Annotated in this window: 44 protein-coding genes (1 of these 44 running past the window's edge); 24 read left to right on the forward strand and 20 right to left on the reverse strand. The window is 69.4% G+C overall.

Annotated features, from left to right (window positions below; genetic code table 11):
* The coding region (locus CEK69_RS04560; protein WP_226975037.1) for a DUF6531 domain-containing protein at window positions 1–1479 on the reverse strand (1479 nt) is incomplete at its 3' end.
* Between the two features lie 389 nt (window positions 1480–1868).
* On the opposite strand from CEK69_RS04560, the gene mutM reads away from it, so the two are divergent.
* Complete coding sequence (gene mutM, locus CEK69_RS04565; RefSeq protein ID WP_152244135.1) at window positions 1869–2681, forward strand: bifunctional DNA-formamidopyrimidine glycosylase/DNA-(apurinic or apyrimidinic site) lyase; 813 nt, start codon at window positions 1869–1871, stop codon at window positions 2679–2681.
* A 404-nt stretch (window positions 2682–3085) separates the two neighbouring features.
* Window positions 3086–4690, forward strand: coding sequence for a glucan biosynthesis protein D (locus CEK69_RS04570; RefSeq protein ID WP_039726155.1), 1605 nt, complete (start codon window positions 3086–3088; stop codon window positions 4688–4690).
* Between the two features lie 203 nt (window positions 4691–4893).
* Here CEK69_RS04570 and CEK69_RS04575 read toward each other — a convergent pair whose 3' ends face one another.
* A complete protein-coding gene (locus CEK69_RS04575; protein ID WP_152244137.1) occupies window positions 4894–5658 on the reverse strand; it encodes a sel1 repeat family protein in 765 nt (254 codons plus the stop codon).
* Window positions 5659–5825: 167 nt separating this feature from the next.
* Entirely contained in the window at window positions 5826–6446 is a 621-nt protein-coding gene (locus CEK69_RS04580; protein ID WP_017907968.1) for a thymidine kinase, read from the reverse strand.
* Window positions 6447–6584: 138 nt separating this feature from the next.
* On the opposite strand from CEK69_RS04580, the gene rep reads away from it, so the two are divergent.
* Entirely contained in the window at window positions 6585–8561 is a 1977-nt protein-coding gene (rep, locus tag CEK69_RS04585) for a DNA helicase Rep (RefSeq protein WP_010340793.1), read from the forward strand.
* Window positions 8562–9177: 616 nt separating this feature from the next.
* Here the strand turns inward: rep and glyS are convergent.
* Both glyS and glyQ read right to left on the reverse strand, forming a co-directional pair.
* Window positions 9178–11349, reverse strand: coding sequence for a glycine--tRNA ligase subunit beta (gene glyS / locus CEK69_RS04590; protein WP_152244138.1), 2172 nt, complete (start codon window positions 11347–11349; stop codon window positions 9178–9180).
* Between the two features lie 158 nt (window positions 11350–11507).
* Window positions 11508–12416, reverse strand: coding sequence for a glycine--tRNA ligase subunit alpha (gene glyQ, locus CEK69_RS04595; RefSeq protein ID WP_010340858.1), 909 nt, complete (start codon window positions 12414–12416; stop codon window positions 11508–11510).
* A gap of 75 nt (window positions 12417–12491) precedes the next feature.
* Here glyQ and CEK69_RS04600 point away from each other — a divergent pair, with 75 nt between their 5' ends.
* The 3 genes from CEK69_RS04600 to CEK69_RS04610 all read left to right on the forward strand — a co-directional run bounded on the left by CEK69_RS04600 (window position 12492) and on the right by CEK69_RS04610 (window position 16133).
* On the forward strand, window positions 12492–14312 hold the full coding sequence (locus CEK69_RS04600) for a GspE/PulE family protein (RefSeq protein ID WP_152244140.1): 1821 nt from the start codon (window positions 12492–12494) through the stop codon (window positions 14310–14312).
* Window positions 14313–14414: 102 nt separating this feature from the next.
* Entirely contained in the window at window positions 14415–15185 is a 771-nt protein-coding gene (locus CEK69_RS04605; protein ID WP_152244142.1) for a glutamine amidotransferase, read from the forward strand.
* Window positions 15186–15233: 48 nt separating this feature from the next.
* Entirely contained in the window at window positions 15234–16133 is a 900-nt protein-coding gene (locus CEK69_RS04610) for a BPSS1780 family membrane protein (RefSeq protein WP_017912110.1), read from the forward strand.
* Window positions 16134–16273: 140 nt separating this feature from the next.
* Here the strand turns inward: CEK69_RS04610 and tatC are convergent, their stop codons facing one another.
* From tatC to CEK69_RS04630, 4 genes are all read right to left on the reverse strand, one after another.
* Window positions 16274–17014, reverse strand: a complete 741-nt coding sequence (gene tatC / locus CEK69_RS04615; RefSeq protein ID WP_017907961.1) for a twin-arginine translocase subunit TatC — start codon at window positions 17012–17014, stop codon at window positions 16274–16276.
* On the reverse strand, window positions 17011–17550 hold the full coding sequence (gene tatB / locus CEK69_RS04620) for a Sec-independent protein translocase protein TatB (RefSeq protein WP_152244144.1): 540 nt from the start codon (window positions 17548–17550) through the stop codon (window positions 17011–17013). The genes tatC and tatB overlap by 4 nt, the downstream gene beginning before the upstream one ends.
* A 15-nt stretch (window positions 17551–17565) precedes the next feature.
* Window positions 17566–17796 carry a Sec-independent protein translocase subunit TatA gene (gene tatA / locus CEK69_RS04625; RefSeq protein WP_010340619.1) on the reverse strand — a complete coding sequence of 77 codons (231 nt, stop codon included), beginning with the start codon at window positions 17794–17796 and terminating at the stop codon, window positions 17566–17568.
* Window positions 17797–17921: 125 nt separating this feature from the next.
* On the reverse strand, window positions 17922–18821 hold the full coding sequence (locus CEK69_RS04630; protein WP_152244146.1) for a YSC84-related protein: 900 nt from the start codon (window positions 18819–18821) through the stop codon (window positions 17922–17924).
* A 167-nt stretch (window positions 18822–18988) separates the two neighbouring features.
* Here CEK69_RS04630 and hemH point away from each other — a divergent pair, with 167 nt between their 5' ends.
* The 3 genes from hemH to CEK69_RS04645 all read left to right on the forward strand — a co-directional run bounded on the left by hemH (window position 18989) and on the right by CEK69_RS04645 (window position 23210).
* Window positions 18989–19948: a ferrochelatase gene (gene hemH, locus CEK69_RS04635; protein WP_152244148.1), complete on the forward strand. Its 960-nt coding sequence runs from the start codon at window positions 18989–18991 to the stop codon at window positions 19946–19948.
* Window positions 19945–20787, forward strand: coding sequence for an alpha/beta hydrolase (locus CEK69_RS04640; protein ID WP_152244150.1), 843 nt, complete (start codon window positions 19945–19947; stop codon window positions 20785–20787). The genes hemH and CEK69_RS04640 overlap by 4 nt, the downstream gene beginning before the upstream one ends.
* Window positions 20788–21014: 227 nt before the next feature.
* The gene (locus tag CEK69_RS04645) at window positions 21015–23210 is read left to right on the forward strand and encodes a methyl-accepting chemotaxis protein (RefSeq protein WP_017912116.1); all 2196 of its coding nucleotides are present in this window, start codon (window positions 21015–21017) and stop codon (window positions 23208–23210) included.
* Window positions 23211–23625: 415 nt separating this feature from the next.
* Here the strand turns inward: CEK69_RS04645 and CEK69_RS04650 are convergent, their stop codons facing one another.
* The 4 genes from CEK69_RS04650 to ttcA form a co-directional block, all read right to left on the reverse strand.
* A complete protein-coding gene (locus CEK69_RS04650) occupies window positions 23626–23814 on the reverse strand; it encodes a hypothetical protein (RefSeq protein ID WP_152244152.1) in 189 nt (62 codons plus the stop codon).
* A gap of 125 nt (window positions 23815–23939) precedes the next feature.
* Window positions 23940–24731, reverse strand: a complete 792-nt coding sequence (locus CEK69_RS04655) for a SprT family zinc-dependent metalloprotease (RefSeq protein WP_148828610.1) — start codon at window positions 24729–24731, stop codon at window positions 23940–23942.
* Window positions 24732–24798: 67 nt separating this feature from the next.
* On the reverse strand, window positions 24799–25704 hold the full coding sequence (locus CEK69_RS04660; protein ID WP_017912119.1) for a recombination-associated protein RdgC: 906 nt from the start codon (window positions 25702–25704) through the stop codon (window positions 24799–24801).
* A 112-nt stretch (window positions 25705–25816) separates the two neighbouring features.
* A complete protein-coding gene (gene ttcA, locus CEK69_RS04665) occupies window positions 25817–26686 on the reverse strand; it encodes a tRNA 2-thiocytidine(32) synthetase TtcA (protein ID WP_152244154.1) in 870 nt (289 codons plus the stop codon).
* 189 nt (window positions 26687–26875) lie between these two features.
* Between ttcA and CEK69_RS04670 the strand changes: the two genes are divergently transcribed.
* The 7 genes from CEK69_RS04670 (at window position 26876) to CEK69_RS04700 (ending at window position 33757) form a co-directional block, all read left to right on the forward strand.
* Window positions 26876–27238, forward strand: a complete 363-nt coding sequence (locus CEK69_RS04670) for a hypothetical protein (RefSeq protein ID WP_017907949.1) — start codon at window positions 26876–26878, stop codon at window positions 27236–27238.
* Between the two features lie 27 nt (window positions 27239–27265).
* Window positions 27266–27430: a DUF2256 domain-containing protein gene (locus tag CEK69_RS04675; protein ID WP_081616418.1), complete on the forward strand. Its 165-nt coding sequence runs from the start codon at window positions 27266–27268 to the stop codon at window positions 27428–27430.
* Window positions 27431–27482: 52 nt separating this feature from the next.
* Complete coding sequence (locus CEK69_RS04680; protein ID WP_152244156.1) at window positions 27483–29033, forward strand: cryptochrome/photolyase family protein; 1551 nt, start codon at window positions 27483–27485, stop codon at window positions 29031–29033.
* A 286-nt stretch (window positions 29034–29319) separates the two neighbouring features.
* Window positions 29320–30912 carry a choice-of-anchor Q domain-containing protein gene (locus CEK69_RS04685; protein ID WP_152244158.1) on the forward strand — a complete coding sequence of 531 codons (1593 nt, stop codon included), beginning with the start codon at window positions 29320–29322 and terminating at the stop codon, window positions 30910–30912.
* Between the two features lie 148 nt (window positions 30913–31060).
* Window positions 31061–31624: a hypothetical protein gene (locus tag CEK69_RS04690; protein WP_152244160.1), complete on the forward strand. Its 564-nt coding sequence runs from the start codon at window positions 31061–31063 to the stop codon at window positions 31622–31624.
* 280 nt (window positions 31625–31904) lie between these two features.
* Window positions 31905–32378 (forward strand): hypothetical protein, encoded by a 474-nt coding sequence (locus tag CEK69_RS04695; RefSeq protein ID WP_226975038.1) that lies wholly within the window; start codon window positions 31905–31907, stop codon window positions 32376–32378.
* Between the two features lie 11 nt (window positions 32379–32389).
* Entirely contained in the window at window positions 32390–33757 is a 1368-nt protein-coding gene (locus tag CEK69_RS04700) for an XVIPCD domain-containing protein (protein ID WP_152244164.1), read from the forward strand.
* 132 nt (window positions 33758–33889) lie between these two features.
* On the opposite strand, the gene bamE is transcribed toward CEK69_RS04700, so the two are convergent.
* A complete protein-coding gene (gene bamE, locus CEK69_RS04705) occupies window positions 33890–34468 on the reverse strand; it encodes an outer membrane protein assembly factor BamE (RefSeq protein WP_017912129.1) in 579 nt (192 codons plus the stop codon).
* 165 nt (window positions 34469–34633) lie between these two features.
* Between bamE and CEK69_RS04710 the strand changes: the two genes are divergently transcribed.
* Window positions 34634–34837 (forward strand): DUF465 domain-containing protein, encoded by a 204-nt coding sequence (locus tag CEK69_RS04710; protein WP_017908896.1) that lies wholly within the window; start codon window positions 34634–34636, stop codon window positions 34835–34837.
* Window positions 34834–35412, forward strand: a complete 579-nt coding sequence (locus CEK69_RS04715; protein WP_152244166.1) for a DUF488 domain-containing protein — start codon at window positions 34834–34836, stop codon at window positions 35410–35412. The genes CEK69_RS04710 and CEK69_RS04715 overlap by 4 nt, the downstream gene beginning before the upstream one ends.
* 94 nt (window positions 35413–35506) lie before the next feature.
* On the opposite strand, the gene CEK69_RS04720 is transcribed toward CEK69_RS04715, so the two are convergent.
* The 3 genes from CEK69_RS04720 to CEK69_RS04730 all read right to left on the reverse strand — a co-directional run bounded on the left by CEK69_RS04720 (window position 35507) and on the right by CEK69_RS04730 (window position 40176).
* The gene (locus tag CEK69_RS04720; RefSeq protein ID WP_152244268.1) at window positions 35507–36349 is read right to left on the reverse strand and encodes a DUF2884 family protein; all 843 of its coding nucleotides are present in this window, start codon (window positions 36347–36349) and stop codon (window positions 35507–35509) included.
* Window positions 36350–36565: 216 nt separating this feature from the next.
* Window positions 36566–39238: a glycerol-3-phosphate 1-O-acyltransferase PlsB gene (gene plsB / locus CEK69_RS04725; protein ID WP_152244168.1), complete on the reverse strand. Its 2673-nt coding sequence runs from the start codon at window positions 39236–39238 to the stop codon at window positions 36566–36568.
* Window positions 39238–40176: a hypothetical protein gene (locus CEK69_RS04730; protein WP_152244170.1), complete on the reverse strand. Its 939-nt coding sequence runs from the start codon at window positions 40174–40176 to the stop codon at window positions 39238–39240. The genes plsB and CEK69_RS04730 overlap by 1 nt, the downstream gene beginning before the upstream one ends.
* A 378-nt stretch (window positions 40177–40554) precedes the next feature.
* On the opposite strand from CEK69_RS04730, the gene CEK69_RS04735 reads away from it, so the two are divergent.
* From CEK69_RS04735 to CEK69_RS04750, 4 genes are all read left to right on the forward strand, one after another.
* Window positions 40555–43620, forward strand: a complete 3066-nt coding sequence (locus CEK69_RS04735) for a discoidin domain-containing protein (RefSeq protein WP_152244172.1) — start codon at window positions 40555–40557, stop codon at window positions 43618–43620.
* Between the two features lie 14 nt (window positions 43621–43634).
* Window positions 43635–44678: a LacI family DNA-binding transcriptional regulator gene (locus tag CEK69_RS04740; protein ID WP_152244270.1), complete on the forward strand. Its 1044-nt coding sequence runs from the start codon at window positions 43635–43637 to the stop codon at window positions 44676–44678.
* Window positions 44679–44768: 90 nt separating this feature from the next.
* Window positions 44769–47798, forward strand: coding sequence for a TonB-dependent receptor (locus tag CEK69_RS04745; RefSeq protein WP_152244174.1), 3030 nt, complete (start codon window positions 44769–44771; stop codon window positions 47796–47798).
* A 118-nt stretch (window positions 47799–47916) separates the two neighbouring features.
* A complete protein-coding gene (locus tag CEK69_RS04750) occupies window positions 47917–49434 on the forward strand; it encodes a tryptophan halogenase family protein (RefSeq protein WP_152244176.1) in 1518 nt (505 codons plus the stop codon).
* Window positions 49435–49621: 187 nt separating this feature from the next.
* Here the strand turns inward: CEK69_RS04750 and pyrF are convergent, their stop codons facing one another.
* The 3 genes from pyrF to CEK69_RS04765 form a co-directional block, all read right to left on the reverse strand.
* Entirely contained in the window at window positions 49622–50356 is a 735-nt protein-coding gene (gene pyrF, locus CEK69_RS04755) for an orotidine-5'-phosphate decarboxylase (protein ID WP_152244178.1), read from the reverse strand.
* Complete coding sequence (locus tag CEK69_RS04760; RefSeq protein WP_017911964.1) at window positions 50353–51267, reverse strand: 5'-nucleotidase, lipoprotein e(P4) family; 915 nt, start codon at window positions 51265–51267, stop codon at window positions 50353–50355. Before CEK69_RS04760 ends, pyrF begins: the two co-directional genes overlap by 4 nt.
* A 90-nt stretch (window positions 51268–51357) precedes the next feature.
* A complete protein-coding gene (locus CEK69_RS04765; RefSeq protein ID WP_152244180.1) occupies window positions 51358–51981 on the reverse strand; it encodes a hypothetical protein in 624 nt (207 codons plus the stop codon).
* A gap of 343 nt (window positions 51982–52324) precedes the next feature.
* Between CEK69_RS04765 and CEK69_RS04770 the strand changes: the two genes are divergently transcribed.
* Together CEK69_RS04770 and CEK69_RS04775 are read left to right on the forward strand one after the other, a co-directional pair.
* Window positions 52325–53965 (forward strand): ShlB/FhaC/HecB family hemolysin secretion/activation protein, encoded by a 1641-nt coding sequence (locus tag CEK69_RS04770; RefSeq protein ID WP_193313904.1) that lies wholly within the window; start codon window positions 52325–52327, stop codon window positions 53963–53965.
* A 79-nt stretch (window positions 53966–54044) separates the two neighbouring features.
* A protein-coding gene (locus CEK69_RS04775) for a hemagglutinin repeat-containing protein (protein ID WP_152244184.1) crosses the window boundary here: on the forward strand, window positions 54045–57671 show its 5' portion. Its footprint extends 12003 nt past the window's final position; only the first 3627 of its 15630 coding nucleotides appear in the window; it begins with the start codon at window positions 54045–54047; its stop codon lies off the right edge, out of view.

Raw genomic sequence — 57671 nt, forward strand, 5'->3', positions numbered from 1 at the left:
ATCGCCCAGCGCATCGGTGACACGAGTGCCGGCAGCCGAGTAAGCCAGCGTGATGCCGTCAATACCGCCGGCGTGCTGGCTGGAGATCGCACGGCCAACCTCGTCGTAAGCGAAGGTGCTGAAGCGCTGGCCGTCTTCGCCGGTAAATCCTGTCAGATTTCCAGGAAAGCGAGGGTCCTCATAGTGGTAGAGCTTTTGGGTCCCGTCTGGGTATGTGGCGGTTTCCACTTGGCCACGTTGAGTATACGTATAGGTAACCAATGGAATGCCGGATGTAGTGATCGCTCCGATCAACGCCCCACTTGTCGCTGACAGGTAGTGGAAATCGAGTGTACGACCACTGCTATGTAGGATCGTGGTCAAGCGCGCCAGATCGTCATAGTTGTAGTGCAGAAATGTACCGTCACGATTTTCTCGTTCCAAAAGCCTTCCATTGGTATCGAAGATCAGCAAGGTATCTCTGCGGTAGAGCTTCCACAGTGCGCCGTCAGTGATAAGTCGGTCGCCGCTACTGTCCGAAGCGAAATACCCATCCCCGACTTGGTGATATCGGGTATGGAAGCCCCCACCATCGATCAATCCTATGCCGTCAGCGCCAATGGCAAGCCTGATCGCATGCGAGTGCGTCCAGCCATAGCCGAAGCCACCAGTGTCATTCGAGATGCCCGAGTGGTAGTGCCGTTCGAGCGCAATCCAACCAAGATCGAAATCCGGGGCAACTTCATACTTGTCACCGGTCTTGGTATCGCAAGGATTGCCCTCGTAGCCGCAACCGCGTTCAAGGGTCTTGGTGACGACGAAGGCGATGGCGTATTCGTTGACGCACGCCTGGTACTTGTCGCGCCAGAACATCAGCTTTTCAACCGGGCACTCGGTCCTGCGATGGCGGACAAGCTCCATCTGCTCGCTTTTAGGTACGCACTCGTCGGCACCAAAATAGTTATAGTCGAGCCTGTAGGCTTTCTCTCCCCACTCGCCACCATCGTTGCCATCGGTGCGTGTGTCCTGCCAGCCTCCCAAAATCGTAATTTTCGCCGTCGCCGGACAAGGGCTGTTACTTTCGTTTGCTACTTGCTCAAGCGACCGTATCGCCTCCTCTTCAGTTGAGTATTCCTGATCACCGACATACATCCACTCCGGATCCGTCGGTAACTCGTTACCGTTCCAGTATGTGATCTTGACGTCGCCGTTCTCCAGGATTTCTTGGCTCTTTATCTGATCGGCGTATTTGTAGAATTCGGGAACGTATGCATCGGGAGGCGGCAAGTCCTTGATGGCGGCCGCAGCCTGCTCTTGCGTCGTGTACTGGCCATGACTTGCCCCGTCGGAATCGACCAGCGTCCATGTCCGCTTGCTTTCTTCTGCCTGCGCCACATTGACTAGCCCTGCTGCCAACGGCATGAGGAGGCATAGGCGTGCTAGCCACGTCCGCGGTCCTTTGACGGTGGCCTGAATATGGCAGTTTCCTTTCTGGTGCATTTCTTATCCCTAAGTGAGGTGGCACCTGCGCGCGGCAACGTGCAACTTCTTTTCGCGCACGCTTCCGTGCGCGGCCAATGTCACTACTGGAGTGGCAGATCACCTGCCGAGCGGATTGCTCCTTTCCCATTCACCGCCGCGCCGCGGCGGCTTGCGTCCAACGCTCTCGCGAAATGGAAACCTATCACAGATAAATTTGTCAACTAATGACTAAGTCGTGGCCATTCCATGTCAGCAAGGTGACTCAAACGCGAAGGCGTGGCTCTTACCTCTAAAGGATATGCAGTCGCTGTCCACATCGCTCGGAAGTGCGACTGCGTGGCTCTCGGGTGTGAACAGTGATGTTAGAGTTTCAATGTCATCTGCCGCCCGATTACGCTGTTCAAGCTATGCCCGAACTCCCCGAAGTCGAAACCACCCGGCGCGGCCTGGAGCCGCATCTGTCGGGGCGGCGCATCCATGGGGTTATCCTGCGGCGGCCGGATCTGCGCTGGCCGATTCCGCCTGACGTGGCCGAGCAGTTGCCGGGGCAGCGCATCGACGGCATCCGCCGGCGCGCCAAGTATCTGTTGCTGGATACCGCAGTCGGCAGTGCGCTGCTGCATCTGGGCATGTCCGGCAGCTTGCGCGTGCTGCCCGGCGACACGCCGCCGCGGGCGCACGACCACGTCGACATCAGCCTGGAAGACGGCCGGGTGCTCCGCTTCAACGACCCGCGCCGGTTCGGCTGCCTGCTGTGGCAGGCGCCGGGCGAGACCCATCCGCTGCTCGCCGAGCTGGGGCCGGAGCCGCTGTCGGATGCGTTCGACGGCGATCATCTGTTCCGGCTCAGCCGCGGCCGCACCGCGCCGGTCAAGACCTTCCTGATGGATCAGCGCATCGTGGTCGGGGTGGGCAACATCTACGCGGCAGAGAGCCTGTTCCAGGCGGGCATCAGTCCGCTGCGCGAGGCCGGCGACGTCTCGCGTGCCCGTTACGCACGCCTGGCCGAGGCAGCCAAGGCGATCCTGGGCTATGCGATCCAGCGCGGCGGCACGACGTTGCGCGATTTCATCAGTCCAGATGGGGCGCCGGGCTACTTCGAGCAGGAGCTGTCGGTCTACGGCCGCGAGGGCGAGGCCTGCAAGCGTTGCGGACGCACGCTGCGCCACGCCAGCATCGGCCAACGCGCCAGCGTCTGGTGTGGCCACTGCCAGCGCTGAGCAACGAACGCGATCGCGCTGCACGCACCGGCGAAGGCGGTCCGGCGTCCGCAGGGATACCGCCAGCACCGCGCTTCTTGTCTTGCAGCGTCTCGGCACGATGGGCCGTCGCGACCGCAAGCGCGATTCAGCCGCGACGGGCATCACCTGTAACGCGTCGGCTCAAGCGCACATGTCGGCTGGCTTCTCGGTGGGCCTTGTCGCGTCGTTAGCGGCTCCAGAAGCGGCCTTGCCCACTCGGGCATAGCGACGCCGATGTGGTCGGGTCGGCAACGGTCTCGGCCGGGGCCCGCCCACCTCCAGCACGTCTGCGTCCGGGGCTCGCACCCACGGACACCATCCCTCACCGCCACCTTCGGCGCCGCTTGTCTATGATGGGCGTCCTTTTCCGTTTCGATCCGGCCATGCAACGACGCGATTTCCTCAAGAACGCCGCCGCCGCCTTCGCCGCCATGGGCTTGCCGGCGATGCCGATGCTCGGCCAGGCGGCCCCTGCGGTGGGCTTGCGCCGCCTGGGCAAGCCGCAGCCGTTCGACTACGCCTGGCTCAAGGGCCACGCGCGGGCCATGGCGGATGCGCCGTACCAGAGCCACAAGCGGGCACTGCCGGCGCCGGTGGAGGGCTTGACCTGGGACCAGTACCAGTCGATCCGCTACCGCCAGGACCATGCGTTGTGGGCGGCCGAGCAGGGCCCGAAATTCCAGGCCAAGTTCTTCCACCTGGGGCTGTACTTCAAGACCCCGGTGCACATGTTCGACCTGGTCGACGGGCAGGCGCAGGAACTGGCCTACGACAGCGCGGCGTTCGATTACGGCAGCAGCGGGCTGAAGGGCAAGCCGCTGCCGAAGGAACTGGGCTTCGCCGGTTTCCGCCTCAACACCAAGCAGGACACCGAGCGCGACTTCGCCGCGTTCCTCGGTGCCAGCTACTTCCGTGCGGTGGGTAAGGAGGGCCAGTACGGTCAGTCGGCGCGCGGGTTGGCGATCGATACCGGCACTGGCGGCCCGGAGGAATTCCCGGACTTCATCGCCTACTGGCTGGAGCAGCCCAAGGCCGGCTCGGACACGGTGGTGGTGTACGCGCTGCTGGATTCGCCCAGCGTGGCCGGTGCCTACCGCTTCGCGATCACCAATGGCGACGTGCTGCTGATGGACATCGACAGTGCGCTGTATCCGCGCAAGACCATCGAGCGCCTGGGCCTGGGGCCGTGCACCAGCATGTACCAGGTGGGCGAGAACGACCGCCGCATGGATTGGGACTGGCGCCCGGAGATCCACGACACCGACGGCCTGGCGATGTGGACCGGCGGCGGCGAGTGGATCTGGCGGCCGCTGTGCAATCCGCCGCACCTGCGCTTCAACATGTTCGTCGACGAGAACCCGCGCGGTTTCGGCCTGCTGCAGCGCGACCGCAACTTCGACCATTACCAGGACGACGGCGTGTTCTACGAGAAGCGCCCGTGCCTGTGGGTGGAACCGAAGCAGGGCTGGGGCAAGGGCTCGGTGCAACTGGTGGAGATCCCCACCGTCGACGAGACCTTCGACAACATCGTCGCGTTCTGGAATCCGCAGGACAAGCCGCAGCCCGGACAGGAGCTGCTGTTCGGCTACCGCCTGTACTGGGGCGCACAGGCGCCGGCGTCCTCGCCGCTGGCGCACTGCGTGGCCACGCGTACCGGCCTGGGCGGCGTGGTCGGGCAGAAGCGGCATTACTTCTCGTGGCGCTTCGCGGTGGATTTCGTCGGCGGCGAACTGGCCAAGCTGGGCAAGGAGAAGGACGCCAAGGTCGAGGCGGTGCTGCAGCTCAACCGCGGCCGCACCGAGATCGTCTCGGCGCGGCCGTTGCACGAGATTTCCGGCTACCGTGCGATGTTCGACGTGGTGCCGCCGGACGACGGCACCGAGCAGATCGACATCCGCCTGTACCTGCGCAGCGGCGAGCGCCCGCTCACCGAGACCTGGCTGTACCAGTGGACGCCGCCGCCGGCGGCAGAGCGCAAGCTGTACTGAGCCGCGAAGCGCTCGGCGCCGGCCGGCATCGGGCGCTCGTTGGATGGGGCGGTTGCGCTGGTGTTTAAGTCCCGACGCAGTCGGGGGTGCGAGTGCGGTGCGCCTCGCGCGTCGCGGCTGAGCCACTCCCACAGGGGCGCACAGGCCCGGCACTGGGCTGCTGTGGGAGGGACTTCAGTCCCGACGCGGGAATGGCTCCGCGTTCAGTGCTTGCCCGGCTCCTGCGGCGGCGTTGGCGGTGCGCCTTCCGTGCTGATGTCCTCGACATCGCCGATGTCGACCCGGCCCGGGGTGCGGCCGTCCCACACCTGATCCTGCAGCTTCCAGTACGCGCTCGGCTCCCAGAACTGCTTGGCGTAGAACACTTCCGGATCGATGCTGCCGCCGCGCGGGCCGTTGATCGACAGCGGACCGGATGCGCCGGAGTGGCCGAGCAGGCCGCCGGTGCTGCGCATCGCCTCGCGTCGCAGGACCGCTTCCTGGCGCGGCTTGGCGACCTCGTCGCCGTACTCGGCGAGCATCGACTTGTCGAGCTTGACCGCGCGCTTGCGCTCGTCCGGGGTCAGCTGGTTCCAGTACTCCATCTTGCGCGCGCCGAACTGGTCGTAGCCGCGCTCGGCGGCCAGCGCCATCCAAAGGAAGCCCATCGTATGGTCGGCAGCGCCGCCCTGGCCCTCCCAGTACATTTCGCCCAACCGCGCCTGCGACGGCTTGTCGGCGTAGCGTGCGGCCAGCTGGTACTGCTTCCTGGCCTCGGCGTACTCGCCCTTCTTGTCGGCGCGGATGCCGGCGCGGCGATAGAACAGGTCCAGGTGCGCCTCGAGGAAGCCGTCGGTGAGCACCTGCGCCGGGATGTCCTGGAAGGTGTGGTCGCCCGGGGCCGCAGCGGCGGGGCCAGGCAGGGCGAGCAGCAGGGCACAGCCCAGTGCGGTGCCGCTGCCGGCAAAAAATCCTTTGAACGAAAGCATGTTCCTCATCCCATGAGTGAGCGATCGGCGCGATTCTAGGCATGCCGCCTGGGCGCGCTCCATAGACTGATGGCATAGGCACGGGCGCCTGCGCGGCAATCGTCAGCGGCGGTTCATCGCGGTCCGATCCGACGCACCAGTGCGGTGCGTCGCGCGTTGCATGCGAGTTACAGCGGCAGTGCGATCTGCAGCGGATCGATGCGGCCTTCGCCGCGCATGATCTTCTTGAACTCGGGGCGGCTGACCGACACGTAGCGCTCGTTGCCGCCGATCTCCACCTGCGGGCCGTCCTGCACCGCATGGCCGTTCTCGTCGACGCGCACGGTCATCGTCGCCTTGCTGCCGGTGTGGCAGATGGTCTTGATCTCCTGCAGCTCGTCGGCCCAGGCCAGCAGGTACTGGCTGCCTTCGAACAGCTCGCCGCGGAAATCGGTGCGCAGGCCGTAGCACAGCACCGGGATGCGCAGCCGGTCGACCACTTCGCTGAGTTGCCAGACCTGGGCGCGGCTGAGGAACTGCGCCTCATCCACCAGCACGCAATGCAGCGGCCCGTGGCTGGCGATGTCGGCCTCGAGGGTGGCCAGCAGATCGGTGTCGGCGACGAAGGGCATGCCGTCGGCGCGCAGGCCGATGCGCGAGGCGACCACGCCGCTGCCGGCGCGATGGTCCAGCCGCGGCGTCAGGATCGCCGTGCGCATGCCGCGCTCGCGGTAGTTGTGCGCCGACTGCAGCAGTGTGGTGGTCTTGCCGGCGTTCATCGCCGAATAGTAGAAATACAGTTTCGCCATGCCGCCGATTCTAGCGCGGCGGCCGCGCGCCCCGGCCGCCGGGCGGTTCGCGAACCGGTTCAGCGCCGGCGCGGCGGTGGGGCGTCGGCGCCGGCGCCGGCCGGTGCCCGTTACAATGCGCGGCCAAGGGAAGTCTTCATGCACGGTCTCAATCCTCCCCAACGCGCCGCGGTCCTGCATTGCGAGGGTCCGTTGCTGGTGCTGGCCGGCGCCGGCAGCGGCAAGACCCGCGTGATCGTGGAAAAGATCGCGCACCTGATCGCCAGCGGCCGTTACCCGGCCAAGCGCATCGCCGCGATCACCTTCACCAACAAGTCGGCCAAGGAAATGCGCGAGCGCGTGGCCAAGCGCATCCGCAGCGAGGCGGCCGACGGCCTGACCATCTGCACCTTCCACGCCCTGGGCCTGAAGTTCCTGCAGATCGAACACGCCGCGGTGGGCCTGAAGCGCGGCTTCTCGATCTTCGACGCCGACGATGCCGCCGCGCAGATCAAGGACCTGATGCCCGGCGCCAAGCCCGATGCCATCGAGGATGCCAAGAACCTGATCTCGCGCGCCAAGAACGCCGGGCTGTCGCCGGAGCAGGCGATGGCGGCCGCGCGCAGCAACCGCGAGCAGGAGGCGGCCAGCCTGTACGAGCGCTACCAGGCGCGGCTGAGCACCTTCAACGCGGTGGACTTCGACGACCTGATCCGCCTGCCGGTGCAGGTGCTGGAAGAGAACGAAGACATCGTGATGGCCTGGCGCGAGCGCATCGGCTATCTGCTGGTGGACGAGAGCCAGGACACCAACGACGCGCAGTACCGGTTGCTGAAGATGCTGGCCGGCCCGCGCGGCAACTTCACCTGCGTGGGCGACGACGACCAGAGCATCTACGCCTGGCGCGGCGCCAACCCGGAAAACCTGATGCAGATGGGCCGCGACTATCCGGCCCTGCAGATCATCAAGCTGGAGCAGAACTACCGCTGCTCCAACCGCGTGCTGCGCGCGGCCAATGCGTTGATCGCGCACAACCCGCACGAGCATCTGAAGACGCTGTGGAGCGATCAGGCCGATGGCGAGCGCATCCGCGTGTGGGAGTGCCGCGACAGCGAGCACGAGGCGGAGAAGGTGGCCGCCGAGATCGCCTACCTGGGCACCGCCAAGCAGGTGCCGTGGAGCGACTTCTGCATCCTGTTCCGCGGCAACTTCCAGTCGCGGCCGCTGGAAAAGGCGCTGCAGATGGCCAGCGTGCCGTACCACATCACCGGCGGCACCGCGTTCCTGGAGCGGCAGGAGGTCAAGGACGTGCTGTCCTGGCTGCGCCTGCTGGTCAATCCCGACGACGACGCGGCGTTCCTGCGCGCGGTGCAGGCGCCCAAGCGCGAGGTCGGCGCGACCTCGCTGGCCAAGCTGGCCGAACTGGCTTCTGCCAAGCACCTGCCGATGTCGCGCGCGGCCGAGTCGGTGGGCGCGCTGCAGCAGTTGCCGCCGCGCGCGGCCAACGGTCTGAGCGACTTCGTCGACATCCTGCACGAACTGCGCGCGGCCTCGACCACGCTGTCCTCGGCCGACGTGGTGCGCCAGCTCGCCGAGCAGTCGGGGCTGATCCGCGAGCTGCGCAGCCAGTGCAAGGACGAAGCGAGTTTCCAGCGCCGCCGCGGCAACCTGGAGGAACTGGCCAAGTGGTTCGAGGGCGGACCGCGCGGCGCCACCGTCGGCGACCTGGCCGCGCAGCTGGCGCTGCTGTCGCGCAACGACAAGGACGACGGCGGCAACCAGGTGCGGATGATGACCATGCACGCGTCCAAGGGCCTGGAGTTCCGCTACGTGTTCATCGTGGGCTGCGAGGACGGCGTGCTGCCGCACGAGGTCAGCCTGGAAGAGGGCAACCTGCAGGAAGAGCGGCGCCTGCTGTACGTGGGCATCACCCGCGCCAAGGAGCAGCTGTGGATGAGCTACAGCAAGCTCACCCGCAAGTTCGGCGAGCATATCCGGCTCAAGCCCAGCCGCTTCTTCGACGAGATCCCGGCCGAGGAAATGCAGCGCGACGGCGCCGACCCGGTGGCCGACGCGGCGCGCAAGAAGGAGCGCGCGAATGCAGGGTTGGCGGCGATCCAGGCGTTGTTTGATTAGAAGCCGGGATTGGGGAATGGGGAATGGGGATTCGTAACGGCGGGGTGCGTTGCGAGTGCGGTCGCTGGGGATGGGGCGTGCGGATGTACGCAGGGGCTAATCGGCTGTTCCTTCTCCCTGCGGGAGAAGGTGCCCGTAGGGGCGGATGAGGGTGCGGGCGAAGCCTCGTGCACTCACACTCCGCGAGTCGCTTCGCGCCGGACCCTCACCCCAACCCCTCTCCCGGGGGAGAGGGGCTAGTCGGCTGTTGCTTCTCCCTGCGGGACCACGGCCCCCTTTTGGGGGAAGGTGCCCCGTAGGGGCGGATGAGGGTCAGGCGCAGCCTCGTGCACTGACACTCCGCAGGTCGCTTCGCGCCGCACCCTCACCCCAACCCCTCTCCCGACGGGAGAGGGGCTTAGCGCGGACGCTTGCACACGTTGTTGTGAAGGACGCAAGCGAACGCGCCTGCAGGGCGTGTGGGCAGCAGGGAGCTTGCACTGTGGGAGGGACTTCAGTCCCGACGCATTGCGGTGTGCCGAAGCCATTGGCGCCGCGCATTGCCGCAGGAGTTCTACCTGAAAAAAGAGAACGGGCCGCGCAAGGCGGCCCGTCTCCGGTTCGACGCTTGTGCTGCTTACGCCGACAGGTGCTCGATCGCCGCGACGCTGCCGAGGCGGTCGCCCAGGCGCTTGAGCAGGGCCAGGCGGTTGCGGCGCAGTGCCGGGTCGTCGGCGTTGACCATCACGCCGTCGAAGAACGCGTCCACCTGCGGGCGCAGCCGCGCGAGGAAGTTCAGCACGGTGACGTAGTCGTGCTGGCGCAGCGCGCCGTCGGTCTCGGCGATCGCCGCTTCCACCGCCTCGGCCAGCGCGCGCTCGGCCGGCTCGCGCAGCAGGCCCGCGTCGACCTGTGCCGGAATCTCGCCCTCGGCCTTGCGCAGGATGTTGCGGATGCGCTTGTTGGCCGCTGCCAGCGCCTCGGCCTCCGGCAACGCGGCGAAGGTGCCGATCGCGTCGATGCGGCGGTCGAAGTCGTACAGGGAGGCTGGCTTCAGTTCCGCCACCGCGTTGAACTGCGTCGCCGGCACGCCCTTGTCGGCGTAGTAGCCACGCAGGCGGTCGAGGATGAAGTCGAAGATCTCCTCGACCTGCTCCAGCGAAACCGCGCCCACCTGATGTTGCCCGGGTGCAGTCTCAGCACCTTCGCGCTTCGCCTCTGCTGCTGCGTCCAGCTTCTTCAGCAGGGCGTAACGCCGAATTGCCTCCATCGCCTGGGTCGCAGCCGTCGACAGGAGCGCCTTCACATCCACATCAAACCCACTCTCAATCACCGTCCGCGCCAATCCCAGCGCATTGCGCCGCAGCGCGAACGGGTCCTTGTTGCCGGTCGGCTTCAACCCCGCGGCGAACCCGCCGGCCAGCGTATCCAGGCGTTCGGCGATCGCCAGTACCTTGCCCAGCGGCGACAGCGCGATGTCGTCGCCGGCGAAGCGCGGCTGGTAGGCCTCGTCGATCGCCAGGGCGATCTCGCTCGGCTCGCCGGCGGCGAGCGCGTAGTGGCGGCCGGCGATGCCCTGCAGTTCCGGGAATTCGTTGACCATCCGCGACTGCAGGTCGTTCTTGCTCAGTTCGGCGGCGCGGCGCGCCTGTGCCGGGTCCACGCCGACCTGCGCGGCGATCGCCTCGGCCAGCGCGGCCACGCGCTGCACCTTGTCGGCGATGCTGCCGAGCTTGGCCTGATAGGTGACGCTGGCCAGGCCGGCGCCCATCGCCTCCAGGCCCTGCTTGAGGTCTTCGTCGAAGAAGAACTTGGCATCGGCGAAGCGCGGGCGGATCACCCGCTCGTAGCCCTTGGCCACTTCGGCGACATCGCGCGAGACGATGTTGGCGATGCCGATGAAGTGCTCGGTGAGCTTGCCGCCGTCGTCCAGCACCGGGAAGAACTTCTGATTGCTCTCCATGGTCTCGATCAGCGCTTCCTGCGGCACCGCCAGGAACGCCGGCTCGAACTTGCACAGCACCGCCGACGGCCATTCGACCAGGTTCACCACCTGCTCCAGGTTGTCGGCGGCGATGCGCGCGCTGCCGCCGGCTTCGCGCGCGGCCTGCTCGACCTCGGCGACGATGCGCGCGCGGCGCACGTCCGGGTCCACCAGCACCTGCGCGGCCTGCAGCGCGGCCACGTAGTCGCCCGGCTGCGCCAGCGGCACCGGCGCGTCGTGGAGGAAGCGGTGGCCGCGGCTGTCGCGGCCGGCCTCCACGCCGAACAGCGGCATCGGCACTACCTCGCTGCCGAACAGCAGCACCAGCCACTGCACCGGCCGCGCGAAGCCGTAGTCGTGATCGCCCCAGCGCATCGGCTTGGGGATCGGCATCGCCGCGATCGCCTCGCGCAGGATCTCCGGCAGCAGCGTCGCGGTGCGCGCGCCCGGATTCACCGCGCGGTGCACGAAGCGCTCGCCCTTGGCGTCGCTGGTGCGCTCCAGCGCGGTCCAGTCGATCCCGGCCTTGGCGGCGAACCCCTGCAGCGCCTTGGTCGGCTGGCCGTCGGCGTCCAGCGCGATGTTGAGGTAGGGGCCGAGCACTTCCGCGCGCTGCTCCGGCTGCTCGACGGCCACGCCCGGCAGCAGCACCGCCAACCGGCGCGGCGTGGACAGCGGCTTGGCGTCGCCACGCTCGACCGCGATGCCGCGCTTCTCCAGCCCGGCGATCACGCCGTCGAACAGCGCCTGGGCCAGGCCCGGCAATGCCTTGACCGGCAGTTCCTCGGTGCCCAGTTCGATCAGCAGGGGAAGGTGTTGGCTCATGTGTCGGACCTTGCTAGCGGTTTTTCCCTTCTCCCTGCGGGAGAAGGTGCCCCGAAGGGGCGGATGAGGGTGCGGGCGCCTGGGGAGTCGGAGCACCCGGCTACTCGTGCCGGCGTACCCTCACCCCAACCCCTCTCCCGGTGGGAGAGGGGCTTTGGTTACTTCTTCACGCCGGGGAAGCCCAGCTTCTCGCGCTGCGCGTAGTAGGCCTTGGCCACCGCCTGCGCCAGCGCGCGCACGCGCAGGATGTAGCGCTGGCGCTCGGTCACCGAGATCGCGCGGCGTGCGTCGAGCAGGTTGAAGGCGTGGCTGGCCTTGGTCACCTGCTCGTACGCCGGCAGCGGCAGCCCGACCTCGACCAGCGCCTGCGCTTCCTGCTCGCACGCGTCGAAACGGTGGAACAGTTCGGCCACATTGGCGTGCTCGAAGTTGTACGCGCTCTGCTCCACCTCGTTCTGGTGGTAGACGTCGCCGTAGGTGACCGGCGTACCGTCGGGGCCGTAGGTCCACACCAGGTCGTAGACGTTGTCGCAGTTCTGCAGATACATGCACAGCCGCTCGAGACCGTAGGTGATCTCGCCCAGCACCGGCTTGCACTCCAGGCCGCCGGCCTGCTGGAAGTAGGTGAACTGGGTGACTTCCATGCCGTTGAGCCACACCTCCCAGCCCAGGCCCCAGGCGCCCAGCGTCGGCGATTCCCAGTTGTCCTCGACGAAGCGCAGGTCGTGCACCAGCGGATCGATGCCCAGCGCCTTGAGCGAATCCAGGTACAGCTGCTGGATGTTGTCCGGGTTCGGCTTCATCGCCACCTGGTACTGGTAGTAGCGCTGCAGGCGGTTCGGGTTCTCGCCGTAGCGGCCGTCGGTGGGGCGCCGGCTCGGTTGCACGTAGGCCGCGTTCCACGGCTCCGGCCCGAGCGCGCGCAGGAACGTGGCCGGATGGAAGGTGCCGGCGCCCACTTCCAGGTCCAACGGTTGGATCAGCACGCAGCCGTGCTGCGCCCAGAACTGGTTGAGGGTCTGGATCAGACCCTGGAACGTGATCGGAACGGACCGGGAAACGGACATCTCGCAGGGGCCGGTTGAGGGGTGCGCTAGTATAGCGACCGACTCGCGGGGACTTCCGCGTACCGGACCTGGACCATGGATTCGCGCCCTGCCGCGCCGCCCGCGTCGTCGCCCGCCGAGCCCACCGTGGCGTTGCCGCCGGGCCGGTTGAGCTTCGAGCGCGTGGCCGCCGCATTGCTCGCCGACGGCCTGGTCGCGCCGGCCGAACGCGGCCGCGTGCAGTTCTCGGCGCAGACCGCGCGCACCGCCAGCGACGTGCATCCGCTGGTGCTGCTGTCCAACCTGAAACTGGCCGCCACCCGCCCGCCCGGCAGCGAACTGAGCCTGGAACGGCTGACCGAGTGGCTGGCGCAGCGCTGCGGCCTGCGTTACCTGCGCATCGATCCGACCCGGGTCGACGTGGCCGCGGTCACCGGCGTGGTCTCGCACGCCTATGCGCGCCGCCACCGGATCCTGCCGCTTGCCCTGCAGCCCGAGCGTCTGCTGGTGGCGACCAGCGAACCGCTGGCGCTGGACTGGCTCGGCGATGTGCAGCACCTGGCGCGGCGCCGCATCGAGGTGGTGGTGGTCAACCCGCTGGACCTGCATCGCTACACGATGGAGTTCTTCGGCGTGACCCGCTCGGTGCGCGGCGCCAAGGACGGGCGCACCGAACAGAGCAGCGGCCTGCCCAGCTTCGAGCAGCTGGTGGAACTGGGCCGCGGCGGCGACGTCAATGCTGACGACCACCATATCGTGCACATCGTCGATTGGCTGCTGCAGTACGCCTACGAGCAGCGCGCCAGCGACATCCACCTGGAGCCGCGGCGCGAGGCCGGGCGCATGCGCTTCCGCATCGACGGCGTGCTGCACAAGGTGCTGGAAGTGCCGCCGGCGGTGATGACCGCCATCGTCAGCCGCATCAAGGTGCTCGGGCGCATGGACCTGGCCGAGCGGCGGCGCCCGCAGGACGGGCGCATCAAGACCCGCTCGCCGGGCGGGCGCGAGACCGAGATGCGCCTGTCGACCATGCCCACCGCCTTCGGCGAGAAGTGCGTCATGCGCATCTTCGACCCGGATGCCGCGTTCAAGAGCGTGGACCAGCTCGGTTTCAGCCCGCAGGAAGCGGCCGGCTGGAACGCGCTGGTGGAGCGCCCGCACGGCATCGTGCTGGTCACCGGCCCCACCGGCTCGGGCAAGACCACCACGCTGTACTCCACGCTCAAGCGCCTGGCCACGCCGGACGTGAACGTGTGCAGCGTGGAAGATCCGATCGAGATGATCGCCACCGAGTTCAACCAGATGCAGGTGCAGGCCAACATCGACCTGGACTTCGCCAGCGGCGTGCGCACCCTGCTGCGGCAGGACCCGGACATCATCATGATCGGCGAGATCCGCGACCTGGAAACCGCACAGATGGCGGTGCAGGCCTCGCTGACCGGCCACCTGGTGCTGTCGACCCTGCACACCAACGATGCGCCTTCGGCGATCACCCGCCTGCTCGACCTGGGCGTGCCGCATTACCTGGTCGCCTCCACCCTCAACGGCGTGCTGGCGCAGCGCCTGGTGCGCACCCTGTGCGGCCACTGCAAGCGCCCGCACACCCTGGAAGCGCACGAGTGGGACGCGTTGCGCGAGCCGGGCGAGGCCCTGCCCGAGCCGCTGCAACCCTATGCCCCGGTCGGCTGCCTGGAGTGCCGCCGCACCGGCTACCTGGGCCGCGTGGGCCTGTACGAACTGCTGCCGGTGACCCCGCGCCTGCGCACCCTGATCCGCGCCGACATGGACCTGGCCGGCTTCAGCCGCGCCGCCCAGGACGAGGGCGTGCGCACGCTGCGCCGCGCCGGCCTGGAAAAGGTGGCCGCCGGGCTGACCACCATCGAGGAAGTGCTGTCGGTGCTGCCGCCGCGCGAGTGAAGCGCGGGCGCTTCCCCGCCTCATGATCGCCAGTTATATGGCTATGCCGCCACCGCCGCGCGGCCTTGAACAATCCACGGCGACGGCGTCTAGAATCCCACCATGCCGTTCGCTTCTCCCGTCCGTCGCCGTGCTGCGCCCTTCCTGATCCTCGAAACCGGTGAACCGGTGGCGACGATGCGGCGCTACGGACGCTTCCCGCACTGGATCCGCGTCGCCGCCGGCCTGGCCGAGCGCGAGACGGTGGTGACCAACGTCGCCGCCGGCGAGGCGTTGCCGGCGCGGGGCGACTTCGCCGGAGTGATCGTCACCGGCTCGGCGGCGTTCGTCACCGACCGGGCCGAGTGGAGCGAACGCTCGGCGGCCTGGTTGCGCGAAGCCGCCGAGGACGGCACGCCGCTGCTGGGCATCTGCTACGGGCACCAGCTGCTGGCGCATGCGCTGGGCGGGGAGGTCGCCTATAACCCGGCCGGGCGCGAATCGGGCACGGTGGACATCGAACTGCACCCGCCCGCCGCCGAGGATCCGCTGTTCGCCGGCCTGCCGCCTCGCTTCCCCGCGCATGCCACGCATCTGCAGACGGTGCTGCGCGCGCCGTCCGGCGCCACGGTGCTGGCGCACTCGGCGCAGGACCAGTGCCACGCGTTCCGCTGGGGCGAGGCGACCTGGGGCGTGCAGTTCCATCCGGAGTTCACCACCCACCACATGCGCGGCTACGTGCAGGCGCGCGCGGACTGTCTACGCAGCGCCGGACGCTGCGCCCGTACCATCGCCCGCGAGGTCAGCGCCGCACCGCTGGCACGCAAACTGTTGCGGCGCTTCGTTCAGCACGCACGCGGGCAGCACAGCAGCGGCCAGGCAAAACCGCGATAATCTGTGTAGTCGCCGCTGCTGTACGGCGTCCCCCACTTCGGATTGGCAATGATCGAGATTCGTAAGCTGCCGGCCTCGGCCGGCGCGGAATGGCTGTTGGGCGGTGTGTCCCTGCTGCGGCGGGCGCCGTGGGCGCTGGGCCGGCTCGGGCTGATTTGGGGTCTGGCGACACTGATCATCCTGTTCCTGAGCGCGCTCAACCCGACCCTGGGCATGCTGGCGCAACTGCTGATGGGGCTGGCCGGGCCATTGCTGTTCGGCGGGCTGGTGTGGGCCGTGCGCGAGGTCGACCAGGGCCGCAGCGCCGAGCCGGCGCACCTGCTGCAGGGCCTGCACGGCAGCCGTGCGCCGAACCTGCTGGTGGCGCTATTACCGCAGGCGATCGCCGGATTGGTGTTGGCCGTTCTCGCCGTCGTGGTGATCCGCCCGGATGGGTTGATGCAGCTGAACACGGTGATGCTCAAGCTCAACGAACTGGGTCAGTCCGGCACGCAGCCGGATCCGAAGCAGGTAGAGGAGCTGATCGCGACCCTGCCGGCGTTGCGCATCGTGATGTGGCTGATGCTGGTGGCAGTGGGTGTCGTCGGAGTGGTGCTGACCCTGTTCCTGTTTGCGCCGCAGGTGATGTTCGACGGCCGCAACGGCCTAGCCGCCATCGGTCACGGCTTGCGCGCCTGCCTGCACAACCTGCCGGCGATGCTGGTCTTCTTCGTGCTCGCCTTCCTCGCGATGTTTGCGCTTTACTTCGCACTGGCCGTGGTGATGCTGGTGCTGCAGCTGCTCGTCGGCACCACGATGGCGGCGCTGATCTTGCAGGTGCTGCAGATGGCGGTGCTGCCACCAGCGATCGCTGGCATCGTCTACGTGGCCTGGAAGCAGATGTTCGTGCACGCCGGGGATGCGGCGCCGGCTGTGCCGCCGCCGCCCTCCAACGTCTTTGTGGCGTAGCGCCGGGAGTCGGGAGTCGGGAATCGTAAGAGCCACAGCAACAGCAAAGCGGCCCCTCGGGGCCGTTTTGCTGTGTGCGGCAGATTGCCGTCAAGCCGCGTGGTAATGGTGGGTATGCAGCGAACCGCTGTTCCGATTCCCTATTCCCGTGCCTCGATTCCCGGCTTCTTGGTCACCGCCGCTGCCGCAATGATGCCCAGCTCGTACAGCAGGCACATCGGGATCGCCAGCATCAGTTGCGAGACCACGTCCGGCGGGGTCAGCACCGCGGCCAGCACGAAGATGCCGACCACCGCGTAGCCGCGGCCCTCGCGCAGTTGCTGCGGGGTCACCCAGCCGAGCAGAGCCAGGATCACCAGCGCCACCGGCAGTTCGAAGCTGGCGCCGAAGGCGAAGAAGATCGCCAGCACGAAGTCTAGGTAGGCGCCGGCATCGGGGGTGAGCTGGATCACGTCCGGCTTGAACGTGGTCAGGAAGTGGAACACCGCCGGCAACACCAGGAAGTAGGCGAAGCCGCAGCCGAGATAGAACAGCAGCACCGCCGAGGCCAGCAGCGGCAGCGCCAGGCGCTTCTCGCGCTGGTACAGGCCAGGGGCGACGAAGGCCCAGGCCTGGTACAGCAGCCAGGGGGCGGACACGAACAGGGCCAGGAAGAACGCCAGCTTCAGCGGCGCGATGACCGCGCCGGCCGGGTGCGTGGCAATGACGCTCTGGCCCACCGGCAACTGCGCCAGCATCGGCTCGGCCAGCCAGGAGTACAGGCGCTTGGAGAAGGGCAGCAGCGCCACCACCACCACGCCCAGGCCGATCAGCGCGCGCATCAGCCGCGCGCGCAGTTCGATCAGGTGTTCGATCAGGCTGCTCTCGGCTTCCACGTTCATCGCGGTGCCTCCGGATCAATGGAGGGCGGCTGGCCGGTGTGCGCCGTGGCGGTCGACGCCGGATGCGGTGCGGCGGCACCGCGCGCGGCGGCCGGCACCACGGAAGCGGCGGGCACCGTCGCGGCAGAGTGCGTGGGCAGGGGCGTGGTCGTCTCGGGAGTGTGCGCAGTCGGGGCGTCGATTGCGGCGGCTGTCGCTGGCGGCACGGTCGACGGCGCGCTGTCGGCAGGCGGCACCGGCGGGTTCGGATCGATCTCGCGGCGCAGCGCCTCGGTCTGCCGCTGCAGTTCCTCGCTGCCGTCGCGAAACTGGGTCTCGGCCTGGCGCAGCGAACTCTGCACGTCGTGCAGGCTGCGCTTGAGTTCCTCGGCTTCCAGTTCGCGTTCCAGTTCCTGCTTCACCGAGTCCCACTGCGCGCGGGCGCGGCGCACCCACAATCCGGCGAAGCGCGCCGCCTTGGGCAGGCGCTCGGGACCGAGCACCACCAGGGCCACCACCGCGATCACCAGCAGTTCGCTGAATCCGATATCGAACACGCCGGCGGGGTCCCGTCAGTGCGCGTCGCGGTCGCGTTCGGCCTGGGTCTGGCGGGACGGCTCGCTGCTGCTGCGCGTCTCGTCGCCGAGCTGGCCGGCGGGCTTGTCGTCGTCGCGCATGCCTTTCTTGAATTCCTTGACCGCGTTGCCCAGATCCTTGGCGCCGCTCGTCAGCCGCTTGGTGCCGAACACCAGCAGCACGATCACCAGCACCACCAGCCAGTGCCAGATGCTAAGACTGCCCATGATCCGCTCGCAGAAAAGTCGTAAGGAACCCGCAGGATAACGCACCGCGCCGCGCCGCGTTACCTCTCCCGGCCGTGCAGGCAGGCCTGCACGGCGCGATGGACAGGTGGCGTTGAGAACTGCGCTCAGCGATCGCCGTCGAGCTTCTCGGTGCGGATCTCGCCGTCGGACACCGGCTGGAAGCCCTGCTGCGCCGGTTGCGCCTGGCCCTGCAGGGGGACGGTGCTGGCGGCGGCGTCGGGCGCGGCGGTCGGTTCCGGCGTGGCCTGCTGCGCCGGCATGGCCGCCGGTGCCGGGGCGGCGCCCGGGCTGCCGTTGCTGTCGGTGCCACGGCTCTGCCGCGCGGCGTAGGTGGCTTCCTCCAGCTTGTCGCGGAAGGCGACGATGTCGTTGGACGGCCGGTTGGTGGTGCGGCCTTCGAAGATCATCCGCGGGGTGGTGTTGCTGCCGTAGGCGTTGAGGTCGGCGGCATCGTCGATCTGCAGCGCGGCGCCATCCAGGGCGACGCCGGCGAACAGGCCGCGCGCGCGCGACCACGACCAGATCTCGGCCTTGAGCTGGCCGTCGGTGGCAGCGGCGGCGTTGCGCCCGACCGGGCCGGCGGCGACGCCGGCATCGGCACCGAGGGTGAACTTGCCGTTGACGATGTTGTCCAGGCTGCGGTCGTTACGGAACACCAGCACCACGTCGGAGGACTGCACGCCGACCTGGAAGCCGATGCTGCCGCCGGTAAGCTTGACGAACACCGGGTTGGACCAGGTGCCGTCGGGGCGCTTGACCGACATCAGGCCGTGGCCGCGGCGCCCGCCGATCACCAGGCCGGCCTTGAGCGTATCCGGGATCACCACGATGGCGCGGCCCTCGTCGAGCAGCTTGTCGGGGATGGCCTGCTCGGGAATCTTCTGGATGTCGGTCAGCACGCGCAGCGCGTTGCGGGCGCGCTCGTCCTCTTCCGGTCCGGCCACGGCGTGGCCGACGAACAACAGGGTGCTCAACAACAGGGCGAGGCGCGGCAGGAGGGGCATGGCGGGCTCCGAAATAGGTCCGCAGCAAGATACTGCAAGTCCTTGAACTTAGTCACAGGGCAATGAATCGGCAATGAGTGGTGCCGGCACCGCATGCAGGCGCCGTCGATCGCCGCGATCGAGCGTATCGACACGCCGCAACGCGCGCGCTCTGCCACAATGCGCGCATGTCCGACGCACCCGAGACCGCCATCCTGGTGGTGAATCTAGGCACGCCCGAGGCGCCGACCGCGCCTGCGGTCGCCCGTTACCTGGCCGAGTTCCTTGGCGACAAGCGCGTGGTCGCGATCCCGCGGCTGTTCTGGTGGCCGCTGCTGCACTGGGTGATCCTGCCGCGGCGCTCGCCGAAATCGGCGGAGAAGTACGCCCAGGTGTGGCTGGCGGACGGCTCGCCGCTGGCGGTGTACACCCGCCGCCTGGCCGAGGGCATGCAGCGCGAGCTGCCCGGGCACCGCGTGGCCTGGGCGATGCGCTACGGCGCGCCGGCGCTGGCGCCGGCCCTGGACGCGCTGCGCGATGCCGGCGTGCGCCGGATCGTGGTGCTGCCGCTGTACCCGCAGTATTCGACCACCACCACAGCCTCGATCGAGGACGTGGTGCAGGCCTGGCAGGCGCGCCATCCGCAGCTGCCGGTGCACCTGATCAAGGACTACCCGACCGATCCGGCCTGGGTCGCGGCGGTGGCCGACAGCGTGCGTGCGCACTGGGCGCAGCATGGCCGCGGCGAGCGCCTGTTCTTCTCCTTCCATGGCCTGCCGCAGCGCGTGGCCAACAACGGCGATCCCTACCCGCAGCGCTGCGAAGCCAGTGCGCAGGCGATCGCCGCTGCGCTGGGCCTGGAGGCCGGGCAGTGGGAGCTCGGCTACCAGTCGCGCTTCGGCGCCGAGCGCTGGCTGCGCCCGTACGCCGAGCCGCGGCTGTGGGAGCTTGCCGGGCAGGGGGTCAAGCAGGTGGACGTACTCTGTCCCGGCTTCGCCACCGACTGCCTGGAAACCCTGGAAGAAGTGGCGATGGGCTTCGTCGAGACCTGCGCCGAACGCGGCATGCAGGTGCGCTACATCCCCTGTCTCAACGACGCCCCGGCGCACGCGCGTGCCCTGGCGCAGCTGGCGGCCCGCGCGGCATGAGTTTGCGTGCTTTTGCCTGCCCGTCGCGGGTGGGCGCGCTGGCCGGACTGCGCAGCGGCGACCCGGAGGGGCCCAAGGCGCTGGCCTTGCACGGCTGGCTCGACAACGCCGCCAGCTTCGTGCCGCTGAGCCGGCACCTGCCGCAGCTGGACCTGGTGATGCTGGACCTGCCCGGCCATGGCCACAGCAGCGACCTGCCCGATGGCGCCGAATACCTGCTGGCCAGCGCCCTGCACCCGGTGCTGGACGCGGTCGATGCGCTTGGCTGGGAGCGCTTCGTGCTGATCGGCCATTCGATGGGCGCGGCCATCGCCAGCCTGCTGGCCGCCGCGGCGCCGCAACGCATCGAGAAGTTCGTGGCGATCGAGATGCTGGGCGGCCTGGCCGAGAGCGAGGCGGGCGCGGTGGAACGGCTGCGCAACAGCGTCGCCAGTACCCGCCGTGCCACCGCCACGCCGTTGCGCGTGTTTCCCGATCTGGCCGCGCCGGTGCGGGCGCGGATGCTGGCCAACCAGCTCAGCGAGCCGGCCGCGCGGCTGCTGGTGGAACGCGGCGTGCGCGCGGTGGACGGCGGCTACGTGTGGCGCAGCGACCGCCGGCTGACCCTGCCCACCGCGATCCGCCCGACCGAGCCGCAGATGCAGGCGCTGCTGGCCGGCATCGAGTGCCCGACCGCGGTGGTGTTCGCCGATCCGGCGCAGGACATCCTGCCCGAGTCGCTGCGCCTGACGCGCGCGGCGTGCCTGCGCGACGGCCGCGTGCACACGCTGCCCGGCACCCACCATCTGCACATGGAACAACCGGCGGCGGTGGCCGCGTTGCTGCACGGCTTCCTCTGACGTAGACGCGGCGCTGACCGCGTCGCCATGCGTCTGCGCCGCCGCGACCATCGCATCCGGGCATCGCGCACGCACACTGCGACGCAGTGGGCGCCGGTGCTGCGCAGGCCGCCGCAATTGTTCCTTTCGCGGCGTCACAGTTCGACATGTTGTCGCCGTGCCGTCGCGGTTCGGAAAACTTCGGCGTACAGCGTAGCGCGCACCTTTCGCCCTGACGCCGCGCTTCCATGATCCGCCTCCTTCGCCGCTACCGGGTCGGCCCACGCCTGACCTTCGCCTTCGCTGCCCTGCTGTTGATCTGCGGTGCCCTGATCGTGGCCAGCCTCGCGTCGATGGCGCTGGCGCGCCAGCAGCTCGACGACATCGCCCTGGACAAGATGGAGAAGATCCGCCTGTCCAACGCCATGGTCGCGGCGCAGGCGCGGCTGGAGATCGGCCTGCTCAACGACGTCATCCTGACCAACCCCGACGAGAAGCAGGCGGTGGTGCGCGCCATCGGCCAGGCCCAGCGCGACTACGCGCAGGCACGGCGCAAGCTGTTCGCGCTGCGCCTGGACCCGGCCGACCGCACCGGCGCGCAGCTGCGCGCGGCGATCGACAAGGCCTATGTGCAGGTGCAGCCGTTCCAGTCGCAGGTGCTGGCGATGGCCGCCGACAACCAGAACCTGGATGCGCAGACCTTGCACCTGTACACCTTGCAGCCGCTGCTGGCGCAGTGGCAGCAGGCGATCCAGCGCAACGCCGCGCACCTGCGCACGCTCAGCGACGGCTCCTATGCGCAGGCGGTGACCACCATGGCCCGCGCGCGCTGGTTGCTGCTGCTCGGCGGCGGTTTGCTGCTGGCGGTCAGTGCGTGGCTGGGCTGGTGTATCACCCAGAGCCTGGTGCGGCCGCTGCGCGAAGGTACTCGCGTGGCCGCGGCGATCGCCGCCGGCCAACTCGACGCGGTGCTGCCGGCACAGGGCAACGACGAGGCCGCCGAGCTGCTGCGCAGCATGCAGACCATGCAGACCCAACTGCGCGCGGTGCTGGCCGAGCAGCGGCGGATGGCGCAACGGCATGCCGACGGCGCCATCGCCTGCCGCGGCGATGCGGCCGCCTTCCCGGGCGACTACGGCCAATTGCTGCGCGACGCCAATGCGCTGGTCGACCTGCACGTGGGCACCGCGCAGTCGATGGTGGCGCTGATGCGGCGCTACGCCATCGGCGATCTCAGCGAGGACATGCCGCGCCTGCCCGGCGAGCAGGCCGCGATCTCCGAGGCGATGGATGCGATCAAGGCCAACCTCGGCACGCTCAGCCGCGACATCTGGCATCTGGCCGAGGCCGCCGCGGCCGGCGACTTCAGCGCGCGTGCCGATCTCGGCGCGCACCAGCACGATTTCCGCATCATGCTCGAGAGTCTCAACCAGTTGATGGCGACGGTGGACGGCAACCTGGGCGAGTTGTCCGGGCTGTTGCGCGCCATCGCCAGCGGCGACCTCGGCGTGCGCATGCATGGAGACTTCCATGGCGTGTTCGCCGACATGCGCGACGATGCCAACGCCAGCGCCGACCAGCTCGCGGCGATCGTGGCCGGCATCCAGCACGCGGCCGCAGCGATCGATGCCGAGGCCGGCGCCATCGCCGGCGGCCACCAGGACCTGTCGCAGCGCAGCGCCGAACAGGCCGGCACGCTGGAGCGCACCGCCCGTGCGGCGGCGCGCCTGACCGACACCGTGCGCCAGAACGCCACCCATGCGCACCATGCCAACCAACTGGCCGACGCCGCGGCGACCGTGGCTGGGCAGGGCGGCGCGTCGATCGACGCGGCGGTCGGTGCGATGCAGGGCGTGGAAGCGGCCTCGCGCAAGATCGGCGAGATCATCGCGGTGATCGACGGCATTGCCTTCCAGACCAACATCCTGGCGCTCAATGCCGCGGTGGAGGCCGCGCGTGCCGGCGAGCAGGGCCGCGGCTTCGCGGTGGTCGCCAGCGAGGTGCGCGCGCTGGCGCAGCGCTCGGCCGATGCGGCCAAGGAGATCAAGCGCCTGATCGAGGCCTCGGTGGACCAGGTCGCGGTGGCCTCGGCGCAGGTGCACGACGCCGGCCGCACCATGGGGCGCGTGCTGGCCTCGGTGGACGAGGTCAATGCACTCATGGCGGGCATTGCGGCGGCCTCGCAGGAGCAGGCCGCCGGCATCGACGAAGTCGGACAGGCGATGGCGCAGATGGACCGCAGCACCCAGCAGAACCTGGCGTTGGTGGAGCAGGCCACGGCCGCGTCGCGCGCGTTGGAGCAGCAGGCCGGCAGTCTGAGCGAGGCGGTGGCGGTGTTCCGGCTGGCCGATGCGGCACCGTCGGTCCCGCCGGCGGAGCAGGCGTTGCCGGTGCTGGCGATCCAGCCTGCGCCAGCCGGCTTCGACTATGCGCGCAGCGCCTGATGCGGAAGCGTTCGTAGGGCTGGGCGCCGCGGGCAGTGCGGTTGACGACCGCCACGGCGTCCATCGCCACGCCGAACGCACCCACGTCGGGGGCATGCGGACAGGCCTGTAGGTGTGTTCCCTACACACCCATCGTGAAGCTTGTGTGTAGAAAAATTTTCGCTTAAGTTGCGCCCACGCCTGCCGTCAACAGGCGTAGACGCGATACGTCCTGTGTACGCGGCTCGATCCCGGCGTCCTGACATGCCGGCGTAGTGCCGCACGGACCGTACCGCCTCGCTGGCGCCGGAGGTCGCGCCTGATTCGCGGTAGGCGGGAGGAGAGGGGGCCTGCCGGGCGCTGCATGGAGTTCTGCTTCCGCAGCGCTGGGCCAACACACCGCGATGCGACCGCATCGGCGCGCCCACCCGCCTGCTCATTCTCCCTTGTCCGCATCCCCGTTTGCGCCATGTCGTGCCGCAATGCAGCATGCGCGCCCGATTCGCTGCCCGAGCGCGGCCTCGCCGATGCCGTCGATCGCGCCGCGATGTTCGGTGTTCAGCCGCGGTCCGGGCGCACCCGCCGCAGCGTCTTCGAGCGCTTCGACGAACGTGCTCTCGCCCAAGCCGATCTGTCGGATGCAGCCTGTCCTTCAGGAGCGGCTTCCGCCGCGATGCGCTTTGCCGAGCGCGCGCATCGCGGCGGAAGCTGCTTCTACGGAGTGTTTCCCACTGTTCGTGGATGGACCCTTCAGTCGCGATCCGGCCGCAGCAGCCAGCGCAGATGCGCCTTGAGCTGGCGGCCGTGCTGGTGGAACCAGGTGCGCTCGGCGCGCCAGTCGGGGAAGCGCGCTTCCACTTCGTGCCAGAACGCCGGCGAATGATTGGCCTGGATCAGGTGGCAGAGTTCGTGCACCAGCACGTACTCGAACGCCGAGGGCCGCCCCAGCACCAGCGCCAGATCCAGCGCCATGCTGCCGTCGGGCGCCAGCGAGCCCCACTGCGAGGACATGACCTTGTAGCGCACCGCACGCGGGGCGCGCGGCAGCGATGGCAGGTACTGCGGCAGCCAGCGGCCGACGTCGGCGCGGGCCTGGGCTTCGTAGAAATCGCGCAGCGCGCGGCGCAGCGCCGCGTCGCCGCCGCGTGGCGGCAGGTGCAGGTGGGCCACGCCGTCGGCGACCTCGATGCGCGCGTAGCGGGCGTCGTGCCAGGCCACCGGCAGCGACTGCCCGCGCAGCGGCAGTTCGCCGGCCTCGCCCGGGCGCAGCGGCGTCAGCGTCTCGGCGGCGACATAGCGCGAGAGCTGCTGCGCCAGCCACTGGCGGTTCTCCAGCAGGAAGCGCTCGCCGGCGATCAGGCTGGCCCGCAGCGGCAGGGTCAGGCGTGCGCCGCGTTCGTCCACGCTGAGCTTGATGCGCCGCGCGCGCGGGTCGCGCACGCGCAGCACCTCGACTTCGCGCTCGTCCAGGCGGAAGCGGACGAGGTCGCGTTCGACGGCCGCCGGGGGCGGCGCGATCAGGCGACGGAGCAGATCGGGCATGGGCACAGCATACCGCCGGCGCGGGTGCGCACGGTGACAGCCGCGTGCACCCGCTTGCGCCGCGGCATCAGTCGGCCTTGCTCAGCTTCAGCGCCGCTTCCAGCAACAGGAACAGGCGCCGCACTTCGGCGCTCATCAGCGCGAAGCGCGCGTCCAGTTCGGCGCGCACGCCGTCCTGGTCGGCATGCTCGAGCTGGTCCAGCGCACCGTCGAGGAACTTCAGCTTGCGGATCACCAGATCGTCGCCGAGCACGAAGGACACGTGGTCGTCGAGCACCAGCGCCAGCTTGGTGACCTGCTTGCCGGCTTCCAGGTGCTTGTCGATCTCGTCGCAGCGCAGCTCCTGGTGCTGGCACTTGACCACCGCGCCGCCTTCGATCGGATCCTTCATCTCGCATTCTTCGCCCAGGCTCAGGCCCTCGGGCAGCGGCTCGCCGGCGATCCAGCCGGTGAGGATCGAGCGCGGCGCAACTTCGGCGTTGAGCGGCAGCGCCGGGAAGCTGCCGAGCAGGCCGCGGATCTCCGACATCACGTTCTCGCCGGTCTTGCGGCTGGAGGTGTCCACGGCGACGTAGCCGTGCTGCAGGTCGAGCATGGCGTCGGTGCGCGAAGACTTGACGAAGGCGCGCGGCAGCAGCTCATGGATCAGGTCGTCCTTGAGCCGCTTGCGCGCGCGGCCGCCGGGGCGCCGGCCTTCCTTCTCCTCGATCTCGGCGACCTTGCGCGCGAGCAGGTCGTTGACCACAGAGCCGGGCAGGATCTTGTCCTCGCCGCCGACGGTCAGCCACAGGAAATCGGCGATGCGGTGCGACAGCGCCTCCTGTTCGTCGCGGCCGAACGGGGAGATGAAGCCCCGCGAGCTCATTTCCAGCGGGCCGACCGACTTGAGCAGGGCCTCCGGCAGGAGCGTTTCGACCTCGGAGAAATCGAGCGTGGTGGGGAAGCGGAACAGGGTCAGATTGCGAAAGAACATCGAGCATCCAGCGGAAGGAAACGGAACGGTCCGGCGGCATGCGCCGGGGAGCGGCGGCCATTGTCGCATCGCGCCCGCCCCGGCACCGCATCGGGCGGTTCAGCGAGATGGATCAGCCCAACGGGTCGTCCGCCCAGGCGCCGGCCGTCGCCGCGCCGCCGAGCGCGGCGAAGTCGAACAGCGCGCGGTCGGCCAGCTGCGCCGGATGCACGTTGCCCAGTGCCCGGGCAATCTGCTCCACCCGCCCCGGATGCTCCCGGTCCCACTGCTGCAGCAGCTGGCCGACCTGGCGGCGCTGCAGGGTTTCCTGGCTGCCGCACAGCGTGCAGGGGATCAGCGGGAAGGCCTGCGTCTGTGCGTAGGCGGCGATATCGTCCTCGCGCACGTAGGCCAGCGGCCGGATCACCACGTGGCGGCCATCGTCGCTGCGCAGCACCGGCGCCATCGCCGCCAGCTTGGCGTGGAAGAACAGGTTCATGAAGAACGTGGCAACGATGTCGTCGCGGTGGTGGCCCAGCGCGATCTTGGTGAAGCCGTTCTCCGCCGCGTAGCGGTAAAGCGCGCCACGGCGCAGCCGCGAGCACAGCGAACACAGGGTCTTGCCTTCCGGCACCACCCGGGTGACCACCGAATAGGTGTCCTGTTCGATCACATGCCAGGGCACGCCACGCTGGCGCAGGTAGGCCGGCAGCACGTCGGCGGGAAAGCCCGGCTGCTTCTGGTCCAGGTTCACCGCCACCAGCTCGAACGGTACCGGCGCCTTGCGCTGCAGCTGCAGCAGGATGTCCAGCAGGGTGTAGCTGTCCTTGCCGCCGGACAGGCACACCATGACCTTGTCGCCGGCACCGATCATGCCGAAATCGGCGATGGCCTGGCCCACCTGCCGGCACAGGCGCTTGCCCAACGCCACGGCGTTGCGGGCGGCGGGCGGTGCGGGATCGGCGAGCGGGTGCAGCGGCGGCAGGGGCAGGGGCGAGGTCATCGGCGGTAGTGTAGTCGGCGGCTCGGACCGCCGTGATTGTGAAGCTGACGTTGAAGCCGAGCTTTATCGGCCCTGTTGCCTGCGAGGATCGGGACAAGCGCCACGCCCCGTCTATCGATCCTCCTCGGCCATGCCGCCAGGAGACCAAGGCCGTACACTCGCCACTGGTCACCGACGCAAGGTCGCCCCATGTTCAAGAACCTCATCCCCAAGATCTTCTACGCGCGCATGCAGGACGGGCTGGATTTCTTCGTCGGCGGCCTGGGATTCCAGGTGCTGTACCAGGACGCCACGATGGCGGTGATCGCACGCGACGGCGCCAAGGCCTATCTGGTGGAGAACGCCGAGTGGGCGGCGAAGGACCGGCCGGAACTGGGCATCGAAACCGACAGCATCGACACGATCTATGCGGAGCTGTCCGCACGTGCGCCGCAGTGGCTGCATCCGAATTGCCGTACCGTCGCGCTCAAGCCCTGGGGCGCACGCGAGTTCGCGATGCTGGACCCGACCACGGTCTGCGTGGTGTTTCGCGAGTGGCCGGCGCAGGAGTGAGCGACGGCGAGCCTGGGCGAGCTGTGGATGGGCATGCGCAAGAAACAGGATCTGCCGGAAAAGCCCTGCCTGCATTGCGGCCGGCCGTTCCGCTGGCGCAAGAAGTGGGAGAAGGTCTGGGACGAGGTGAAGTATTGTTCCGACCGCTGCCGTGGCGAGCGCAAGCGCGTGCGCGCGCCGGAGGCGCCGTGAGCTCCCGGGCCGTGCGCTGGCGCACCGCATGCCAGCAGGCGTGCCGCCCTGCATGAGTCCGGTGCCCTCCACCGCCCACACCCTGCGCCTGGTACTCGGCGACCAGCTCGATCCCGAGCACGCCTGGTTCGACGTGCGCGATCCCGGCGTGGTGTATGTGCTGATGGAAGTGCGGCAGGAGACCGACTACGTCCTGCACCATGCCCAGAAGATCCTGGCCGTGTTCGCCGCGATGCGCGACTTCGCCCGGCACCTGCGCAGCGTCGGCCACCGCGTGCGCTACGTGGCGATCGACGATGCCAGCAACCGCCAGTCCATCCCCGCCAATCTCGATGCGCTGATGGCGCACTACGGTGCGCAGCGCCTGCAGTATCAGGATCCGGACGAATGGCGCCTGGACCAGCAGCTGCGGCAGTGGGGGGCGACGCAGGCCTTCGCCACCGAGGCGGTGGACAGCGCGCACTTCTACACGCGTCGCAACGAAGTGGCGGACTTTTTCCGCGGACGTGGGCAGTGGCTGATGGAGCATTTCTACCGGCACATGCGCAAGCGTCACCGGATCCTGCTGGCGGCGGACGGCACGCCCGAGGGCGGGCAGTGGAACTACGACCACGACAATCGCCAGCCCTGGCATGGCGAGCCGCCGCCACCGCCCGATGCGCGCCCGACCCACGATCACCGCGCGCTGTGGGCCAGCATCCAGGCCGCCGGCGTGGACAGTTTCGGTCAGCCGCAGGCAGAGGCGGTGCGCTGGCCGCTGAACCGGGCCGAGGCGCTGTCCTGCCTCGATCGCTTCATCGTCGACGCCCTGCCGCATTTCGGCCGCTACGAGGATGCGATGAGCACGCGCAGTCCGCGCCTGTTCCATTCGCAGCTTTCCTTCGCCCTCAACACCAAGATGCTGCGGCCGCAGGAAGTGGTGCAGCGCGTGCTGGCGGCCCATAGCGCTGGCGCCGCGCCGCTGGCAGCGGTGGAAGGTTTCGTGCGGCAGATCCTGGGCTGGCGCGAGTACGTGCGCGGCATCTACTGGGCACACATGCCTGGCTATGAAGCGCGCAATGCGCTCGGCCACGACACGCCGCTGCCGGCCTGGTTCTGGACCGGCGACACGCACATGCGCTGCCTGCAGCACGCCATCGGCCAATCGCTGCAGGATGCGTACGCGCACCATATCCAGCGGCTGATGGTGATCGGCAACTTCGCCCTGCTCGCCGGCCTGGATCCGGCGGCGGTGCATCGCTGGTACCTGGGCGTCTACATCGACGCGTTCGAATGGGTCGAACTGCCCAACACCGTGGGCATGAGCCAGTTCGCCGACGGCGGCCTGCTCGCGACCAAGCCCTACGTCAGCAGCGCGGCCTACATCGACCGCATGAGCGACTACTGCCAGGGCTGCCGCTACGATCGCAAGCAGAAGACCGGCGCGCGTGCGTGTCCCTACAACGCGCTGTACTGGGACTTCTTCGCCCGGCACCAGGACACGCTGGGGCGCAATCGTCGCCTGGACATGGTCTACCGCCAACTGGGCAAGTTGTCGGCCACGCAACTGCAGGCCTTGCGCACACAAGCGCAGCAGTTGCGCGAAGGTCTGGACACGCTGTAGCGCTGGCCAGGCGCCTCGCGCGCATCCGCAGCGGCTGGACGCGATGCAGGAACGTGTCCTGCGACGCACCCAAAGCGTGCCGCACGCCGCGCATCGACACGCTGTCGCATGCCCGGCGCACGCAATCGCGCGATCTGCTACCTGCGTTGTGGTCGCTCCATACACGCTCAAGCACCCTGTGCCGCCGGTCGGCGCAGGCCGCCGGTTGCACTCGAGGTGTCAGCGACGTGGATGACGGTCGGATGACTGTCGCGCGTCGTGTTGTTCCCCCGCAACCCTATCGAGCATGATCATGACCACGACGTTCTCCCTCACCACCAGCGCACGCGCACTGGGTGTCCTCGCTCTCATGACCGCCGCCACGGCGATCGCCGCCGTCCCCGCCGCGCCGCAATGCAGCGTGCCGCAGGCTTGGGTGCTGCCGACCGCGACCACCGTGGTCGGCAACGGCACGCAGGCCAGTTGCACCGCCAGTGCGCTGGCCACCGCTGCGGCGCAAGGCGGCTACATCACCTTCAACTGCGGCACCAAGCCGACCAGCATCGCGGTCGACCGTTCGATCGTCATCGCGGCGACGACGCCCACGGTGATCGACGGCCAGGGCAAGATCACCCTGGACGGCCGCCAGTCCGCCCGGATCCTACTGGTCAATGCCGGCAGTGCGCTGTCGGTGCGCAACCTGAAACTGCAGAACGGCAGCTCCGTGCAGCCGGCATCGAACCAGGCCTACGACCCGGGCACCTGGGGCGGCGGCGCGATCAAGGTCGGCTACCGCGGCAAGCTGGAAGTCATCAACAGCCAGTTCCTGGCCAACCGCAGCAGCATCGGCGGCGGCGCCATCTTCGCCGGCAGCGACGCCGAGGTGACCATCGTCCGCAGCGGCTTCTACAAGAACAGTTCCTGGCTCGGCGGCGCGCTGTATACCCAGCTCAGCCGGCTCACCATCGTCGGTTCGGAATTCGCCAACAACCAGGCGATCAATGCGCCGCAGGGCTTCCCCGATGCCGGCAACTTCGGTGGCGGCGGTGCGATCGACACCGACGGCGCATCGCTGGCCGGCTATCTCAAGGGCGGCGTCGGCAGTGGCGGTACGCTGGCGGTGTGCGGCACCGTGGTCCGCAACAACGTCGCCGCCAACGGCTCCGGCGGCGCCACGTTGTGGGCGTACGCGCCGGACACCATCGACGTGAAGTACTCCACCTTCGCCAACAACGTCGCCACCGGCGGTCCGGGCGGCGGCGCGCGCATCAGCATGGGCTTCACCGACACCTCGCATGCCGGCACCGCCATCACCACGCCGGGCACCATCAACGTCGCCGAGACCAGCTTCCTGTCCAACAAGGCCCAACAGGGCAACGCCGGCGCGCTGTACCTGGATTGCTACGGCGCCTGCGACGTCAGCAACAGCACTTTCTACGGCAACTACGCGAAAGGCGTGGGCGCGGCCATCCAGCACGTCGGCTGGCAGCCGGCCAACGGCGACCAGGGCAGCCCCAGCGTGCGCTTCGACAACGTCACCTTCGCCGAAAACACGCCGTGGGTGACGCTGTTCGGCGACAAGTTCGACCTCCGCAACAGCATCCTGTACTCCAAGACCGAGCGCGTGTTCTGCAACAACCAGAGCAACACCGGCAACAACCTCATCGAGTACTCGGCCAAGGGCGCAGTCTGGCCGAACGCCTGTCTGGCCGCGGGCAACGTGAAAGCGGCCGATCCGCTGCTGTCGGCCCCCGCCAGCAACGGCGGGCCGACGCTCACCCAGCTGCCTGCGGCCAACAGCCCGGCGCTGAATGCCGGCAGCAACTGCGCCGCCATCGACCAGCGCGGCAATCCCCGCAATACCGCCGTGTGCGATCTCGGCGCGGTGGAGGTCAAGTAAGTCGATCTGCCGTCGTTCGCTGCACGAAAGCGTGCGGTCGCGCCGGCCTGGCCGGTGCGGCCGCGCGTATTGATTCGATCGTCAGCAACGCGACTGGAAGGCCCTGCTACAGTGCGCGCAGCATGCGCCGAAGACCGCAGGAGCGACCGTGAACGAATCCGACGCCTACGTGTACGACGAGATCCGCAAATGGGTCTGGTCCGGGTTCTACTCCCAGGACGAGATCCAGGAGATGCTCGAGGACATCCTGGAAGACGACTGCGACGAGACCATGCTGCGCGCCTCGGTCGCCAGCCAGTGGCAGGCCAAGCAGCAGGCGGAACAGACCTGGCCGGCGCAGACCGACTGCGACCGGCTCGATGCGCTGTTCGAGCGGCTGCACGACGCCGGCATCTGTGCGCTGGCCAATGCCGGCTACACCATGTCCGACGGTCACGTCGACGTGAACCAGGCGGTGGCCGACACGCCGGACCGGCGTTACCACGGCTACTGCTTCTATCACGGCCAGGACATGGAGCGCGCCATCGACGGCGGTGGGCTGATGCTGGCCTTCGGCGATCTTGAAGGACGCGAGGACGCAGACCTGGCGGTCGGCCAGCAGGTCGCCGCGGCGTTGCGTGCGGCCGGCTTCACCGTGGACTGGGACGGCACGCCGCGCAAGCGCATCGATCTGCCCGGCTTCGTCTGGCAGCGTCGCGCCGACTGGGAGTGATGTTCCAGCGCGGCGTGGGCAGCGGCAGGCTGCGAGACGCCGATGCCCTGGCTACAATCGCGTGCTCATGTCTGACCGCGCCACGATGCGTGGAAGACGTTTGACGGAGAGGCGTTTCATGGAGCGGATGCTGTATCGCAATCGCCGCGGGTCGCTGCACGTAGCCGGCAGGCACCATGCGCCGCGCGCGGCCCTGCTGTTGGCCACCGCGTTGCTGGCCGCCTGTGCCGGTGCGCAGTCTTCTTCCCCCTCGATCACCCCTGCACACACGGAGCGGACCATGTCGGAGATGACGCCAGAGCACCTGGCACAAGGCGTAGTACGGTTGATCCTGGCGATCGGCGGCAAGCAGGATCTGGTCGCCGCGCAGGTCGCGGCGCAGACCGGTCTGCAGGTCGAGGACGAGGGCGGGCATGCGTTCAGCGCGTCCGGCACGCTCGCCGGCGGTGGCGGCTACACGCTGGAATCGGTCGCCGATGCCGATGCTGCGCCGCCGTCGCGGCTGGACCTACGCTTCACGCCCGCGCCGGGCGCGGCACCGGCGCAATGCACGCAATCGTTGGCCGGGTATCGCCAGGCGCTGGTCGCGGCCGGCTTCGTGCCGCGCTGGATCGCACCGCCGCGTCAGGGCAGCGCCGGCCGCTGGCATTTCGAACGCGGCGCGGTCGCCGTGTACGCCTTCCTCGGCAAGGACGCTGGCGAACACGACGCGCAGGCGTGCGTGGAGATGCTGCAGATCCTGGTCGACGCCTGAGGAGCGCGGAGATGGCACACGACGACGAACGCCTGAAGGGCATGGTCGACACCTTCGCGCAAGCGCATCCGAAGGAAGGCCAGGCGCTGCGGCAGATGCTGGACAACACGCCGGAACTGCGCACGCGCGTGGAGCAGGCGATCGGGCAACAGCAGCTGTCCGGCTTCGCGCCCAGCCCCGAGGCGGGTACCGGGTCGTACAGCCCGCGCACCGGACAGATCGAGTTGCCGATGGACGTGCTGGCCACGGCGAAGATGAACGCGCCGCGCGACGATTCGGCCAACACCGCCCGCATCGTGCTGGGCCACGAGATCGGCCATGCCATCAACAAGGCCGCCATCGACCGCAGCGATGCCGCGTTCGCGGCCAAGGTCGACGGCATCGCCGCCTCGCCCTCGCCGCACGACTACACCGCCACGCTCAAGGCCTACGGGCAGGAACAGCGCACCCGCGAGGCCAAGGACGAGATCGCCGGGGTCAACACGCTGGCCGACTACGTCACCCGCACCAATCCCAAGGCCACGCTCAAGGACCTGTACAACGCCAGCAGCGAGATGGCCAGCTACATCGACAAGCAGGGCGTAGGCAGCAAGGCCACCTACACCGCCAAGGACGGGTTGAGCTTCGGCAAGGACCTGAAGATCGACGCGGACAATCCGCGCAACGTGGAGGCGATGGGCAAGCTGTTCTACGACGCGCGCGGCTATCCGCAGAACTATGGCGAGCGCGCGCTGGCGCAGATCGCCGATGCCGAGGACCGGGCGCAGGCGCAGCATCCCGAGCGCACGCCGCCGGCGGTGCATGCCGACCTGAAGGCGGTCGGCATCGATGCCGCGCAGGTGCCGCGCGATGTGCTGCCGGCGGGATTCCGCGATGGTTCCGCACCGGCGCCGACACCCGAACCGCCTGCGCCGCGCGCCAGCGAGCCGGCCGCCGCGCCGGGTGCCGCAGACCGCGCCCTGCACGAGCGGGTCCGCAGCGGCGTGGCCCAGGCCGAACAGGCGATCGGCAAGGGTTGGGACGACAACAGCGAGCGCATGACCGCCAGCCTGACCCTGTTGGCCAGGCAGAACGGCTTCAGCGAGCGCGATCAGCTGGCAGTGGGCTTCAACCGGCCCACCGCCGCGCACCAGGGCGGCGAACTGGCGTTCGTGTACCGCAACGGCGGCGACGTTTCGCCCGATCCCTACGCCAACCGCGCACACATGCCGACCAGCGAGGCGATCGCGCGGCCGGCGCAGGAGACCTACCTGCAACTGCAGCAGCTGGGGGCGCAGCAGGGGCAGGCGCAGCGCCAGGCACAGGAGCAGGAACAGGCGCTGCAGGCGTCGCAACAAGGCCCGACGCGGAGCGATCCGCCGCAGGTGCTGAGCCGCTGAGCGCAGCAGGGTGGCAGTGCGCGTGCGGTACTGCCGCCTCGGTGGGCCATGGTCGCGGCAGGCCGCGGCCACGGCGCGCCGCTCGCGCCGCCTCCCATCGCGTCGAGAGCACGGCGCCAGGGTCACGCTGGCTTACGGCTGCCAGACCAGGTTCTGGGTCTTCGGATCGGCGGTGACTTTCTCGACCTTGCCGGCGCCGTCGAAGGACACCTGGAACTCGTTGAAGCTGTCGAGCCAGTAGCGCCATAGCGGCGCGTCCAGGCTCGGGTTCTCGCTGGTGATCGGATAGCCCAGCGCCATCAGCACCTGCTCGCGGGTCATGCCCTTGGTCACGCGGTTGGCGGCGATCGCCTCGCGGATCTTCGGCGGGTAGGCCGCCAGCTTCGCCGTGGGATCCTGCGCAACCACGTAGCGCTGGGCGAAGGCCTCGTTACCCAGGTCGCGGCTGTAGTCGTTGCCGATCGACTGCTTCTTGCCGTCGATCAACACATTGACCCGGTAGCGGCCGTAACCGGTCACCTGCACCGGCGTGCCGGCCGGGATCACCCGCTTGCCGTCTTCGGCGTAGTTGCTGTCGCTGATCCAGCTGCCGTCGCTGCGCATGTTGCAGCACAGGAAGCCGGAGAACTTGGCATCGGCCGCCGCGGCCAGCTGCGGCAGGGCCGCCGCCAGGGCGAGGGCGAGAACGAACGGGGAACGGAACGAACGCATGGCTGACTCCTTTCGGCGCGGCGATCCTGCCGCGGGTGGCACGAGGGTGGGAGGGCGCCGCCTCCGCCGCGGCGCCCGCGCGCATTGTGCCGGCTGTCCTGCGCCCGGCATAGCGGCGCGTTGCACGGTGACGGCGGACCGGTGGCCTGTGTATGCTCGAACCTCGTGGACACCCTGACGCCCGCCGAGATCTCCCTGCGCATCGACGCCCTGCGTCGGGAGCACCGCGCGCTCGACGAACAGTTGCAGCGCATCCCGGCCAATCTGGACGACGAGCTGGAAGCCAAGCGGCTGAAGAAGCGCAAGCTGCAACTGAAGGACTGCATCCTGCGCCTGGAGCATCTGCTGATCCCCGACGAACCGGCGTGAGCGCGGCGACCTTCTTCAGCGTCGGCCATTCCACGCGCAGCCTGGAGACCTTCCTGCAGATCCTGCAGGGCGCCGGCGTCACCCGGCTCGCCGACGTGCGCGCCTTTCCGTCTTCGCGGCGGTTCCCGCAGTTCGACGGCAGCGCGCTGGCACCGGCGCTGGCCGCGGTGGGCATCGCCTACCGGCACTTCCGCGCCCTGGGCGGACGCCGCGGCAGGCAGCCGGGCGTCGATCCGCGGCGCAACGGCCACTGGCGCAGCGTCAGCTTCCACCACTACGCCGACTACGCGCTGGGCGCCGAATTCGCCGAGGCGCTGGCCGAGTTGCAGGCCTTCGGCGAGGACGGCGCGTGCGCGGTCATGTGTGCCGAGGCCTACTGGCGCCAGTGCCACCGCCAGATCGTCTGCGACCACCTGCTGCACCATGGCCATCCGGTGGTGCACCTGATCGATGTCGGCCGCCAGGAGCCGGCCACGCTGAATCCGGCTGCGCGCAGCGACGCGCACGGGCAACTGGTCTATCCGCCCGATGCGGTGGCTGCGGGGCCGCGCACCGGAGACCTGTTCGACGCCTGAGCCGCGCTTCCATGGTCGCCGCGTCAGGGTATCCGCCGCGTCGCCACGCGCCGGGAGTCCACTGCGGGTCGCGCCACGCGCAGCGGCGTCAGACTCAGTCCTGCGGAACCGACGGCACCGCGATCGCATTGCTGCGCGGCGTATCGTCGGTGCTGACGAGCGTGGTGGTGCCCTGCCCGCTCGCTCCGTCCTGGTTGGCGGCGAGCAGGCGCAGAGGCTGGCCGCGATAGCGGTACTCCAGTGCCTGCTGCAGCTGGTCCAGCCGCGCCACCCGTGCGCACAGCGCCTGCGCCTTGGTTTCGATCCCCTTGCTGCGCGCATCCAGCCGCGCCTCGAGGGCGGCGTCCATGCGGTCGGCGCGTTCGCCGATGGCCTCCGCGCGGCCCGTCACGACCTGCCAGAGCACGTGACGGGTGATGCTGCCCACGAAGCTTTCCGCCTGCGTCTCGACATAGTCCTCGAACCGGTCGTCGAACGCCTCCTGGTCCCAGCGCCCCTTGCCGAGGGTGCCGTCGACATAGGCATTGGCGTGCGTGCGCAGCCGTTCGATCTTGCGCGCGTTGCCGGCACTGCCGGTCAGCATCTCCACAACGGAACCCAGCACGTCGTAGCTGAGATCGACCATCTCGTGCGAGAGGTCGGCCACCTGCGGCATCAGCGCGCGGGTTTCGCGTTCCATCTCCAGCAGTCGCTGCGCATCGGCGTCGCCGATCTGCTGCACCTGGCGATCCACGCTCAATTCGCCCGCATGGAAGAAGATCTCGCGCGGCCCGTCGCCATCGCTGCGGGTGAGCCAGATGCCGCCCGTGTCGGCGAGCACGTTGAACGGTGTGCTCAGGCCGCACTGGCGCGAGGACACCTGCGGCCGATGGTCGTGCTTGCCAGCGTCGTCGCCCTGGTCGGCCCACGCAGGCCCGCTGGAGGCGGCAAGCAGCAACAGAGCGAAAAGAGGAGCTGTGCGCATCGCCGGAACCCGCAGCAGGGAGTTTCAAGCATGCTCGGGCCGCACCGGCCCCTGGGTCGCGTGTCGGAAGTCACTGTGCCGCGGCGTCAACCGCCGCGCCGCAGTGATAACAGGGCGCCCTTCTGTTTGGCGCGTCGCCACGCGCCAGGATCTCACCGCATCACGACGGCATGTGCTGCAACTACCGCCTCAATCCTGCGGAACCGGCGGCTCCTCCACCTTCGCCGCTTCCGGGCTGACCCGCTCGATGGTGTGGCGCAGCTCACGGCCCAGAATGAACTTGGCGTCCTTCGCCCACGCATCCAGCCGTTCGTCGAACACCAGCTTGCTGTTCTCGTCCGGCCACACCAGCTTCAGTTCGCGCAGCTTCTGGATGAAGCCGCGGAACAGGGTCTTGTCGAAGAACTCCGGCGCCGCCGGTGCGTACAGCAGGCTCAGGCGTTGCGCGGCCTGCTGGCACAGGCTCTCCAGTTCGCCGGCGCCGAGCTTGCCCGGGCCGTTCTTCACCAGGACCGAGATGGCGATGTAATAGCGCTCGAACGCCTGTTGCAGCGAGTGGCCGATGGCGCGCAGGCGGAACACCTCGTCGGTCTGGCCGGTGTTGCGCGCCAGCACGCTGCCGTCGTCCTCGGCGAGCTGCAGCAGCAGGCCTTCGCGCACGAACACCTCGATGGTGCGTTCGATGCGCTCGGCGAACTGGTCCTCGCTCCACGGCAGGAACAGTTCCGCCTGCAGGAACGGGTACACGGTGCGGCCCAGTCGCAGCAGGCCGGTGCGGCTCATGCGGCGGTTGTTCTGGAAACAGCACGCCACCCACGAGGAGGCGGTGAACAGGTGCAGCACGTTGTTGCGGAAATAGCTCAGCAGCACCGCGTTGTCGCCGTTGACGCTGAGCACGTCGCCGAGCGGATGCGGCGTGCGGGTGAGCACGTTGATCTCTTCGGCGTGGGCGATGATGCGCTCGGGCGAATGCGGGGTCACCGTGACCCGGTCCGAGTACGGCAGTTCCGCCAGCAGCTTCTTGCACAGCTCGATCTGCGCGATCAGGTCGGCCTCGCCCATGGCGTGCTTGGGCGTGGACAGCAGCGCCAGCGCGAGCAGGTTGACCGGGTTGACGTCGGCGGCGGCGTTGATGTGCACCTGGATCTGCTGCGCCAGCGCATCGACGGTGCCGTTCAACCAGGCCGGCTTCTCGTCCTCGCCCAGCGGCTGGCCGTCCCATTCCGGCGCGCGCTGCGCCAGCACCTGGCTCAACGGAATCGGCTCGCCGAAGTTCACCACCACCTGGCCGTAGTTCTGCTTGAGCACCTTGGGGATGCCCCACAGCAGCGCCCAGATCGATTCCTTCTCCTTGGGCCGGCCGCTGAGTTCGTCGAGGTAGCTGTTGCCCTCCATCAGCTTCTCGTAGCCGACGTAGATCGGCTGGAACAGCACCGGCTTGCGCGGCTGGCGCAGGAACGCGCGCAGGGTCATCGCGATCATGCCGCCCTTGGGTTGCAGCAGGCGGCCGGTGCGCGAGCGTCCGCCTTCGACGAAGTACTCGATCGAGTAGCCGCCGGCGACCAGTTGCGCCACGTACTCGCTGAGCACCGCCGAGTACAGCGCGTTGCCCTTGATCGAGCGGCGGATGAAGAACGCGCCGCCCTTGCGCAGCAGGGTGCCGACCACCGGCAGGTTGAGGTTGATGCCGGCCACGATGTGCGGCGGCACGATGCCGCGTTCGTACAGCAGGTAGGACAGCAGCAGGTAGTCCATGTGGCTGCGGTGGCTGGGCACGTAGATCACTTCGTGCCCGGGCGCGGCGTCCTTGAGCTTGTCCAGGTGGTGGACCAGCACGCCGGCGTAGATGCGGTTCCAGACGTGGGTCAGCAGGAAGCTGGCCGAGCGCACCACCGGGCTGGAATAGTCGGCGGCGATTTCCCAGGCGTAGGCGTGCGCCTTGCGCCAGGCGTCCACCGGCTTGCTGTTGTCGCGCTTGGCCTGCGCGGCGATCGCCTCGCGCACCGGCTCGGCCGCCAGCACCTGGTCCACCAGCAGGCGCCGGGTCGACAGGTCCGGGCCGATCACGGCCTCGCGGATGCGCCGGAAGTGGGTGCGCAGCACGCGCTGCAGCTTGCGCACGGTGCGCTCGGGCGGCAGCCCTTCCTCCACCGTCTGTCGCATCGACACCGGTGGGGCGAAGCGCACGATGGTGCTGCGGCCGTTGAGCAGCACGCCGAGCAGGCGCCGGAAGCTGCCCACCAGCGCCCAGTTTTCCGAGAACAGCACGGCGAACCAGCCGCTCTGCTTGTCCGGGGCGCGGCCGACGAAGATCGACACCGGCACCAGGTGGATGTCCAGGTCCGGGCGCTCGCGGTGCGCCTGCAGCAGCTTGGCCAGCGAATCGGAGTGGGTCTTGGCGCCGCGCTGCTCCGGCAGCAGCGCGTGGTTGCTGCTGCGCCGGGACAGCGCCAGGTAGGCGCGCTTGCGGCCCAGCGGGTCGCCGGGCAGCGGCACCAGCGGCGAGGGCAGGCCGGATTCGCGGCAGGCCTTGTCCAGGATCAGCGCGTTGGACAGGCCGTAGTCCTCCAGCACGTACACCACCGGGCGGCCGTCGTTGTACTGGCCCGGCTCGGCCGGTTCGATCTTCAGGCCCAGCCAGGGATCGGCCAGGCGGCCGAGCAGGCGCGCCCACAGCGGCCCCTTGGCCTGGCGCGCGGCGGGTGCGGCCACCGGCAGGGTGGAGGGGGCGGCGGTCGAAGAGGGCGCGGCGCCGGGGTCGGCGGGGGGCGCGTCGGCGGGCGTACGGGCCGCGTCGGCCGCGCGTGCGGCCGCGGCGTCGTCGGGGAACGGGAGGGGATTCTGTTCTGGCATCTGGGCCATTATCGCTTAGCCGGCGGGACGGGGTCGGCGGCGGGTGCCGCGGCCGCGGTGGCGGTGCCGGCGCTGGCCGCCAGCAGCGCATCCACCTCACTGAGGGTGTCGCGCAGGTACCAGTGCCCGTCGCGGCGCACCAGCACCGCGGTGGTGTCGATCTGTTCGCCGTCCAGCGGGTACTGGATGCGCACCACCGCCTGGTCGCCCTGCTGGTTGACCAGGCCGGTGCGCAGCGCGCCGGCGCTGGCGTCCAGGTCCAGGCCGTAGTCGGCCAGTACCGCCTTGAGGTCGGCCAGGAACGGGCCCAGCCGGCGCAGGCTCTCGTCCATGCCCAGGGTGCGCAGGTCGGCATCGCTGCGCACGCCGGTGCGGCGCGCGCCCGCGCACAGCCGCGCGAGCGCCGCCTGGGCGCGCTTGCGCTCGGACAACGGTGCGCGCGCGGCCCAGGCGCTCAGCGCCTGCACCAGTTGCACGTAGTGGCCGCGCTGTTCGGGCGTGTAGTGGCCCTGGTTGCGCAGGAACTGCACGCCGAACAGGCCCAGCGAGTGCGCGGCCTGCTTCAGGCTCGCCGCCTGGCCGCCGAACTGCGCGTCGAAGGCGCGTTGCAGCTGGCGCTCGGCGTCCGGCGCGGCGAGGGTGTCGAGCACCTCGGGCAGGCGTTCGGCCAGCGGCAGCTCGGTCAGCGGCCAGCGGCTGCGGTCCTCGCTCCAGGCCTGTTGCAGGCGTTGGTATTGGGCCGGCGGCACCGCGGCGCGGGCGTAACCGAGCAGGTCGTTGCGTTGCAGCGCGTGCGCCAGCGTGCGCACCGCGGCCGCCGGCTCGGCGCTGGCGCCGGGCAGTTCGGCGGGCGTGCGCTTGCATCCGCCCACGGCCAGGGTGAGCATCGCCAACAGCAGGATGCACAGCGCGCGCGAGGAGATGACCCGGGTCGGGCAGGACGACATACGATGCGGGCTCGTTCCCCAAAACGTCCCGCATCTTGCTGGGCGCGGGCGATTCCGGCAAGCCGGGCGGGGCGGCGGTGTGGGGACGACCGGCAGGCAGCCAGGGGGCTGGGCTTGTCGCGGCGGGACATTTCATGACCCGGCGCTGGGCTGTCGGGACAGGCATGTCGGCATATGGCCAGATGTGCCAGTGGATTGCGGATGTTGCAACGCATCATGTAACCGCTTGCAGTTGCTGCTAACGTCCGCCCACCTCGATTGAGGCGGTGCTGGCCGGGGGACCCAGTGCGATATTCGTCAGAGATCATCCGAGTGCTCGGTCACGGTGGCGCGCGCCGCTGCGCCTGGGTGTTGTCCGCAGTCCTGTACGGACTTGCGATGACGGCCCCGGTGCAGGCGCAGGACGGCCGCCTGCCGCCGCGTGCGCAATGGCAGGCGTCCAGTTCCTCCAAGCAGGTCAAGGCGCAGGCGATCGGCTATCTGATCGACGGCGACGCCAGCACCCGCACCGCCGGCGCCTTCAGTCCCGGCCACTGGTTCCAGATCGATCTGGGCCGCGCCGCGCAGGTCGGCGGCGTGCGCCTGCAATGGGACACCTCCAATCCGGAAGGCTTCCTGCTGCAGACCTCGCGCGATGGCCAGCGCTGGGACACGGTGTACACGATGGCCGACTCGCTGGGCGGCACCGAGACCGTGTTCTTCGCGCCGCATCTGGCCCGCTACCTGCGCCTGGCTGCGCCCGCGCGCAGCGCCGACTGGGGCGTGTCGATCTACGAAATGGAGCCGCTGGGTGCCGGCGCCGTGCGGTTGCGTGGCGTGTCCGCGGCCGACGCCGCGGCGCTGTGGCAGGGCGGTGCCGCGGTGGCGATGCCGGGCACCGGCGCGCAGGCGCGGCAACTGGATATCGCTTTCCCGCGCGCGTTCGACAGCGCCGGCCTGATCGTCGAGTTCGCCGGTGCGCATGGCGCGGCGCAGCTGCAGGCGCAGGACGCTGCGGGCCGCTGGCGCCTGCTGGCCGACGACCCGCAGGCCGGCGACAGCGACAGCGCCTACCTGGCCGGCACCGCGCCGCTGCCGGTGCGCGCGCTGCGCCTGCGCGTCGACGCCGCGCCCGGTGGCGTCGCGCCGACCCTGGCGCGCCTGCGCCTGCTGGGGCCGAAGGCGGTGATGACGCCGATGAAGCGCTACCAGGTCGCCGCGCAGCGCGGCGCCACCCGCGCGTTGTTCCCGGCCTCGCTGCACATGCAGCAGACCTATTGGACCGTGGTCGGCATCCACGCCGGCCGGCAGAAATCGATCTTCGACGAGTACGGCAACCTGGAGGCGTGGAAGGGCGCGCCGCTGGTGCAGCCGCTGTGGCGCGACGCCTCCGGCACCGCCGCCGGCGCCGACGGCCATGCGCTGACCCACGCCTTGCGCGACGGCTGGAAGCCGATGCCGTCGGTGCGCTGGTCGCCGCAGCCGGGGCTGGAACTGCGCAGCGAGACCTTCGCGATCGAACGCGACGGCCAGCCGGTGACGCTGCTGCGCCATCGCCTGCGCAACACCGGCACCACCCCGGTCAGCGGCACCCTGTCGCTGCTGGTGCGGCCGATGCAGATGAATCCGCCGTGGCAGAACGGCGGCCTGTCGCCGATCCACGACGTCGCAGTCGACGGCAACGTCGTGCAGGTCAACGGCCGCGCGCTGCTGACCTCACTGAGCGCGCCCAGCGGCGGCGGCGCCGAAGCGTTCGGCGCGAACGGCGCCACCGAGATCACCCGCCACGTCGCCGCCGGCACGCTGCCGGCGCAGCGCCAGGCCCGCGATGCCGACGGCCTGGCCGCGGCGATGCTGAACTACACGGTGCGCCTGGCGCCGGGTGCGCAACAGGACGTGGTGCTGGCGTTTCCGCTGGGCACCGCCAGCGCCGACGCCCAGGGTCGCCTGCCGCCGGCGCCGCCGCTGGACCGCGACGCGCTGCTCGCCGCCGGGCGCGGCGACGCGGGCCGCAGCTTCGACGCGCTGGCCGAGCAGGTCTCCGCGGACTGGCAGCAGCGCCTGGGCAACGTCGGCCTGCGCCTGCCCGACGCCAGCCTGGTGGACATGCTGCGCGCGCAGGCCGCGTACATGCTGATCAACCAGACCGGCCAGGCGATGCAGCCGGGGCCGCGCAACTACAACCGTTCCTTCATCCGCGACGGTATGGCCACCTCGGCGATCCTGCTGCGGATGGGCCAGGCGCAGGTCGCGCGCGACTACCTGCAGTGGTACAGCGACCACGCGGTGCACCTGAACGGGCTGGTCTCGCCGATCCTCAACGACGACGGCAGCGTCAACGATGGCTTCGGCTCGGACCTGGAGTACGACAGCCAGGGCGAGTACATCACCCTGGTCGCCGACGTCGCGCGGCTGCACGGCGGCCCGGAAAGCGTGCGCGCCTACCTGCCGAAGGTGAAGCTGGCGATGCAGTTCCTGCAGGAACTGCGCGAGCGCACCCTGGTGCCGGGCTACATGGCCGAGCAGCCGGCGCCGGAACGCTTCCGCGGCATCCTCGCCCCGTCGATCAGCCACGAAGGCTATTCCAGCCCCACCCACAGCTACTGGGACGACTACTGGGCGCTGAAGGGCTGGCACGACGGCGCCTGGCTGGCCGAATCGCTGGGCGATGCCGCCACCGCCGCCTGGGCGCGCGAACAGTACGCGGCGCTGCGCAGCTCGCTGGCCGCTTCCATCCGCGCCACCATGGCGTGGAAGGGCGCGGACTACATTCCCGCTGCGGCCGACCTGGGCGACGGCGATCCGACCAGCGTCTCGATCGCGCTGGATCCCACCGGCCAGCAGGACCTGCTGCCGGAGGCGGCGCTGCGCACCACCTTCGCGCGCTATCTGGAAGACGTGCGCCAGCGCAAGCAACCCAATGCGCTGTGGGCCTACACCCCGTACGAGATGCGCAACGTGCTGACCTACGTGCATCTGGACCAGCCGCAGGTGGCCGACGAACTGCTGCAGGACCTGCTGCGCGACCGCCGCCCGTTCGAATGGCAGGTGCTGGCCGAGGTGGTGCAGTCGCGGCTGCGCTTCCCGCGCTACCTGGGCGACATGCCGCATACCTGGATCGGCGCCGAGTACGCGCGCACCCTGTTCGGCATGCTCATGCACGAGGGCGACGACGCGCTGGTGCTGCTGCCCGGCGTGCCGCCAGCCTGGCTCGCCGACGATGGCCTGGCCGTGCAGCGCCTGCCCACCGCCTACGGCACGCTCGGCCTGCGCGCGCGCCAGCGCGACGGGCGGCTGCGCGTCGAACTCGACAGCGGCCTGCGCGCCGGCACCGCCGTGCGCGTGGTCTGGCCGACGCGCACGCGGCCGACCCAGGTGCGCGTGGACGGCCGCCGGATCGACCGATACGACGCCGGCGGCGTGACCCTGTCCAAGCCGTTCCGGACCCTGGAGGCACGCTGGTGAGCCCGCCCCCCGTCATGGCGCCGGACCAGCGCGCCAACATCACCATCAAGGACGTGGCGCGCCTGGCCAACGTCTCGGTGGCCACCGTGTCGCGCACCATGAACGGCCACCAGCACGTGGCCGAGTCGGTGCGCGCGCGCGTGCTGGAAGCCGCGCGCACCCTGCACTACGTGCCGCACCACGCCGCGCGCAGCCTGAGCAGCCGCCGCACCCACACCATCGGCGTGGTGCTGCCGGACCTGCACGGCGAGTTCTTCTCCGAACTGATCCGCGGCATCGACACGGTGGCGCGCGAGCGCGGCCTGCACCTGCTGGTGTCCAGCTACCACGGCGAGCCGGAGCAGCAGCGGCTGGCGGTGCGGCGCATGCCCGGGCGCGTCGACGGACTGCTGATCATGTCGCCATCCATGGCCAGCGATGCCGAGGACCCGGCCGACATGCTGCCCGGCGCGCTGCCGGCGGTGCTGATGAACTGCGCCGAGCGCATCGGCGAGGCGCAGGTGCTCAACGTCGACAACTACGGCGGCGCGCGTGCGATGACCCGCCACCTGCTGGACGCGGGCCATCGCCGCATCGCCTTCATCGCCGGGCCGGACGACAACTTCGACGCGCGCGAGCGCCTGCGCGGCTACCGCGACGAACTGCGCGCGCGCTGCCCGCAGGTGGCGCCGCTGGTGCTGCCCGGCGCCTTCGACGAGGCCTCCGGCTACCGCGCGGGCGAAGCCCTGCTGCAGGGGCAGAGGCCGGACGTGGTGTTCGCTGCCAACGACATGATGGCGTTGGGCTGCCTGTTCGCCTTCACCCATGCCGGGCTGCGCGTGCCCGAGGACATCGCCCTGGCCGGCTTCGACGACGTGCCGATGGCACGCTACGTGCATCCGGCCCTGACGACCATGCGCGTGGACATCGCCGGCTTCGGCGCCCGCGCCATGCAACTGCTGCTCGGTGCGCTGGAGCCGCATGCCGCTCCGGTGGCGTCGGCGGCAGCGGCCAATGCGATCGCCCCGCAACTCATCGTTCGTGCCTCCAGTGCCCAGCGAGGGACCGCCATGGACTGACACCGACGCATGCAGCACCGATGTCGTTTTTTGCACCACCTAGAAGAACACAACAATGATCCCGTTGACCGCCCTGGGAGGGCTTTAGTCATGAAGAAATCGCGTTCCGCCTCCAACCTGCCCGCACGCAGCCTGCTGTGCTGCGCGCTGGCCACCTGCCTGTTCGCCACCATGCCGGCGATGGCCCAGTCCAGCAACGCCACGCTGCGTGGTCAGGTTGCCGCCGCCCAGGCCGGTACCGAGGTCACCGTCACCAACATCGCCACCGGCTCGGTGCGCCGCGCGCCGATCGCCGCCAACGGTAGCTACACCGTGGTCGGCCTGCCGCCGGGCACCTACAAGGTCGAGGCCAATGGCGTTACCAAGACGGTGACCCTGCAGGTCGCGTCCTCGTCCACCGTCGATCTGGACGCCGCCACCCCGGCTGCCGGCGGCAACGCCACGACCCTGGACACCATCACCGTCAGCGCGCCGTTACTGAAGGACGTCAAGACCTCGGAAGTGGGCAACGTGGTGTCGCTGCACCAGATCGAGCAGCTGCCGCAGGCCACCCGCAACTTCCTGGAGTTCGCCGACACCGTGCCGGGCATGGTGTTCCAGATCGACTCGCAGGGTCACACCACGCTGCGCGGTGGCGCCTCCAACAGCAGCGCCGGCAATCTGTACATCGACGGCGTCAGCCAGAAGAGCTACGTGGCCAAGGGCGGTATCGCCGGCCAGAACGACAGCCAGGGCAACCCGTTCCCGCAGCTGGCGATCGGCGAGTACAAGGTCATCACCTCCAACTACAAGGCCGAGTTCGGCCAGGTGAGCGGCGCGGCGGTCACCGCGGCCACCAAGTCCGGTACCAACGAGTTCCACGGCGAGGTGTTCTACCGCTACACCGACCAGGATCTGCGCGACAAGAGCCCGGCCGAGGAAGCGACCGGCAACAAGGTGGACTCGCAGACCAAGGAATACGGCTTCGCGATCGGCGGCCCGATCCTGCAGGACCGCATGCACTTCTTCTTCGCCTACGAAGGCAAGGACAATGTCGTGCCGCGCACGATCTATCCCGATGCCAAGGCGGCGCCGTATGTCGGCTTCCTGCCGGCGAACCTGTCCAGCCAGTACGGCGCGGCCAACCTGCCGTTCACCGAAGACCTGTACTTCGGCAAGATCGACTTCGAGCCGACCGATCGCGACCGCTTTGAACTGAGCGCGCAGGTACGCGACGAGACCCAGACCGACAACGTCGGTGGGCAGAATGCGACCGATCACGGTCTGGACAAGATCAACAAGGACAAGCGCGTCGCGCTGCGTTGGGCGCATAGCGCCGATGCCTGGTACAACGAATTGATCGTCAGCCGCGAGGACGGCCGCAACGATCCGCTGCCGATGAGCACCGGCAACGGCGTCATCTACAACTACCTGGATTACACCGATCCGAACATCGGCGAGTACAACTTCCTGTCCACCGGACCGGCCGGTGGCGCGAGCGTGCAGAAGCGTCAGCAGGAGGGCTGGTCGCTGCAGAACGACCTCACCTTCACCAGCTTCCAGTGGCATGGCGACCACACCATCAAAATGGGCGTGAACTACAAGGACATCAAGCTGACGGCGCAGGATGCCGCATCCTTGAACCCGCAGTTCAGCTACTCGGTCGACGCCAACGGCGTGGCCTCCACGCCGTATCGCGTGGACTTCTATTCGCCGTACGCCACCCCGGGCCAGAGCGCAGTGGTCTCCACCAAGGCCAAGCAGTACGGCATCTACGTGCAGGACGACTGGGCGGTCAACGACAAGCTGATGCTCAACATCGGCGTGCGTTGGGACTACGAGGACAACCCGGCTTACACCGATTTCGTCACCTCGCCCGCCTTCGTGCAGGCGCTGTATTCCGACGATCCCGCCAACCCGGGCCAGCCCTGGGCCAACCGCCTTTTGCCGAGCGGCGTCAATGCCGCCGACTACATCAGCAACGGCCATAACCGCAAGAACTTCAAGGATGCGTGGCAGCCGCGTCTGGGCTTTTCTTACGACTTCTTCGGCGATCAGTCCGCCGTGCTGCATGGCGGTGCCGGCCGTTCCTACGACCGCAATCTGTTCGAGCAGATGGCGTACGAAACCAGCAAGGCGGCGCTGTCGCCGGTCGCGGTGTTCTTCCAGAATCCCACCACTAATCGTTGCTATCGCAGCGATCGCGTGTGCGTGCCGTGGGATCCGAAGTACCTCAACGGCATGGATAATCTCAATGCCATCGCTGGCGTCAGCGGCAGCGGCGAGTTGTTCATGTTCAACAACCACCTCAAGACCCCGTACAGCGACCAGTACAGCATCGGCATCAGCAACCAGGTCGGCGACTGGCTGACCGACGTGACCGTGCAGCGCAACCTGAGCTACGACGGTTTTGCCATGTCGTTGATCAACCGCTACCCGAACGGCGCTTACTTCCAGAACGGCAGCGCCCCGTGGGGCGAGCCGGTGCCGGGCTACAAGAACACCATCATCGGCATGAACGGCCTGGAGCAGCGCACCACGCAGGTGCTGTTGTCGGCGGAGAAGCCCTATACCAAGGAATCGGGCTGGGGCCTGACCCTGTCCTACACGCACACCAATGCGCGTCAGAACCGCAACATCGACGAGCCCTTCGGCTTCGACAAGGCCACCATCCACGACTATCCGTTCGTGAAGTCCGACGCCGTGGCGGGCCACCGCTTCGTCGCCTCCGGCTCGATCGACGGCCCGTGGGGCATGACCTTCGGCGCCAAGGTGGTGCTGGCGACGCCGGAACCAATCAACACCATCGCGTGCTACGGCAAGACCGATCCCGACGGTGCCACCTGCCAGCAGGTCGCGGCGATTCCGCCGGGCAACGGCAAGTTCCTGGTCGGCGGCAAGATCTGGGGCTACCGCACGGTCGACTTCCAGGCTTCGAAGGACTTCACCGTGTACAAGGACTTCAAGCTGTCGGCGCGCGTGAATCTGCTCAACGCCTTCAACTTCAAGAACTACAACACGTACGTCTACAACGATTTCGGCAGTAACGGCCGGTACGATCCCAACATCAGCATCAACAAGACCGGCGACATCATGTACGTGCCGCGGACGGTGACCTTCGAGATCGGCGCCAAGTTCTGATCCACCGTATGACCCACGCGCGTGCCCGACCGGCGCGCGTGGGGTTTCAACGGACGGGGCCGTGTGGCCCCGTCCGCGTTTGCGGTCGCCCCTTTCTTCGGTACAGGACCACACACGCATGATCGCCGCCCCTCTCCGCAACCTGGTCATCGTCGGCGGCGGCACCGCCGGCTGGATGGCCGCTGCCGCGCTGGCGCGTGTGCTGGGTCCGGACTACCGCATCACCTTGATCGAGTCCGAACAGATCGGCATCGTCGGCGTCGGCGAGGCCACCGTGCCGCACATCAAGGCCTTCAACAACCTGCTCGGCATCAACGAGGCCGAGTTCGTGCGCCATACCCAGGGCAGCTTCAAGCTCGGCATCGAGTTCGCCGACTGGCAGCGCCCGGGCACGTCCTACGTGCACGGCTTCGGCACCGAGATCGGGCATCCGCTCGGGCTGCTGCCGTTTCAGCAGTACTGGTTCAAGCAGGCGCTGGCCGGCAAGGCCAGGCCGCTGGGCGCCTACACGCTCAATACCGTCGCCGCCAAGCGCGACCGCTTCATGACTTCGGCCACGGATGTGCCGCCGAACTCGCCGCTGGCCAACATCGCCTACGCCTACCACTTCGATGCGGCGTTGTACGCGGGCTTTCTGCGCCGCTACGCCGAACAGCGCGGGGTGACCCGGCGCGAGGGCATCGTCGAGGAGGTGCAGCTGCATCCGGAATCGGGCGACGTGCTTTCGGTGCGGCTGGCGTCGGGCGAGGCGATCGCCGGCGACCTGTTCATCGATTGCTCCGGCTTCCGCGGTCTGCTGATCGAGCAGGCGCTGCAGACCGGCTACCACGATTTCAGCCACTGGCTGCCGTGCGATCGCGCGCTCGCGGTGCCTTGCGCCAAGGTCGGCCCGCCCACGCCGTACACCCGCGCCACCGCGCGCGCGGCCGGCTGGCAGTGGCGCATTCCGCTGCAGCACCGCACCGGCAACGGCTACGTGTACTGCAGTGCGCACATCAGCGACGACGAGGCCGCGGCCACCCTACTGGCGAACCTCGACGGCCCGGCGCTGGCCGATCCGCGGCCGCTGCGCTTCGTCACCGGCCGCCGCAAGCAGGTGTGGAACCGCAACGTGGTCGCGCTGGGCCTGGCCAGCGGCTTCATGGAGCCGCTGGAATCGACCAGCATCCACCTGGTCCAGTCCGGCATCTCCAAGCTGCTGGAGCTGTTCCCGCGCGAGGGCATCAGCCCGGTGCTGGTGCGGCGCTACAACGAGCGCATCGCCTTCGAGTTCGACCGCATCCGCGACTTCCTGCTGTTGCACTACCACGCCACCGAGCGCGACGACAGCGCGTTCTGGCGGCACTGCCGCAGCATGCCGATCACCCCGGAGCTGCAGGAGACGCTGGCGCTGTTCCGCGACAGCGGCCGCTTCTACCGCAACGGCGACGAGATGTTCGCCGAGATCAGCTGGGTGCAGGTGATGGTGGGGCAGGGCATCCTGCCGCGCGCCTACCATCCGCTGGTGGACCAGGTGCCGCAGGCCGATCTGGAGCGCTTCATGGCCAGCGTCGAGCAGACCATCGGCCATTGCGCCGACGCGATGCCGCCGCACCAGGCCTTCATCGACCGCTATTGCGCGGCCAGGCCTGGGTAAGCACGGCCGGCGCCGCGCGGGCACAAAAAAAGAGGCCACGCGCACCAGGCGCGGGCCTCTTCAAATCCGACCGAAGCCGGAGAACGGTATGGCACATCTCCGGCAGAGCCGGACGCTGGGCATGCTACCGGCACGCCGAAGCTAAAGCAATACTTTAGAAGTTGCTTTCTAAGTCATTGATTTGAAATCAACTGACAGCGCCGCCGGCCAACGTCAGCGCGATCTCCCGCTGGATCGCCTCGGCGGCAGCACGCGGATCGGCCGCCTGGCGGATCGGCCGGCCGACCACGATCGCATCGGCGCCGTCGGCGAAGGCCTGGGCCACGCCGACGGTGCGCTGCTGGTCGTCGCCGACCGGGCCGCCCGGGCGGATGCCGGGGCAGACGATGGAGAAGCCGGCGCCGGTGGCGCGGCGGATCGGTGCCGCTTCCTGGCCGGAGGCGACCACGCCGTCGATGCCGGCCGCCTGCGCGGCCAGTGCGCGCTCCACCACCACGTCTTCCGGCGCGCGGTCGATGCCCATCGATGCCAGGTCGGCGCGGCCCATCGAGGTCAGCACGGTCACCGCCAGCAGGCGCATGTCGCTGCCGTTGGCCTCGGCCGCGGCCTGCATCATCGGCGGGTGCCAGCCGTGGATGGTGCAGTAGTCCACCGGCCACTGCGACAGCCGCCGGATCACCCCGCCCACCGTGGCCGGGATGTCGAAGAACTTCAGGTCCACGAACACGCGCTTGCCGCGCCCGGCCAGCGTGTCCAGCACGTCGAAGTATTCGCCGGAGGCGAGCAGTTCCATGCCGATCTTGTAGAACGCCACCGCATCGCCGAGCCGCTCGATCCACTCCAGCGCCTCGCTGCGCCCAGGCACGTCGAGGGCGAAGATCAGGCGCTCGTGCGGCGCCAGCGCCAGCGGCGCGCGACTCACTGCGCCAGCTCCAGCGCCTGCACCTTGGCCTGGTGGCGTGCGGCGCGCGACTGGGTGAAGTCGTTGTTGAACAACGCCGGCTCCCAGGAGCCGTAGCTGGGGTTGGGCAGCATCCACCAGCGCTCGCCGAACCAGTCGTGGTACTGCTGCAGCAACTGCGCGCGGCCTTCCGGGGTGTTGGCCACCACCTGCGCGAAGTCGCCGAGCTGGTCGCCGAACTGCATCAGCACGCGGTACTGCTGGCCGACCAGCTTGCGCCGGCAGTTCTTCTCCGAGCCATTCTGCTCGCAGTCCTTGACCACCGTGCCCAGGCCCAGCAGCACGCTGTTGTCGGCCACCGGCAGGCCGGCGCTGCGCAGGTTGGCCAGGGTCGCGTCGGTCAGGTGCACGGCGCGGTTGGTCACGTACAGCACGGTGACGCCCTTGGCGGTGGCGGCCTTGGCGAAATCGACCACGCCGGGAATCGGCTTGGCCTTCTTCTCGGCGACCCACTGGTCCCAGGTGACCTCGTCGTATTCCTTGCCGTTGCGGATCAGCCGCGCCTGGTACGGCGAGTTGTCCAGCACGGTTTCGTCCACGTCCATCACCACCGCCGGCTTCAATCCGGCGGCGGCGTTGCCGCGCTCCTCCGGCACCAGCGCGTCCCAGTTCGGCTCCTTCAGCGCCGCATCCAGGCGGTCGGCGGCGGCGCGATAGGTCTGCTCGGCCAGGGCCTGGTACTCGGCCGAGCGCTGCATCCACAGCACTGCGTTGAGGTTGTCGTCGGCGGCGCCCGGCGTGGCCGCTGCGGGCGTGGCGGCAGCTGCAGGGGCGGCCGGCTTGGCGGCGGGGTCGGCGACCTGCGCCTGCGGCTTGCAGGCGGACAGGGCGAGCACGGCGCAGGCCAGTGCGGTGCGGGCGATCGGCGTCATCGGGCGTGGGAACCTGGGCAAATGAACCGCGGATTTTAGCCGGTTGCGATGACAGGCGCGGCGCGCGGTGGCGCAGGCGGGCTGCCGCGCTCAGGGCGCGAACGTCAGTCCGTGCAGGTCCGGGGCGAGCACCGCCTCGACGGGGCCGGCATCATCGTGGCCGGCATAGGCGCTGAAGCGGATGCGCAGGCGGCCGTCGCGCACGGCGTAGGGCGTCAGGTCCTCGAGGTGGAGTGCGTCCAGGTCGATGTTGTCCAGGCAACTGGACACCGGTATCCGCGCCAGGATCGACGGCGTGCCGTGCAGATCGACCACGGTCAGCGCCATCTCCGCACCGGCGCCGCAGTAGCCGTGTCCGTCCCCGGGCGAGGAACGGCGCACCGACAGGTACAGCAGGCGGTCGCGCGCCAGATACGGCTGCAACCGGGTCGGCAGCAGGCGGATGGCGCGCGCGCTGCCGATCAGCTCCGGTGCGTAGGCGCGCGGAATGGTCTCCAGCACGGCGGGTGTGCGTCCGGGCAGCTGGAGCACCACACGGCCCGCGCGATAGGCCAGATGCAGCAGGCCGCGGCGTGGATCGCAGACGTCGGTCTCGGTCAGCGCGGCCGATGCCGCGCGGCAGTCCGTCGGTGTCGGCGTCGCGGCGCTGGGGGCGGGCACGGCGCCGGGCGCAGCGGGCGAGGCCAGGGCCAGCAGGAGGAAGAGCGGCAGCATGCGAGGCCTTCGAGGTGTGAGCCAAGAGTGTGGCAGCCGCCGTGGATCGCGCGCCAGTTGTGACGTGGGTCCTTTGCGAGGGTGACGAAATTCTCGCAAGCGCCTGTTTTGCAGGGGATTTACCGACAGCGTGTCGGGAGCTTCCCGATGCCGCCGCACTGTGGTTTCCACCACACTTCCAAGTATGGAAAACCGTGCGACGCGGCGCCTGGTGCGCTGCGACGCGATCGCGCCTGCACCGCAGGCAAACGCGGGAAGCGTCACAGGGGACGTCGCAGTGGATCGCCGGAGAAAAGGAGCTTCTCGCATTGTGCTGGCTGCGTGCCTGTTCGCCAGCGTGCCCATGGCGCAGGCGCAGGACCCGCCGAGCACGCTCGACCGCCAGGAACAGCTGCGCCAGGCCGAGCAGGTCCAGCGGCAACAGGAGCAGGATCGGCAGGCGCCGTTCGTGGGCCCGCGCGAGGCCGAAGCGCCGGCGGACATGCGCAGCACCAGCCTGCCGACCGAAGCCCTGTGCTTCCCGATCCAGCGCGTCCGCCTCAACGGCGCCGGTCCCGACGCGGCGCGCTTTTCCTGGCTGTGGCAGTCGCTGCGCCGCTACGAGGGCCGCTGCATCGGCACGGCCGGCATCGACCTGATCCGCCGCCGCGCGCTCGATCAACTGGTCGCGCGCGGCTTCGTCACCACCCGCCTCGGCGTGCCCGCGCAGGACCTGTCCCGCGGTGAGCTGCGCTTCGAACTGCTGCCCGGGCGCCTGCGCCAGGTGCGGGTGCAGTCGGCGAACGGCCGTGTGTTCTGGCGCGGTGCGCTGCCGCTGCGGCCGGGCGATGTGCTCGACCTGCGCGCGATCGAGCAGGGCGTGGAGCAGTTCAAGCGGGTGCCGTCGCAGGACGCCAAGATCGATATCGCGCCGGGCGAGCAGCCCGGCGAGTCGGACCTGCTGATCACCGTGCAGCGCAGCAAGCGCTGGCGCGCGGTGCTCAACGCCGACGACTCCGGCGTGCAGGCGACAGGCCGTTACCAGGGCGGCATCGATTTCGCCCTGGATGCGCCGCTGGGCATCAACGACCTGCTCTCGATCGGCTACAACCACGACCTGGTCGACGACGGCGCCGCGCGCGGCACCCGCGGCAACAGCCTGTCCTACAGCGTGCCGTGGGGCTGGTGGACCTTGTCGCTGTCGCTGTCGTCGTATCGCTACCACCAGCAGGTGGACGGCTTCCGCCAGAGCTTCCAGTCCAGCGGCAGCTCCGACAGCGCGCAACTGGATCTGCAGCGGGTGATCCACCGCACCGGTACCAGCAAGACCACGCTGGGCATGGTGGTGGCCAAGCGCGCCGCACGCAGCTACCTGGACGGTGTGGAGATCGGCATCCAGCGCCGCCACACCACCAGCGCCGAGCTCTACCTCAGCCATCGCCATTACCTGGGCAAGCTGCAGCTGGACACGCGCGTTGGGCACCGCCGCGGCACCCCGTGGTTCGACGGGCAATGGACCGGCTACGACCCGGCGGTGGGCTTCCCCGGCTACCGCTACGGCGTCACCACGCTGGATGTCAGCGCCGGTCTGCCGTTCGCGCTGGGCCCGGTGGCGATGAGCTGGGACAGCAGCCTGCATGCGCAGACCTCCCCGCAACTGCTGCTGGGCTCGGAATTCATCACCCTGGGTGGGCGCTACAGCGTGCGCGGCTTCGACGGCGAACGCACCCTCGGCGCCGAACGCGGCGCGTACTGGCGCAACACCCTCAACCTGCCGGTGCAGCGCCTGGGCATCACCCCGTACCTGGGCGTGGATGCCGGTCGCATCGCCGGACCCAGCGTCGCCGCGCAAGCCGGGCGCAGCCTGGTCGGCGGCTTCGTCGGCGTGCGTGGCGCGCGCGGCGGGCTCAGCTGGGATGGCTTCGCCGGCTGGGACCTGCACGCACCGCGCGACTTCCACAGCGCGCAGCCGGCCTACGGCGTGCGCCTGATTTACCAGTTCTGACACGGCCTGCCGCCGGCCGGCGGCAGGGGATGCGATGGGTTTTGCCGCCAGTGGCGGCACGAGAGACACGACGATGCACATGGACCGTACCGACGACCGCCACCACCGCCTGCTCGAGCCGCTCAAGCGCGGCCTGGCCGCGCTGTTGTGCTGCACCGTCACCTGGACCTCGCTGCCGCTGTACGCGCAGGTCGCACCGGTCGCCAATCCGGACGGACGCCAGCCCGGCCAGCAGGCCGCCGCCAACGGCGTGCCGGTGGTCGACATCGTCGCCCCCAACGCGCGCGGCGTCTCGCACAACCGCTATTCGCGCTTCGACGTCGGCAGCAACGGCCTGATCCTCAACAACAGCGCGCAGATCTCCAAGACCGAACTCGGCGGCTACATCGCCGGCAACGACAACCTGAAGAACAGCGGCGCGGCCACGCTGATCCTCAACGAAGTCACCTCCACCACCAGCCGCCTGCAGGGCTATACCGAGATCGCCGGGGCCAAGGCGCAGCTGGTGATCGCCAATCCCAACGGCATCGTCTGCGACGGCTGCGGCTTCCTCAACACCTCGCGCGTCACCCTGGCCACCGGCACGCCGCTGCTCGGCGCCGACGGCGCCTTGAACGGGTTTTCCATCACCGGCGGTGCGCTGAGCATCGGCAGCAACGGCCTGGACGCGTACAACGTCGACCGCCTGGACCTGCTGTCGCGGCAGTTGAGCGTGAATGGCTCGGTGTGGGCCAAGGATCTGCTGGCCAGCGCCGGTGCGCAGCGCATCGGCTACGACGGCATGCTGCTGGAGGTGCTGCCGGGCAGCGACGGCGCACCGCCGGCGATCGGTATCGACGTGGCGTACCTGGGCGGCATGTACGCCGACCGCATCCGCCTGATCGCCACCGAGGCCGGTGTGGGCGTGGTCAGCCGCGGCACCCTGTCCGCGCAGAGCGGCAGCCTGCAGATCGACAGCGCCGGCCAGCTAAGCCTGGCCGGCACCGCGGTGGCCCGCGACGACGTCGACCTGCGCGCGGCCGGCGCACTGAGCCAGCAGGGCGTTCTGGGCTCGCAGCAGGCCGGCGTGCGCCTGCGCGCCGCGCAATTGGCGCTGAGCGGCGACACCATCGCCCATGGCCTGCTCGATGCCGCGGCCAGCGGCGCGCTGGCGCACAGCGGGCGCAGCAGCGCCGGCGGCATCACCCTGTTCGGTTCGGAGCTGGATGCCGGCGGCAGCCTGTACAGCGCCGGCGATCTGGCGCTGAGTGCCACCGGCGAATTGCGCAGCAGCGGCAGCGCCTACGCCGGGGGCGCGGCGCAGCTGCAGGCCGGCGCGGCCTGGCTGCAGCGTGCCGGCACCGTGCAGAGCGCCGGCAGTCTGGCGGTGCAGGCGGCGCGGATCGATGCGGCCGGCGTGCTCGACGCCGGCGCCGGCCTCAGCCTGCGCAGCGACACCGACATGCGCCTGTCCGGCCTCGCGCAATCCTGGCAGGACGCCAGCGTGCAGGCCGGCGGACGCCTGGACACGCTCGGCCAGCTCAGTGCCGGCGGGCGCCTGGACCTGGGCGCGGCGGCGATCGGCAATGCGGCCGGTGCGGTGGTCTCGGCCGGTGGCGACGTCGCGCTGGCGACGCCGGGCGCGCTGGACAACGCCGGCACCCTGTATGCCGGACGCGACCTGCGCATCGACGCGGCCAGCGTCGGCAACTCCGGCGGCAGCTACGCCGGGCGCAACGCCACGCTCGCCAGCACGGCGGCGCTGAACAACAGCGGCAGCCTGGTGGCCGGCGCGGCGCTGCGCGTGGACGCGGCGCAACTGCGCAGCAGCGGCGAACTCGGCAGCCAGGGCGGCGACGTCGCCCTGCGCAGCGGCGGCGACCTGGCCCTGGCCGGGCAGGTGGCGGCGAAGGGCGCGCTGACCGCGCAGGCCGGCGGCGCCTTGCTGCAATCGGGCACCCTGGGCGCGGGCCGCGCGCAACTGCACGCGGTGGGCGACGCCACGCTGGACGGTGTGGTGCGCACCGATGGCGATCTGCAGCTGAGTGCCGATGGCCAGTTGCGCAGCAGCGCCACCCTGGCGGCTGGCGGCAATGCCACGCTGCATGCGCAGGGCGCATTGCTGCAGAGTGGGCAGGTGCAGAGCGGCGGCGCACTGGCGCTGGATGGCGCCAGCATCGCCCAGGCCGGCGTGCTCGATGCCGGCACCACCCTGGCGCTGCGCAGCGCCGGCGACCTGTCGCTGGCCGGCACCGTGCAGTCGCGTGGCGACCTCGCGCTGAGCAGCGCCGGGGCGCTGCAGAACCAGGCCCAGGTGGTGGCCGGCGGCGCGCTCAGCGCCAACGCCGTCAGCCTGAGCAACGCCGCTGGCGCCAGCCTGTCGGCCCTGGGCGATGCCAGCCTGAGCAGTGCGACCGTGCTGTCCAACGACGGCCACCTGTACGCCGGTGGTGCGCTCGGCCTGCGCGCCGGCAGCCTCGCGCAGACCGGCTCGGCCAATGCCGGCACGACGCTGACGCTGACCGTCGATGGCGCCGTCGCCAACCAGGGCGATCTGGTCGGCGGTGACGCCGTGCAGCTCGATGTGGGCAGTCTCGCCAGCAGCGGCCAGCTCGGCAGCCAGCGCGGCCAGGTCGTGCTGAACAGCCGCGGCGACATGCAACTCGACGGCGTGGTCGTGGCCGCCGGCGCCTTGAACGCGCAGGCGCTGGGCGATCTGCAGCAGCGCGGCAGCCTGCGTGCGGCCGGCGTGCAGCTCGCTGCTGCGGGCAGCCTGGGCGTGGCCGGCACGGTGCAGAGCACCGACGCCCTGCAACTGCAGGCGCAACGTGCGCTGCGCGTGGACGGCCAGGCCAGCGCGAGCGGCGCGGTCGGCGTCAACGCCGCCAGCGTCGCGTTGGGGAACGGCGCCATCCTGCAGAGCGCCACCGCCCTGCAGGTGGACACCGCCGCGCTGGACAGCCAAGGTGCGTTGGACGCGGGCACCGATCTGCGCCTGCACAGCACGGGCGACATGCACCTGGCCGGCCTCGCCCAGGCCGGGCGCGACGTGGCGGTGCTGGCCGACGGCACCCTCGACAACCAGGCCAAGGTGTTCGCCGGGCGCGCGCTGCAGCTCACCGCGGCCAGCGCCAGCAACCAGGCGCAAGGCCAGTGGCTCGCGCAGACGACGCTCGACGCCAACGTGCAGGGCAACGTCGACAACGCCGGCCTGGTACAGGCCGGCCAGGCCGCGAAATTGACCGTCGGCAGCCTGCAACAGACGGGCCGCAGCTATGCCGGCGATACGTTGACCGTGCAGGCGGCCACCGCACTGACCAACAGCGGTGACTTGATCGGCAAGCACGATGTGGCGATCAGCGCCGGCAGCGTGGCCAGCAGCGGCCAGCTCGGCAGCCAGGATGGACAGCTCGGCGTCGTCAGCGCCGGCGATCTGCAAGTGACCGGCACCCAGATCGCCGGCACCGCGCTGCATCTGCAGGCGGCGGGCGATCTGCTCCACGGCGGTACCAGCAAGGCGCAGTCCGTGCAGCTGGAGGCGGGGCGCGATCTGAGCATGGCCGGCACGGTGCAAAGTGCGTCGACCCTGCAGGCGCAGGCGCTGCGCGCGCTGCAACTGGACGGGCAGGCGCTGGCCGGCGGCAACGTGCAGCTGCGCGGCGCCAGCGTCGGCACCGGCAGCGCCGCGGTGCTGCAGAGCACCGCGGCCATCGCCGTGGACGGCGGC

Origin of the sequence: Xanthomonas sp. LMG 12462 (genome assembly GCF_009192885.1) — a bacterium.
GTDB classification, from domain to species: Bacteria; Pseudomonadota; Gammaproteobacteria; order Xanthomonadales; family Xanthomonadaceae; genus Xanthomonas_A; species Xanthomonas_A sontii.

Coding starts and splice junctions, on each gene's coding strand:
- mutM (WP_152244135.1), top strand. CDS start 1,869: ATGCCCGAACTCCCCGAAGTCGAAACCACCCGGCGCGGCCTGGAGCCG.
- CEK69_RS04570 (WP_039726155.1), top strand. CDS start 3,086: ATGCAACGACGCGATTTCCTCAAGAACGCCGCCGCCGCCTTCGCCGCC.
- CEK69_RS04575 (WP_152244137.1), bottom strand. CDS start 5,658: ATGCTTTCGTTCAAAGGATTTTTTGCCGGCAGCGGCACCGCACTGGGC.
- CEK69_RS04580 (WP_017907968.1), bottom strand. CDS start 6,446: ATGGCGAAACTGTATTTCTACTATTCGGCGATGAACGCCGGCAAGACC.
- rep (WP_010340793.1), top strand. CDS start 6,585: ATGCACGGTCTCAATCCTCCCCAACGCGCCGCGGTCCTGCATTGCGAG.
- glyS (WP_152244138.1), bottom strand. CDS start 11,349: ATGAGCCAACACCTTCCCCTGCTGATCGAACTGGGCACCGAGGAACTG.
- glyQ (WP_010340858.1), bottom strand. CDS start 12,416: ATGTCCGTTTCCCGGTCCGTTCCGATCACGTTCCAGGGTCTGATCCAG.
- CEK69_RS04600 (WP_152244140.1), top strand. CDS start 12,492: ATGGATTCGCGCCCTGCCGCGCCGCCCGCGTCGTCGCCCGCCGAGCCC.
- CEK69_RS04605 (WP_152244142.1), top strand. CDS start 14,415: ATGCCGTTCGCTTCTCCCGTCCGTCGCCGTGCTGCGCCCTTCCTGATC.
- CEK69_RS04610 (WP_017912110.1), top strand. CDS start 15,234: ATGATCGAGATTCGTAAGCTGCCGGCCTCGGCCGGCGCGGAATGGCTG.
- tatC (WP_017907961.1), bottom strand. CDS start 17,014: ATGAACGTGGAAGCCGAGAGCAGCCTGATCGAACACCTGATCGAACTG.
- tatA (WP_010340619.1), bottom strand. CDS start 17,796: ATGGGCAGTCTTAGCATCTGGCACTGGCTGGTGGTGCTGGTGATCGTG.
- CEK69_RS04630 (WP_152244146.1), bottom strand. CDS start 18,821: ATGCCCCTCCTGCCGCGCCTCGCCCTGTTGTTGAGCACCCTGTTGTTC.
- hemH (WP_152244148.1), top strand. CDS start 18,989: ATGTCCGACGCACCCGAGACCGCCATCCTGGTGGTGAATCTAGGCACG.
- CEK69_RS04640 (WP_152244150.1), top strand. CDS start 19,945: ATGAGTTTGCGTGCTTTTGCCTGCCCGTCGCGGGTGGGCGCGCTGGCC.
- CEK69_RS04645 (WP_017912116.1), top strand. CDS start 21,015: ATGATCCGCCTCCTTCGCCGCTACCGGGTCGGCCCACGCCTGACCTTC.
- CEK69_RS04655 (WP_148828610.1), bottom strand. CDS start 24,731: ATGCCCGATCTGCTCCGTCGCCTGATCGCGCCGCCCCCGGCGGCCGTC.
- CEK69_RS04660 (WP_017912119.1), bottom strand. CDS start 25,704: ATGTTCTTTCGCAATCTGACCCTGTTCCGCTTCCCCACCACGCTCGAT.
- ttcA (WP_152244154.1), bottom strand. CDS start 26,686: ATGACCTCGCCCCTGCCCCTGCCGCCGCTGCACCCGCTCGCCGATCCC.
- CEK69_RS04670 (WP_017907949.1), top strand. CDS start 26,876: ATGTTCAAGAACCTCATCCCCAAGATCTTCTACGCGCGCATGCAGGAC.
- CEK69_RS04675 (WP_081616418.1), top strand. CDS start 27,266: ATGGGCATGCGCAAGAAACAGGATCTGCCGGAAAAGCCCTGCCTGCAT.
- CEK69_RS04680 (WP_152244156.1), top strand. CDS start 27,483: ATGAGTCCGGTGCCCTCCACCGCCCACACCCTGCGCCTGGTACTCGGC.
- CEK69_RS04685 (WP_152244158.1), top strand. CDS start 29,320: ATGATCATGACCACGACGTTCTCCCTCACCACCAGCGCACGCGCACTG.
- CEK69_RS04695 (WP_226975038.1), top strand. CDS start 31,905: ATGTCGGAGATGACGCCAGAGCACCTGGCACAAGGCGTAGTACGGTTG.
- CEK69_RS04700 (WP_152244164.1), top strand. CDS start 32,390: ATGGCACACGACGACGAACGCCTGAAGGGCATGGTCGACACCTTCGCG.
- bamE (WP_017912129.1), bottom strand. CDS start 34,468: ATGCGTTCGTTCCGTTCCCCGTTCGTTCTCGCCCTCGCCCTGGCGGCG.
- plsB (WP_152244168.1), bottom strand. CDS start 39,238: ATGGCCCAGATGCCAGAACAGAATCCCCTCCCGTTCCCCGACGACGCC.
- CEK69_RS04730 (WP_152244170.1), bottom strand. CDS start 40,176: ATGTCGTCCTGCCCGACCCGGGTCATCTCCTCGCGCGCGCTGTGCATC.
- CEK69_RS04735 (WP_152244172.1), top strand. CDS start 40,555: ATGACGGCCCCGGTGCAGGCGCAGGACGGCCGCCTGCCGCCGCGTGCG.
- CEK69_RS04740 (WP_152244270.1), top strand. CDS start 43,635: ATGGCGCCGGACCAGCGCGCCAACATCACCATCAAGGACGTGGCGCGC.
- CEK69_RS04745 (WP_152244174.1), top strand. CDS start 44,769: ATGAAGAAATCGCGTTCCGCCTCCAACCTGCCCGCACGCAGCCTGCTG.
- CEK69_RS04750 (WP_152244176.1), top strand. CDS start 47,917: ATGATCGCCGCCCCTCTCCGCAACCTGGTCATCGTCGGCGGCGGCACC.
- CEK69_RS04760 (WP_017911964.1), bottom strand. CDS start 51,267: ATGACGCCGATCGCCCGCACCGCACTGGCCTGCGCCGTGCTCGCCCTG.
- CEK69_RS04765 (WP_152244180.1), bottom strand. CDS start 51,981: ATGCTGCCGCTCTTCCTCCTGCTGGCCCTGGCCTCGCCCGCTGCGCCC.
- CEK69_RS04770 (WP_193313904.1), top strand. CDS start 52,325: ATGGCGCAGGCGCAGGACCCGCCGAGCACGCTCGACCGCCAGGAACAG.